This window comes from Arthrobacter sp. AOP29-A2-19, from assembly GCF_058138025.1.
This window is the reverse complement of record NZ_CM176894.1, coordinates 1,072,624-1,129,124: the sequence shown is the minus strand read 5'-3', so window position 1 is coordinate 1,129,124 and position 56,501 is coordinate 1,072,624. Positions and strand designations below refer to the sequence as shown.

Here is a 56,501-nt window from a genome sequence, read left to right as displayed (position 1 = left end):
CTCCGCGCCCTCCTCGATGGGCATGTTCAGCACGTCGGCGATCGTCTTGCCCTTGTAGTGGACCTCGAGCGTCTCCCGGTTGTAGCGCGCCCCGTGGCACACCTCGCACGGCACGTAGACGTCCGGCAGGAAGTTCATCTCGATCTTCAGCGTGCCGTCGCCGGAGCAGGCCTCGCAGCGCCCGCCCTTGACGTTGAAGGAGAAGCGGCCGGGGAGGTAGCCGCGGACCTTGGCCTCGTTGGTCTCGGCAAAGAGCTTGCGGACGTGGTCGAACACGCCCGTGTACGTGGCGGGGTTGGAGCGCGGCGTGCGCCCAATGGGGCTCTGGTCCACGTGGATGACCTTGTCCAAGTGCTCGAGGCCCTCGACGCGCGTGTGCCTCCCGGCCACCTGCTTGGCCCCGTTGAGCTTGTTGGCCAGGACCTTGTAGAGGATGTCGTTGATCAGTGTCGACTTGCCCGAGCCGCTGACTCCGGTCACGGCCGTCATCACACCGAGCGGAATCAGCGCCGACACGTCCCGCAGGTTGTTCTCCCGGGCGCCCACGACCTTGAGTTGGCGCTTCTTGTCGATTTTCCGGCGCCTGGCGGGCAGCTCGATCGACTTCCTCCCGGAAAGATAGTCGCCCGTCAGCGACTCGGTGTTGGCCAGCAGTCCCTCCAGGGAACCGGAATGGACCACCTTGCCGCCGTGCTCCCCGGCGCCCGGGCCGATGTCCACGATCCAGTCGGCCTGGTGGATGGTGTCCTCGTCGTGCTCGACGACGATCAGGGTGTTGCCCAGGTCTCGCAGCCGGTTGAGCGTCTCTATGAGGCGCCGGTTGTCCCGCTGGTGGAGGCCGATCGACGGCTCGTCCAGCACGTACAGGACACCAACGAGCCCGGAGCCGATCTGCGTTGCCAGGCGGATACGTTGCGCCTCGCCGCCGGACAGGGTGCCCGCCGCGCGTTCCAGGTTCAGGTACTCCAGCCCCACGTCGAGCAGGAAGCGCAGACGCGCCTGGATCTCGATCAGGACCTGGTGCGCGATCTGTGCCTCGCGGCCGGACAAGGTCAGGTCGCCGAGGAACTCCGAGCATTCGCGCAGGGGCATCGCCGAGACGGCGGAGATCGACTTGCCGTTGATCAGCACCGAGAGCGACGCCGGGTTGAGCCGGGCGCCGTTGCATTCCGGGCACGGCACCTGGCGCATGTACTCCTCGTAGCGGTCCCGGGCGTTGTCCGATTCCGTTTCCTGGTGCTTGCGGTGGATGTACTGCACGACCCCTTCGAAGCCTGTGCTGTACTTGCGCTCCCGGCCGAAGCGGTTCTTGTACTGGACAACGACCTTGTGGTCCTTGCCGTGCAGGACGGCCTGCTTGACGGCCTCCGGCAGCTTGGCCCAGGGGGTTGCCATGGAGAACTTCAGTTCCTTCGCCAGGCCGGCGAGCAGGCGGTTCCAGTAGTCGGTGGTGGCCGTGCCCAGCGACCACGGCGCGATGGCGCCGTCCTGGAGGGACTTGGCGGGATCGGGAATGACCAGCTCGCCGTCGACCTCGAGGCGCGTACCGATACCCGTGCAGGCGGGGCAGGCGCCGAAGGGGTTGTTGAAGGAGAACGACCGCGGCTCGATCTCGTCGATGGCGAGCGGGTGCTCGTTGGGGCAGGCGAGGTTCTCGGAGAACGCGCGGAGCCGACCGTCGTCGTCCGGGTCGAGGTCCACGAAGTCGGCGAGGACGCGGCCGTCCGCGATGCCGAGCGCCGTCTCGATGGAGTCGGTGAGCCTCTGCCGGATGCCGTCCTTGATGACGAGCCGGTCCACGACGACCTCGATGGTGTGCTTGAACTGCTTGCCGAGCTTCGGCGGCTCGGACAGCTGGATCGTTTCGCCGTCGACGCGGGCACGGGAGTAGCCCTTGGCCGCGAGCTCCTTGAAAAGGTCGACGAACTCGCCCTTGCGCCCCCGCACGACCGGGGCGAGGATCTGGAAACGGGTCCCGTCCTCGAGCTCCAGCAACTGGTCCACGATCTGCTGCGGCGTCTGGCGCATCACCGGCTCGCCGCAGACCGGGCAGTAGGGACGCCCCACGCGCGCCCAGAGCAGGCGCATGTAGTCGTAGATCTCCGTGATCGTCCCGACGGTCGACCGGGGGTTCTTGCTGGTCGACTTCTGGTCGATCGAGACGGCCGGCGAGAGGCCTTCGATGAAGTCCACGTCCGGCTTGTCAACCTGCCCGAGGAACTGGCGGGCGTAGGCGGACAGCGACTCCACGTAGCGGCGCTGCCCCTCAGCGAAGATGGTGTCGAAAGCCAGGGAGGATTTGCCCGATCCCGACAGGCCCGTGAAGACGATCATTGCGTCGCGGGGAAGGTCGAGGTCCACGTTGCGCAGGTTGTGTTCGCGCGCGCCCTTGACGATCAGCCTGGACTGGTCGCGGGGTAGCTGAACTCCGGATTCGGCGGACAATACATCGGTGCTCTCAGAAATGGCCACCATCAAATACTAGTCGAAAACGTCTTCGAATTCTCGTTCGAACGCCATGCGCCGAGGGGAACGCCGCCCTCGCCGCCCCGCTCCCCTAGCGCCCGCGGAACGCCGCCCGGACGAAGCCGAGGGCCGCCTCCTCACCCACGCCCCAGCGCGCCGCCTCCGCCGCGAAAGCCGCCGCCGCCTCGCCAAGGTGGCGCCCGGCGTCGTCCCCGGAGGCCTCGACCACGGTGCCGTTCCGCCCACGCGTGGACACCGCCCCGGCCTGTTCCAGCTCCCGGTACGCGCGCGCCACCGTGTTCACCGCCACACCCAGGCGTTCGGCGAGCGCCCTCACGGGCGTCAGCCGGGTCCCGGGGACGAGCCGCCCGTCCGCGACGGCGTCGAGGATCTGCCGCCGGATCTGCTCGAAGGGATTGGTGGGGTCCCCGTGGTCCACCGAGATGAAGCCCAGCACGCCGTCGTCCATGGTTCCTCCCGCGGGCGCACCTCGCCCTGTGCCGCCAGCCTAGCGCCCGGGACGCCCGTCCTCACGGGTTACGCCAAGGCGCGGCGCGCTCATAGGCTGGCACCATGGACAACAACACCTCGCTCCTCCACGACCTCGCCGAAGTCACTATCCGCCGCGCGTCGGTCTCCGAGATGGACAACAACGTCTATCTGGTGACCTCCAAGGCCACGGGCGCCCAGGTGCTCATCGACGCCGCGGACGACGTCGAAGCGATCCGGACGCTGTTGGCGGACGCCGCCGCCGACAGCCCGAACCCGACGCGGCTGGCCCTCATCGCCACCACGCACCGCCACTGGGACCACGTGCGGGCCCTGAGGCAACTCGCGGAGGAGACGGGCGTGCCGACGGCGGCCGGAGCGGACGATGCCGATGCCATCCGCGCCGACACCGGCGTGGACATCAATGTGGTTCTGGACAATGGAGACGTCGGCCACTTCGGGGGCTTCGACCTCAAGGCCGTGCACCTGCGCGGACACACCCCCGGTTCCGTCGCCTACGTCTACGACGACCCCCAGGGACCGGCGCACATCTTCAGCGGGGATTCGTTGTTCCCCGGCGGGGTCGGAAACACGCAGCAGGATCCGGAGCGGTTCGCCTCGCTCCTCGCTGACGTCGAGGAGCGGCTGTTCGGCGAATACCCCGACGAGGCACTGGTGCATCCGGGGCATGGCCGCGGCACAACGTTGGGTCACGAGCGCCCACAGCTTCCGGTCTGGCGCGAGCGCGGCTGGTAGGCGCGCCGGGCGCCTGGTCACCCCTTGCGGCCCACCAGAAAGATCCTTCGGAAGGGAAACGCCGTCAGCGGCACGTCGTCGGTCCCGGCGAAGGCGGGGTAGGCCCTCCGCACCGCAAGCGCGTATTCGCGTTCGAACTTCGCGACCTCCCCGGTGTCCAGCGCGGCCAGTACAGGGCGCAACGCCGTGCCCCTGACCCATTCGAGGACCGGGTCCTCTCCCGGGAGGATCTGCAGATAGGTGGTCTCCCAAACGTCCGCGTCGAAACCGTGGCCCGTCAGGAGCCGCAGATAGTCCGCCGGCTCGGCAACGTTGTCCCCCGCACGCAGGATGCCCCCCAGGCGGTCCGCCCACCGTTCCGAGTCCGCAAGGCCACGCATGATCGCGTGGGACGGGGCCGAGAAGTTGCCCGGCACCTGCGCCGCGAACCATGCGCCGGGCCGAAGGGCCTCGAGCCAGCCGGCGACGACCTTCGTATGGTCGGGCAGCCACTGGAGCATGGCGTTGGTCACCAGAACGTCGACGTCCTCGCCGGGGATCCACGCGGCGGCGTCGGCCTGGGCAAATGCGAGGTTGGCGCGCTTGTGCCCGCGCCGGGCCGCCTCCACCATCTCCGGCGACGAGTCCAGGCCCACCACCCGCGCCGCCGGCCAGCGGTCGGCGAGCGCCGCGGTCAGCGGGCCGGGGCCGCAGCCCATGTCGACGACGAGCCCCGGGTCCTCCGCGGCGACACGACCTGTCAGGTCGAAGAAGGGGCGGTCCCGGTGGTCGGCGAACTCCGTGTACTTGGCTGGATCCCAATTCATGGATTCAGCCTAGGCTTCCCGAAGGGGGCGCCCATCGCCCGGGACCCGCCGACAAGGACGGCGGGTCGTTCCGTCCCAGGTCACATCGACCACACGCCGGTCCTGCGGCTTCCCCGTCCAAGCGCCCGATCGAGGACATGGGCTGCGGCAACACCAACGGCATAGGCGCCCAAGTCCGCCGCGCCGAACGTGGTGCCGAGGACAAGTCGAATCGGCGGCCAGGCCTGACCCAACCCGGCGGGAACACCCGTGAGCTGGAACAACTCGATCGTCAGGCAGGCCACGGCGGCGATGGCCGCGGCCCGCAGCCGCGGCCCGCTCGGATCGAGGAACGCGACGACGAGGTAGATCAAGACGGCGTACAGGGCATCGCCGACGGGGCCTGCCCACGCGCCGTCACCGAGTGCGCGAACTCCGAGCCCCAGGGCGACGGTCGCCAGTCCGGCGACAAGCAGTGCGGCCCGCCTTCTTCCCTGGCGCCGGGCTTCGGCTGGACTTCCCGTGGCGGTAGAGCGCTCGTGTTCACCGTTCATGCCGCGAGTCTAGGCGCGTGCGCCCCGGTGTTCGGAGACGGGCAGGCGGCTGCGGCTGCGTTGACCAGGGTTTTCCCGGAGGGCCAGCAACACAATCAACTGGATTTGTAGTGATTCTTCGCACACTGACACAAATCCACAAGAAACGTAGACTTCTTGGCGTATCCGTCGCCACCACGCCGACAACAGTCGTTGGGGTGAGCGCCCGCCGGGAAGCGAGATCCGCCCCGCGGGACGTCGCGGCCTCTGTCCGCCCGGAGCTCAAGAGCTTCGGGAGAACACCGACCCGAAGGACCGTCATGGAAGCACACACCATCAACGACTCGAGCGCGGCGCCCCCCGGGCGCGCCCCGTTCCCCTTCCGCGCAAATCCGCGGCACGATCTTCCCGCCTCAATCGTCGTTTTCCTCGTGGCGCTTCCCCTGTCCCTGGGCATCGCCGTCGCGTCGGGCGCCCCCGTCATGGCCGGACTGATAGCCGCGGCCGTGGGCGGCATCGTCGCGGGCAGCCTCGGTGGATCACCCCTTCAGGTCAGCGGACCCGCGGCGGGCCTGACCGTCATCGTCGCCGGACTGATCGAGCAGTTCGGCTGGCAGGCCACCTGCGCGATCACGGTGGCCGCCGGCGTCGTCCAAATTCTGCTGGGCGTCAGCCGGGTCGGCCGCGCGGCGTTGGCGATCTCCCCCGTCGTTGTGCATGCCATGCTCGCGGGCATCGGTCTCACGATCGTGCTGCAGCAACTCCACGTGGTGCTGGGCTCCGAGCCCGGCAGCAACGCGCTAGACAACATAGTCTCGCTCCCCGCCAGCGTTGCCGCCATGAACCCCCGCGCGCTCATTCTCGGGGTGGCCGTCGTGGCCATCCTCCTGCTCTGGAAGAGGCTCCCGCGCAAGCTCAGGAGCCTCCCCGGCCAGCTCGCCGCCGTCGTCCTCGCGACGGCGCTCTCCCTCGTGTGGGGCGACTCGATCGAACGCATCGCGCTGGACGGCTCGCTGCTGGAGGCCGTCGCCGCCCCGGTGCTGCCCGAGGGAAACTTGGGCGCCATCGGCATAGGCGTCGTCACGATGGCCCTGATCGCCAGCGTCGAGTCCCTGCTCTCGGCCGTGGCGGTCGACAAGATGCAGTCCGGCCCGCGAACCAACTTCAACCGCGAACTCTTCGGCCAGGGCGCGGCCAACGTCACCTCCGGCATGCTGGGCGGGCTGCCCGTCACGGGAGTGATCGTCCGCAGCGCCACCAACGTCGAGGCCGGGGCGCGGACCCGGTCCTCGGCCATCCTGCACGGCGTATGGATCCTGCTCTTCTCCGTCTTCCTCGCCCCCGTCATCATGATGGTTCCGCAGTCCGTCCTCGCCGGCCTGCTGGTCGTGATCGGGGTGCAGCTGGTCAAGTTCGCCCACATCAAGACCGCCCTCCGCACCGGCGACTTTCTGGTCTACGCCGTAACGGTCGCGCTGGTGGTGTTCGCCAACCTGCTCGAAGGCGTGCTCGTCGGCCTGGCACTGGCCGTGCTGCTGGTTCTGGTGCGGGTGGTTCGCAGTTCCATCCATGCCGAAAGCACGGGCGACGACCGCGGGCGCCCCACCTGGAAGGTCGTCATCGAAGGCTCCTGCAGCTTCCTGACCCTTCCAAGGCTCAACCGAACGCTCTACTCGATTCCGGCGGGCGCGCGCGTCACCGTGAACATCGAGGCGGACTTCATCGACCTGTCCGTCTTCGAAGCCGTCGGTGCCTGGCGCGCCCAGCACGAGGCCACGGGAGGCGAGGTCGCCGTGGAGGACCACGGCACCTTCCCGCTGGGAGACGCCGCCGACGGCGCGCCGAAGCGCTGGATCTCGCGTTCGTCGCTCAGCAGCGGGCTGGCCCCGTGGAAGCGCTGGCAGCGGGACGCGGCGCCGTCCGACGCCGTTCCGGCGATCGACGACGCCGCGGCTCCGGACACCCTGCCGGTCCTGCTCGGGGTGCAGAACTACCACGCCCGCAACGCGGCGCTGGTGCGCCGCGACACGGAGCCCCTGGCACAGGGACAGGATCCGACGACGCTCTTCCTCACGTGCGTGGATTCCCGCGTGGTGCCGAACGTCATCACCTCCAGCGGCCCCGGCGACCTGTTCACCGTGCGCAACGTCGGGAACGCCGTGGACCGCGCCGGTGGCGACCTGTCCTTCGAGGCCGCCCTGGAGTTCGCAGTCGAAAAGCTGAACGTCAGCACAATCACGGTGTGCGGCCACTCGAACTGCGGCGCCATGCAGGCGTTGCTGGCCACAGACCCGTCCGCGGAGCACAACGGCGGCGGTCAGCCGGTCGGCGAGTGGCTCGGCGGGATGCGCGAAAGCCGGCTGGCCCTGGCGGGCGACCATCCGGCGGGCCGGGACGCCGCCGACGCGGGCTACCGCGAGGTGGACCAACTGGCCGTGGTCAACGTCGCCGTGCAACTCGAGACGCTCGCCGACCACCCCCGCCTGCGGAGGCGCGTCCAGGACGGATCGCTGAGCCTGGTGGGGTTGTTCTACGACCTCTCCACCGCGGGCGTTCTCCACGTCTCCGCCGCGGGCATCCGGCGGCTGGACCCCGTGCACTAAAAACGCGTGCACCAGGAACCGTGCGTTGGAGGCCCGGCCGCTGAACGCCGAAGGGACGGTCGGCGAGCGCTGCCCGCCGACCGTCCCTTCGGCGTTGCGGGCGGCCCGGGCGGCGGCCCGACCCCGTGCCCCCGCCGGCGACTAGGCTGGTAGGCACCATGAGACTCACCGAACTGCTGCCCGATTCCCCGCCGCGCGGGGCCACCGCCGAATCCACCTACGCCTCCTTCATCCAGTGGGTGGAGGACCGCGGGATCGGGTTGTACCCCGCGCAGGACGAGGCCGTCATGGAGATCGTGGAGGGCAACAACGTCATCCTGGCCACCCCCACGGGGTCCGGGAAGTCGCTGGTGGCCGTCGCGGCGCACTTCCACGCGCTGGCGCGGGGCGAGCGCAGCTACTACACGGCGCCGATCAAGGCCCTGGTCTCGGAGAAGTTCTTCGCCCTGTGCGAGATCTTCGGCGCCGAGAACGTCGGAATGGTCACCGGGGACTCCTCGGTCAACCCCGACGCGCCCATCATCTGCTGCACCGCGGAAATCCTCGCCAACATCGCGCTCCGGCAGGGTTCCTCCGCCGATCTCGGGCCCGTGGTCATGGACGAGTTCCACTTCTATGCGGACCCGCAGCGCGGGTGGGCCTGGCAGGTGCCCCTGTTGGAGCTGCCGCAGGCCCAGTTCCTGCTTATGTCCGCCACCCTGGGAGACGTCACCCGCTTCGAGGACGAGCTCACGCTGCGCACAGGCCGCCACACCACCACGGTCGCCCACGCCGAACGCCCCATCCCCCTGCACTACTACTACTCGCAGGACCCGGTGCAGGAGGCCATGGAGGAGCTGATCACCACGCGGCAGACGCCCGTCTACGTGGTGCACTTCAGCCAGATCGAGGCGATCGACCGGGCGCAGAGCCTGACGAGCATCAACGTCTGCACGCGCGAGGAGAAGGACAGGATCGCCGAGCTGATCGCCGGATTCCGCTTCTCGGCCGGCTTCGGCAAGACCCTCAACCGGCTGGTCCGCCACGGCATCGGCGTCCACCACGCCGGAATGTTGCCCAAATACCGGCGCCTCGTGGAGCAGCTGGCCCAGGCCGGGCTCCTCAAGGTCATCTGCGGCACGGACACCTTGGGGGTCGGCATCAACGTGCCCATCCGCACCGTGATGCTCACGGCCCTCTCCAAGTACGACGGCGTGCGCACCCGCCCCCTGAACGCCCGCGAGTTCCACCAGATCGCGGGCCGCGCCGGGCGCGCCGGTTTCGACACGTCGGGCACCGTCGTTGTTCAGGCCCCCGAGTTCGCCATCGAGAACAAGAAGTCCATGGACAAGGCCGTCGCCAAGTTCGGAGACGACCAGAAGAAGCTCCGCCAGGTGGTGAAGAAGAAGCCGCCCCAGGGTTTTGTGTCCTGGAGCGAAAAGACCTTCGACAAGATGGTCGCCAGCGTTCCGGACCCGCTCTCCTCCAGCTTCGCGGTGACCCACTCCATGCTCCTGAACCTCCTGGAGCGCCCGGGCGACAGTTTCGCCGCGGCGCGCCGCCTCCTGACCGAGAACCACGAGCCGCCGGCCCGCCAGCGCGACCTGATGCGCCGCGCGCTCGGCATTCTGCGCGAGCTGCTGGCCACCGGAGTCGTCGAGCGCCTGGACACGCCGGACGAGCACGGGAACCGCCTGCAACTCACCATCCACCTCCAGCAGAACTTCGCCCTGAACCAGCCGCTCTCGCCCTTCGCCATGGCCAGCCTGGAGCTGCTGGACCGCGAGTCCGCGACCTATGCGCTCGACGTCGTGTCCGTCATCGAGGCCACGCTGGAAAAGCCGCGGCAGGTGCTCTCCGGACAGGAGAAGAAGGCCCGCGGCGAGGCCGTGGCCGCCATGAAGGCCGAGGGCATGGAATACGAGGCCCGCATGGCCGCCCTCGACGAGGTGACCTACGCCCGGCCGCTCGCGGAACTGCTGGGAGAGGCCTTCGAGACCTACCGGCGCGGGGCGCCCTGGCTCGGGGACTTCGAGCTGGCCCCGAAGTCCGTGGTCCGGGACATGTACGAGCGCGCCATGTCCTTCGCGGAGTACGTGCAGTTCTACTCGCTGGCCCGCAGCGAAGGAATCCTGCTCCGCTACCTCACGGACGCCTACAAGGCCCTGCGGCAGACGGTGCCGCAGGATCTCCTGCGCGAGGACCTGCAGGATCTGATCGTCTGGCTCGGCGAGATGGTTCGCCAGATCGACTCGAGCCTGCTGGACGAGTGGGAGAAGCTCGCCAACGGCGAGGCCCCAGCCGACGCCTCGGAGGACATCGTACCGCCGCAGCCGGACCGCCTGACCTCGAACGAGCGGGCATTCCGCGTGATGGTGCGCAACGAGATGTTCCGCCGCGTCAGGCTCTTCGCCGACGAGCAGGACGTGGCGCTCGGCGAACTCGACGGGCACAACGGGTTCGACGCCGACGCCTGGGCCGGCGCCATGGACGACTACTTCAACGAGCACAACGACATCGACGACGGTCCGGAGGCGCGGGGTCCGCAGCTGCTGATAATCACCCCGGCCAGGGACCGCTGGAACGTGCGCCAGATCTTCAAGGATCCGGCGGGGCACAACGACTGGGGCATCGACGCCCACGTCGACCTGGCCGCCTCGGACGAGGCCGGATCCGCCGTCGTCACCGTCACCAACGTTGGCCGGCTGGGCTAGCCGGCTTCGTCGGCGTCCGGCCCGCCCGGCTGGAACCGCACCGGTCCGGCCACAAACCCGAACGATTCGCCGGGATCGTACGATCGGCCGTGGACGACGGACTGTCCGTCCCCGCCGCCGTGTCCCATCTGTCCGCCGCCGTCCGGGGTGTCGCCGCCGAGCAGGCTTCGCGTGAGAGCGGCGCCGTCGGCCATCAGCTCGCCGACGGCGGCCAGCAGGTGCCCGTCGGTCGGATCGACACCCTCGATGGCGGCGGCCAGGACGGCGCGGCGGACAAGCTCCTTCGCGAAAGACGCCGTCGTACCGTCCGTGCCCTCCGCGGCGCGCTCCAGCGCCTCCCCGCTGAAGCCGATCCCCCGCCCGTAGCGCTCCAGCAGGCCGCGGCGCGCCGTGGCGTCGGGACGCGGGATCTCCACCGCGAGGTCCACACGGCCCGGCCGCTGGGCCAGCGCCCGTTCCAACATGTCCACGCGGTTGGTCGTCAGGACGAACGCGACGTCGGCGTCGCGGTCCAGGCCGTCCATTGCGTCGAGGACCTCGAACAGCAGCGGCTGCGGGCCGTGCCCGAAGCTGCGGTCCTCAGCCACGAGGTCGCAGTCCTCGAGAACGACGACGGCGGGCTGCAGGGCCCGCGCCATGCGCGCCGCCTCCGACACCAGGGCCAGCGACCCGCCGGAGAGCAGGATCGCCGTCGTCCCCTCCGAGCGCGACAGCAGGTAGCGCACCGTATGCGTCTTGCCGGTGCCGGGCGGACCGTAGAGCAGGACACCGCGCTTGAGGTGCTGTCCGCGGCTCAGCAGTTCCTCCCGGTGCCGCCCCAGGTCCAGGACGTGCGCCTCCACCCGGGCCAGTACGCCGGAGGGCAGGACCACATCCCCGGCCACGAGCTGGGGGCGCCGGTGGAAGGTCACGCCCGCGTTCGTTGCCTCGTACTCGTTGGCCGTGAAGGAGACGACGTGCCCGCGGAAGATGCTCTGGGACCGCAGCCCGTCGCGGAACCAGCCGGTGAAGGCGTCCACCGCGTCGGGCTCGGTTCCCACGATTTCCAGCGAGCCGGACGGGCGGCCATACTGCGGGGACGCGCCCCGGAGCAGCGCGGCCATGGGCCTTCCCTGCAGGTGCACCAGGAACAGACCGCAGACGACGATGCGCCGCTGTTCGTCGGGGCCAACCGCCACCGAGGCAAAGTCCGGCTCCCCCACGGGGAAGGAATGGAGTCTGCGCTCGCGCAGCATGTCCGCCAGGGACATGTGGTGGCGAGCCTCGCCGCCCAAGCCGACGACCCGTCCGCCCGCCTCCGAGGCAAGCCGCTCCAGCAAGAGCGACGCGTCCGCCAGCCGGTGCGCCCCGAACTCCTCGTTCACGACGGGCAGGGCGGCCCCGTCCACGCCAACGTGGGAGAGCACCGCGTCCCACAGCTGCTCGCCCTCGTGACGCGCCTCCCTGGCCCCCTGCGCGGCCTCGGCAAGCGCGGCAAAATCGGTCAGGAACTTCGCCAGGTCATCCCCCATGCCGCGATCGTAGCAGGCGGGATTCCCCATGTATGTTGCGGCCGCAGCCGGGCTGCTCAGACTCCGAGGACCGCGCGGAGCGTGGCGCCACCACCGCGGACCGCCTGGGCACCGGCGACGCAGAGACCCGCGAGCGCGTAGCCGGCGATGGGAACCGAGAGCACCCACTCCCGCACCGAGCCGGCGTTCCCGATCAGGGGCACCGCGATGTTGCCGTTGGGCCGCCAGATCTGGCGGAGAAGGGGGACTCGGCCCAGGGGGCGCGGCCGGCGAACGCGCAGGGGCCAGGTCAGGGCGACTCCCCCGGTGGTGATGAGGTCGCCGGCCACGTGCACGGCGGCTCCCAGTCCCACGGCGATGGCGAACCAGCGGGGATCCTCCGGCGCGTTCAGGGCCACGAACGCGCCGGCCGCCAGTCCGACGGCCCAGGGAAAACGGCGCATAGTGTCGGGAATGAACCTGAGGGCCTTCGCGGCGAAGGCCGCCAGCAGGACGGTCGCGATGCCGGCGCCCGGGTAGACGGTGCCGAACCGGGCCGTCTCCACGGTGACCAGTCCCACCATTGCGGCCAGCACGACGGCGGCCACAAGACCGAACAGGGAGTGCGTGCCCTTGCGGTGCCCGCCCATCGACCGGCCGAGGCCGGCGCACAGCGCGTTGGACACCGGCGGGAGCGCCTGTGCGATGGTGGCGCTGCGGTGGTCCGCATCCGGGAGCAGTGCCGCCCCGGCACAAACCAGCGCCCCGGCGAGGACGCCGGCCGGCGTCGTTTCGAGCAGGCCGAAACCCAGGGCGACGGAGTCCGGCAGCGAGCCGGCGAAGCCGTCCGGCAGCACCTGCACATTGGCGGCCAGGGACGCCAACGGGATCTCGAAGCGCGTGGTCGCGGCGATCCACGCGGCCGCGCCGCACGCGGCGTGGTTTCCACCCATCATCTGAAGCGCCTCCTGGGCCTTGGGGAGGTGCCGCGGTGGGCGGAACCGCCCTCAACGGTAGGGCCGCGCGCACTCCAACGCCCGCAGCGACACCGGTAGGCTGGATCACATGAGCGACATCCGCGACGCGCGCCCCGGCGACGTCCCTGCCATCCTCGGACTCATCCGCGACTTGGCCGCCTACGAGCGCGAGCCCGACGCGGTGAGGAACACCGAGCAACAACTGCACCGGAGCCTGTTCGGTGACGACCCTCACGTCTTCGCGCACGTCGTCGAGGACACGCTGCCCGGCGAAGACCGCCCGCGTGTGGTGGGCATCGCCGTCTGGTTCCTGTCCTACTCCACGTGGGAGGGCACCCACGGCATCCACCTGGAGGACCTGTATGTCCATCCGCGGGCGCGCGGCGCGGGTCACGGCAAGGCGCTGCTGTGCAATCTGGCGCGCATCGCCGTCGAGCGCGGCTACGCCCGCCTCGAGTGGAGCGTGCTGGACTGGAACGAGCCGGCGATCGGCTTCTACGATTCCCTGGGGGCCGGCACCATGGACGGCTGGACCGTGCGCCGCCTCGATGGGAAGGCCCTGGCGGACGTGGCGCTGAGCGGTGCGGGTGCGCGGCCGTGAGCAACATGGTCCACCGGATCGCGGCCGTGCACGAGTTCCGCGGCATGCGCACCACCGAGCACTACTTCACCGTGCCGCTGGACCACGACGCGCCGGCCAAGGAGACCATCACGGTGTTCGCGCGCGAGGTGGTCTCGCTCGAGCACGCCGAGCCGGAGTCGCTTCCGTGGCTGCTCTACCTGCAGGGCGGGCCCGGCGGCCAGTCGCCCCGCATCTCCTCGCTGTCCGGCTGGATGGCGGAGGCCGCCAAGGGCTTCAGGATCCTGCTGCTGGACCAGCGCGGCACCGGGCTCAGCACCCCCGCCAACCGGCAGACGCTCCCCCTGCGGGGGGACTCTGCGGCCGAGGCGTACTACCTGACACACTTCCGCGCGGACTCGATCGTGCGCGACGCCGAAATGATCCGGGAACTCCTCGCGGGAGACCGCTGGACCACGTTCGGGCAGAGCTACGGCGGCTTCTGCACGCTCACCTACCTCTCGCTGGCGCCCGGGGGGTTGGAGCGGTGCCTGATCACCGGCGGGCTGGGCCCGGTCCGCGGCGACGCGGACCGCGTCTACCGGGCCACGTACGCGCGCATGGCGGCCAGAAACAACGAGTACTTCGCCGAGTACCCCGAGGACCGGGGCACGCTGGACCGCGTCTTCGCGCACCTGGCGGACACCGAGGAGCGCTTGCCGGACGGCCGGCGCGTGACCCGGGCACTGGTGCAGATGCTGGGCCAGTTCCTCGGCGGGAACACTCGGGTGGACCAGTTGCACCACGCCTTCGAGCAGGCCTTCGTCCCCACGCCCGGCGGCGCGCGGCTCGGCGACGCCTTCCTGGCGGTCCTTCAGGGACAGGCGGCGCGGCTGACCAACCCGCTCTACGCGCTGATGCACGAGTCCATCTACGCCCAGGGGTTCGCCACGGACTGGGCGGCAGCCCGGGTCCTCAGCGAGTTCCCCGCGTTCCATCCGGACGCGCCGGCGCCGCTCCTGACGGGCGAGATGGTGTACCCCTGGTACTTCGACGAGGACCCCGCCCTTCGGCCGTTGGAGCAGACCGCCGGGCTGCTGGCGTCCATCGACGACTGGCCGGGACTGTACGACCTGGACATGCTGGCCACGAACACCGTCCCGGTGGCCGCGGCGGTCTACAGCGACGACGTGTACGTGGACCGGGACTTGAGTCTCGAAACCGCGTCGCTGGTCCGGGGACTGCGGGTCTGGGAAACCGACGAATTCCACCATGACGGCATCGCCGACGACGGCGCCGGGATCTTCGCCCGCTTGCTCGGAATGACCGAGGGGCACTCCGGCGCAACGGGCGGCAAAACGACAACAGCCGGCAGCACGGCGGAAGGATAGGAACCATGACCCTGCACATCACGGGCGACGCCGAGGCGGACGCCCTGCTCGACGAGAATCCCCTGGCCCTCCTGCTGGGAATGCTGCTGGACCAACAGGTGACCATGGAATCGGCCTTCGCGGGACCGGCCAAGATCCGCGACCGGATCGGTGGCCTCGACGCCGCACGGATCGCCGCGTATCCGCCGGACGACCTGCTCGGGGTCTTCCGGGAATCGCCCGCGGTCCACCGCTTTCCGGGCTCGATGGCCCAGCGTGTGCAGGCGGTGTGCGCCGAGGTCGAAGCCGAGTGGGGAGGCGATGCCTCGGCCATCTGGACCCGCGATTCCCCCGACGGCGCCGAGGTCCTCCGCCGGCTCAAGGCGTTGCCCGGGTTCGGGGAGCAGAAGGCGAGGATCTTCCTCGCCCTGCTCGGGAAACAGCGTGGACTCGACGCTTCCGGATGGCGGGAGGCATCGGAGCCGTACGGCGAGGACGGCGCCCGGAAGTCCGTCGCGGACATCGTCGACGCGGAGTCGCTCGCCGAGGTGCGCGCGACGAAGAAGGCGGCTAAGGCCGCCGCAAAGAAGAAGTAGGCGCCGGGACGCGCAGGCACCAAACGCCCACGATCGCCGCCACCGCCATGGCCGCGTAGTTCAGCCCGGCGAACCCGACCCAAGCCAGCACCAGCCCGGAGAGCGCCGCCCCCACCGCGCCGGCGGCGCCCATCAGCGTATCGGCGGCTCCCTGCACCAGCACCCGCAGCTCGCCGGGAACGGTCTCCGACACAAAGGCGGATCCGGACACCGTGGCCATCGACCAGCCGAGGCCCAGCAGCACCAGGCCCACCGCCACGGCAACGCGGTTCTCCCGTCCCAGGGCGCTGGTCAGCAGCGAGGCCGCGAACACGCCCTGGGCCAGCAGCATGGTGCGCGGCCGGCCCCACCGGTCAGCCAGCAGGCCGAGCAGCGGCGACAGCGCGTACATCCCGGCGATGTGCAGTGAAATGGTGAAGCCGATGACCACCAGCACGTCCGCCGTGACGGCGTCCCCCCCGCCCGCGACGTGCCCCGCGTGGGCGGCGGCCTCGCCGGCCGCCAGATTCTTCAGGTGCACCGGCGTCATGGACATCACGGCGACCATCACCAGGTGCGCGCCGACAAGCGCGGCAATGCCAAGCCTGGCCGCCGGATAGTCGCGGAGGGCGGCGAGGCCCTCGCGTACCGACGGCCGGCCCGGCCTTGACTTCTTGACCGCGTCGACGGCCCGTGACGCGGAGCGCAGCACGTGCAGGGGATCCGGCCGCAGCCCGACGTTGAGCACCGCCAGGGCAACCAGCATCCCGGCCAGCGAAAAGAGGAAGGGGCCGCTGAGCTCCGGCAGGCCGAGCGCCGCGCCCAGCGCCGCGCCGGGCCCAATCAGGTTGGGCCCACCGACCGCGCCGATGGTGATGGCCCACACAACGAGGCCCACGTCGCGGCCGCGCGTCGCCTCGTCGGCCAGATCCGTGGCCGCGAACCGCGCCTGCAGGTTGGCGGCCGTTCCGACACCCAGGAGCGCCGCGGCGACGAGCAGCAGCGGAAAACTGCCCAGCACGGGGGCCAGCACCATTCCGATCGCTCCCAGCGCCGCCAGGGCGACGCCCGTGGACAGGGCGATCCTCCGGCCCCGCCGCATGGCGAGTCCGGCGAGGGGCATCGCCGCCAGGGCGCCCGCCACGGAGATGGCGGTGGTGGCCGCGCCGGCGAAGGCGTCGCTACCGGTGAGCTCGACGGCCAGCAGGGACCCCAGCGCAAGCCCGGCGCCATTGCCCACCCCGCTGAAGAGTTGGGCGATGGAGAGGGAAAGAACAACGCGGCGCTGGAGCGCCTTCCTCTCGGGAAGACGGCCCAGCACCGCGTCGGATGGCTCGCTCACCGCCCCAGCCTAGCAATCCGCCGCCCTGTCGGGAGGCGTTCAAGCAGGGGGGTCCGCGTGGCTAGTCCACGTCCGCCCGGGCGCGCTCGATGTCCTTGGCGAGGCGAGCGTCCATGGCCGCCTTCTTGCCGGCGGGGCTGAGCAGGCTGGCCACCGTCGCGATGACGATCGTGCCCAGGATGACGGCCAGCGACAGGGCCGTGGAGATGTCGGGGACCCACTCGATGTGCTGTCCGCCGTTGATGAACGGGAGCTCGTTCTCGTGCATCGCGTGGAAGACCAGCTTGACGCCGATGAACGCCAGAATGACGGACAGTCCGTGCTTGAGGTAGACCAGCCGGTCCATCAGGCCGCCGAGCAGGAAGTAGAGCTGGCGCAGGCCCATCAGGGCGAAGATGTTGGCCGTGAACACGATGAACGCGCTCTGGGTCAGCCCGAAGATCGCGGGGATGGAGTCGACGGCGAACAGCAGGTCCGTCATGCCGATGGTGATGAAGACGACGACCATGGGCGTGAAGACGCGGCGCCCGTCGATGGTGGTGCGCAGCTTGTTGCCGTCGAAGTCCTTGCTCATCGGGAGCCGGGACGTGAGTCGGGCGATCAGGCCGTTTTCCGCACCCTCTTCCTCGTCCTCGCCGGAGTCGGTGGCCTGCTTCCAGGCGGTCCACAGGAGGAATGCGCCAAAGATGTAGAAGACCCAGGTGAAGTGCTCGATCACTGTCGCGCCGACCATGATGAAGATGCCGCGGAGGATCAGCGCGATGATGATGCCGAACATCAGCACCTCCTGCTGGTACCGCCGCGGCACTGAGAACCTGGCCATGATGATGATGAAGACGAAGAGGTTGTCAACGCTGAGGCTGTACTCGGTCACCCAGCCGGCGAGGAACTCCTGGCCGTAGTCGGGTCCCGCCTGCCAGAACATCAGTCCCGCGAAAACCAGGGCCAGCGTCACGTAGAAGCCGACCCAGAGGCCGGCTTCCTTCATGGAGGGCTCATGCGGCCGTTTGACGACATAGAGCAGATCGAACAGGAGGACCAATCCGAGCACCACAAAGGTGATGATCTGGAATTGGAAGGATAACTGATCGGACACGAGTGGCCTTTCTGGCACGGCGCGGAGCGCCGAATGCGGATACGAGTGATTGCCGCAAGTCTCTCCGCCGCCCGGTGTCCGGGTCCGGCCACTGCGCCCGGCGGAGCCTCATCGCTCCGCGTGCTGACGTCCACAGTGTTCGGGATACTCCCCTACGCTCGGACCAGTCTATCCTAGGGCCCGATCTACGCGTGTCCGGCGTTCTTCATTTGGCGCAACTCCTTCTTCAGGTCGCCGACCTCGTCGCGCAGGCGCGCGGCCAGCTCGAACTGCAGTTCGGCGGCCGCGCCGTGCATCTGCTCGGTCAGCTGGGTGATGAGGTCCACCAGGTCCTCGGCGGGAACGGCGGCCAGCCCGTCCCTGCGCACCGCGGCCTCGGCCTTGTCCTTGGCGCTCTTGCTGCGCTTCGCGCCCTTCGCCAGCCGCTGGTTGTTCAGCAGCTCCTGGGTGTCCGCGTCCTCGCGGGCGATCTGGTCGGTGATGTCCGCGATCTTCTTCCGCAGCGGCTGTGGATCGACGCCGTGTTCCTTGTTGTAGGCCACTTGGATCTCGCGGCGGCGGTTGGTCTCGGAGATCGCGTGGGCCATGGAGTCGGTGATGCGGTCCGCGTACATGTGGACCTGCCCGGAAACGTTGCGCGCCGCGCGGCCGATGGTCTGGATGAGCGACGTCCCGGAGCGCAGGAAGCCCTCCTTGTCCGCATCCAGGATGGACACGAGCGACACCTCAGGAAGGTCGAGACCCTCGCGCAGGAGGTTGATGCCGACCAGCACGTCGAACACGCCCATCCGCAGCTCGCGCAGGAGCTCTACGCGGCGGAGCGTGTCGACGTCGGAGTGCAGGTACTCGACCTTCACTCCGTGCTCGGTGAGGTATCCGGTGAGGTCCTCCGCCATGCGCTTGGTCAGCGTGGTGACCAGGACGCGTTCGTTCTTGTCCGTCCGCTCGCGGATTTCGTCGAGCAGGTCGTCGATCTGCCCCTGGGTTGGCTTGACGACGATCTCCGGGTCGATCAGGCCGGTGGGCCGGATGATCTGCTGGACGGTGCCGCTGGCCTTGCCGAGCTCGTACTTCCCCGGGGTGGCCGAGAGGTAGACCGTCTGTCCGATCCGCTCCAGGAACTCGTCCCACTTCAGCGGGCGGTTGTCCATGGCGGAAGGCAGGCGGAACCCGTGCTCCACCAGCGTCCGCTTGCGGGACATGTCGCCCTCGTACATGGCGCCGATCTGGGGAATGGTCACGTGGGACTCGTCGACGACCAGGAGGAAGTCGTCCGGGAAGTAGTCGATGAGGCAGTGCGGCGCCGTTCCGGGACCGCGCCCGTCGATGTGGCGTGAGTAGTTCTCGATGCCGTTGCAGAAGCCCATCTGCTGCATCATTTCCAGGTCGTAGGTGGTGCGCATGCGCAGGCGCTGCGCCTCCACGAGCTTGTTCTGGGACTCGAGCTCCTGCAGGCGCACCTGCAGTTCGTCCTCGATCTCCGTGATGGCCCGGTTCATGCGCTCCGGGCCGGCGACGTAGTGGCTGGCCGGGAAGACGTACATTTCCGTCTCCTCGCGGATGATCTCGCCGGTCAGCGGGTGGAGGGTGTAGATCTTCTCGATCTCGTCCCCGAAGAACTCGATGCGCAGCGCCTGTTCCTCGTACATCGGGATGATCTCCACCGTGTCACCGCGGACCCGGAACGTGCCCCGGTGGAAGTCCATGTCGTTGCGCGCATACTGCATGGACACGAATTTGCGCAGCAGGTCGTCCCGGTTGAGTTCCATGCCGCGGCGCAGGGTCACCATGCCGGCGACGTACTCCTCGGGTGTGCCCAGGCCGTAGATGCAGGACACGGTCGCGACGACGACGACGTCCCGCCGGGTCAGCAGGGCGTTGGTGGCCGAGTGCCGCAGGCGTTCGACCTCCTCGTTGACGGAGGAGTCCTTCTCGATGAACGTGTCCGTCTGGGGTACGTACGCCTCCGGCTGGTAGTAGTCGTAGTAGGACACGAAGTACTCGACGGCGTTGTTCGGGAGCAACTCCCGGAACTCGTTGGCCAACTGGGCGGCGAGGGTCTTGTTCTGGACCATGACCAGCGTGGGCCGCTGCACCTGTTCCACGAGCCAGGCGGTGGTCGCGCTCTTGCCCGTGCCGGTCGCGCCGAGAAGGACCACGTCCTTTTCGCCCCCGTTGATGCGCTCTGCGAGCTCCCTAATGGCCTGGGGCTGGTCACCCGCGGGCTGGAAATCGCTGACGACCTCGAACGGTGCGACGACGCGGTTGATCTGTTGGGCAAGGCTCATGGCACTAGGCTACGCCCCGCCACGGACGCGTTGGGGCACTCCAGCCGAGGGCTTAATCCCGGCCCCGCGCCATCGCTACCGCCGTTTCCCGCCGCCCCGCCGCCACTCGGCCATGACGGGGCCCTTCTCCAGGCGGCCGAGGATCGAGCCGGCGAGCTGCCGGGCGAACAGCACCCCGCCGACCAGCGCCAGCCCCATGCCCAGCACCGACAACCACGCGGGCACCACGACCCGCCAGCTCCACGGGGGCGGCGACGTGACGAACTCGGTCCGTCCCCCGGCCGCCAGCCAGACCACCAGCGCCACCACCAGGCACGCCGCCATGGCCGAGAAGCTCCAGCGGACCCAGCGCATCCCCGGCCCGAACTCGAACAGCGGCATGGGCTCCGGGGCGCGCCCGCTCACGCGCCGCCGTCCCCGGTGCCAGCGGCCATGGACTCCGCCATCGGAGCGATCCGCTCGTCCCAGAGCCGGTCGACGGCGGCCTGCAGTTCCCCGGGCGTTCCAGCGTTGTCCAACACCACGTCCGACGCCGTGGCCCGCACGGCGTCGGACGCCTGCGACGCGATCCTCGCCTCGGCCTCGCCCGCGGTCATCCCGCGGTCCTCGACCATGCGCCGGACCCGCTCGCCACGCGGCGCTTGGACGGTCACGACGAGGTCGAAGTTGCCCGCCTGGCCGCTTTCCACGAGCAGCGGAATATCCTGGACGACCACCGACCCCGGCGCCGCCTCCATCCGGAGCCGGGCGGCCGCCTGGCGCACCAGCGGGTGGACGATCGCGTTCAGCCTCTCCCGTGCCGCCGCGTCCGCGAACACAACGGCGGCCAGGGCGGCACGGTCCAGCGAGCCGTCGGAGGCCATCACGCCGGTCCCGAACGCCGCGGCGACGGCGCGCAGGCCCTCCGTGCCGGGCTCCAGCGCCTCCCTGGCGAGCACGTCCGCGTCGATGAGTACCGCCCCGCGTTCGCGCAGGCGCCGTGCGACCGCCGACTTGCCAGCGGCGATGCCTCCGGTGAGGCCGATGTTTAGCATGGTCACAGCGTAGTGGCTCGGCGACCCGGAAGTTCGGACCCGCTTCGGGCCCCGGCGGCGCACGCCCGCTCCAATCGATCCCGAGGGAAGGACCCCCATGACCACCACCCCAACCGACGAGCATGGCGCCATCGTTGAACTGGCGGCGTCGCACGGTCTCGTCGTCGATCCCCGGTCCCTGCGCCTCAACGAGGCGGGGCTGGACTACCGTGTGGCATTCGCCCGCGACGCCGACGGCACCGAGTGGGTCCTGCGGATGCCGCGGCGCCCGGACGTTTCGGCGAAGGTCGCCGAGGAGGCGGGAATCCTGCGGCACGTGGGGCCGCTGCTCTCCGTCGCCGTCCCCGACTGGAAGATCCGCGAACCCGACCTCGTTGCGTATCCCGCGCTTCCGGGAACCCCTGGGCTGACCCTCGCCGACGGCAACGAGCCCGTCTGGCACTTCGACCGCGAATCGCCCAGCTATGCGCGCTCGTTCGGCCTACTCGTCGCGGAGCTCCACGGGATCGAGGCGCAGGCCGCCCGGGCTGCGGGCGTCCCCGGCAAGTCGCCCGACGAGGTCCGGCAGGAATGGGCGTCAGCCCTCGAGACCGTTCGGAACGAGTTCACCCTTGCCCCGGACCTCAGCGAACGCTTCGTGGCCTGGTTGCACGACGACGGCCTGTGGCCCGACGAGACGGTGTTGACCCACGGTGAGCTGTATCCGGCCCACCTGCTGCTGGACGCCGGGGGAAGCATCCTTTCGGTGCTCGACTGGACGACCGCCTGCGTCGGCGATCCCGCCCTCGACTTCGCCTTCCACCACATGATGTCGACCCCACCCACGTTCCGGGCCGCGGTCGACGCCTACGTCGAGGCATGTGGCAGGGAACTGCCCCGGCTGGAGGAGCGCTGCTCGGCCATCTTCGCCGCGGCCCCGCTCAACTACGCACGCTACGCCCTCACAACCGGCACGGTCGAACATGCCGCAACGGCGGCCGCGATGCTCAATCCGGGCGGTTAGCCATCCTGGGCGCCGGCGGCCAGGCGAGCGCCCGGGGCACCGGCGCTGGGGACCGGGCCCCGGCGCCGGCGGCTAAGCTGGATCGGTGGACGAACCAGACAGCCTCGCGACGCGCTATACCACCCTCGCCGGCGACCACGTCCACGAACTCGAGATCCGCCGTTCCCGTTTTATCGCATACCTCCGCCGCGCGGAGACCGAGGCGGCGGCGCGCGCACTCGTCGCGGAACTGCGCAAGGCGCACTTCGACGCCCGCCACCACTGCAGCGCCTTCGTCCTCGGAGCAGACCGCGCGATCCAGCGGAGCAGCGACGACGGCGAGCCCTCCGGAACGGCGGGCGCCCCTATGCTGGAGGCGCTCACGCGCAGGGAAACCGCACCACGGCGCGCGGACCTCAGCGACGTCGCCGTTGTTGTGGTCCGCTACTTCGGCGGGGTTCTCCTCGGAGCCGGCGGCCTGGTTCGCGCCTATTCCGAATCGGTGTCCGCGGCGTTGGACGGCGCCGCCCTGATCCGACGGCAGCGCATGAGGCTCTTCGGGATCGCCGCGGAGCATTCGGTGGCGGGACGCCTGGAAAACGAGCTGCGAGCCGCCGGAACGGATCTCCTGGGGACCGACTACGGCGCCGCCGCGGCCACCCTCCGGGTCGCCCTGCCCGACGACCCTGAAGCGGTGGCCGCCTTCTCGGCGCGCCTGGCGACGCTCACGGCCGGCGCGGCGTCGGCCGTCCCCGCCGGCACACGGTGGGTGGACCTCCCGTGAGCCTGGGCGAGGAGTCCGTGCCGGGCGTCGGCTTCGACTTCGGAGCGCTGCGCCGTTGGCCGGACGTCGAGGCGGAGAACCTCCACGCGTACGACGCCGGCGACCGTCTCCTCCTCGAGGCGGCCGCCGCCGCCGGCGTGCCGGCTTTTGAGGAGGGCCGCGTCGCCATCGTCAACGACCACTACGGCGCCCTGACGCTCGGCGCGTTGTCCCTGGGTGTCCGCGGCCCGCGCGTCCACCAGGACGCGCTGTCCGGGGAGCGCGCCATCGACGCCAACGCGGCGCGCCTTGCCGGTCCGGCGGAACAGCGGCCGACGATCACCCCGGGTTTCCGCCACGTTCCGTTGGGGCCAGAGCTCTTCGAGGGGGCAACGACGGTCCTGGTGCAACTGCCGCGTTCCCTGGACGCGCTGGAGGAGATCTCCTCGCTGGCCGCCCGCCACGCCGCCGCCGACGCGACCCTCTTGGCCGTGGGCCGCGTCAAGCACATGTCCCTGGCCATGAACGCCGTCCTGGAGAGGTACTTCACCACGGTCGACGCCGGCCTGGCGCGGCAGAAGTCCAGGGTCCTGACGGCCTCCCGCCCACGGCCCGCAGCCGATCTCCCGGCGCACCGGTTTCCCTTGGCGGCCTCCCACGATGTGGGCCTCGGCACGCCCTTGCGGCTGCGCGCGTTCGGCGCGACGTTCGGAGGGGCGAAGCTGGACCCCGGCACGCGGTTCCTGCTACCCCTGCTGGACGGGATGGCTCCGGTGGGTTCCGCCGTCGATTTGGGCTGCGGCAACGGAACCATCGCCGCGTATATGGCGCTGGCGCGTCCCACGCTGCGCGTCCTCGCGCGCGACCAGTCCTCCTCCGCGATCGCCTCCACACGGGCCACCGCGGAAGCGAACCACGTGGGCGATCGGGTCGAGGCCGCGCGCGACGACGCACTCTCCGCCCTCCCGGCCGGATCGTGCGAGGCCGTGGTGCTCAATCCGCCGTTCCACATGGGCAACACGGTCCATGCCGGCATCGCCCTCAAGCTCATTGCGGACGCGGGGCGCGCCCTCGCGCCCGGAGGCGAACTGTGGTGCGTCTGGAACTCGCATCTGGTCTACCGCCCACACCTCCAGAGGCTCGTCGGCCCCACGCGGCAGGTTGCGCGCAACCCCAAGTTCACGGTGACGGTCTCGACCCGCCGCTGAACGCGGCACCGGCCTCAACGCCCGTCGTCGGCCGGTGGGTACACCTTTGCGTCGACGGCGGGCCAGTCCAACCGGACCCGCGGTCCGGGGACCCCCGCCTTGGCCAGGTGGGCGTGGGCGACGACAATCCCGTCCTCGCGGCCCGTGGCGGGTTGTTAAATGGGCCGGGGCCCGCACACGCATGGTGTGCGGGCCCCGGCGAGGCAAGCCTCGGGATGCTGCCGGTATTAGGCGCCGGTGAGCTTCTCGCGCAGTGCGGCGAGAGCCTCGTCGGAAGCCAGCGTGCCGGCCTCGGGGGCCGGAGCCTCCGAGGAGTAGCTGGTCGAAGCGGACTCGCCGGCACCTTCGGTGGCCGCGACGTCCTCGGCTGCGTGCTGCGCAACCTGCTTCTTGTGTGCTTCCCAGCGGGCCTGGGCGTCAGCGTACTGCTGCTCCCAGACGGCACGCTGGGACTCGAAGCCCTCAAGCCACTCGTTGGTCTCCGGATCGAAGCCCTCGGGGTACTTGTAGTTGCCCTCTTCGTCGTACTCGGCGGCCATGCCGTAGAGAGCCGGATCGAATTCGGTGCCCTCGGGGTCGACTCCGTCGTTGGCCTGCTTCAGCGAGAGGCTGATGCGGCGACGCTCGAGGTCGATGTCGATGACCTTGACGAACAGCTCGTCGCCAACGGAGACGACCTGTTCGGCCAGCTCGACGTGGCGCACGGCCAGCTCCGAGATGTGCACGAGGCCTTCGATGCCGTCTTCGACGCGAACGAATGCGCCGAACGGAACGAGCTTGGTGACCTTACCCGGGACAACCTGGCCCAGCGCGTGCGTCCGGGCGAAGGTCTGCCACGGATCTTCCTGCGTGGCCTTGAGGGACAGCGAAACGCGCTCGCGGTCCAGGTCCACCTCGAGAACCTCGACGGTGACTTCCTGGCCAACCTCGACAACCTCGTTCGGGTGGTCGATGTGCTTCCAGGACAGCTCGGAAACGTGCACCAGTCCGTCGACGCCGCCCAGGTCCACGAAGGCACCGAAGTTGACGATGGAGGAAACGACGCCGGGACGAACCTGGCCCTTTTCCAGCTTGTTGAGGAACGTGGAGCGAACCTCGGACTGGGTCTGCTCGAGCCATGCGCGGCGGGAAAGGACCACGTTGTTGCGGTTCTTGTCCAGCTCGATGATCTTGGCTTCGATCTGCTGGCCGATGTACGGAGCCAGGTCGCGCACGCGGCGCATCTCGACGAGGGACGCCGGCAGGAAGCCGCGCAGGCCGATGTCGAGGATGAGGCCGCCCTTGACCACCTCGATGACGGTGCCGGTGACGACGCCGTCCTCTTCCTTGATCTTTTCGATGTCGCCCCAGGCACGCTCGTACTGCGCGCGCTTCTTGGAGAGGATCAGACGGCCTTCCTTGTCCTCCTTGGTGAGGACGAGAGCCTCGACGTTGTCGCCGACGGCGACGACGTCGCCCGGGTCAACGTCGTGCTTGATGGAAAGCTCGCGGGAAGGAATGACACCCTCGGTCTTGTAACCGATGTCGAGCAGAACTTCGTCGCGGTCGACCTTGACGACGACGCCCTCGACGAGGTCCCCATCGTTGAAGTACTTGATGGTTGCGTCGACGGCTGCGAGGAAGTCTTCAGCGGTACCGATGTCGTTGATGGCGACCTGCGGGGTACCAGTCTTCTCGTTGGAGGTGATGGTCATGTAGTAGGGGCTCCGATGTGGATAGTCTTTGGTGGGTCGGGCAGCCGGAAGTCCCGGCATATTCCGAAATATGGATCTGGCGCACGATTCCGCGCACGGAAGCGCGCAGGACATGCCCGCCAAGTCTAGCCGCTCCCCGCGACGGCGGTCAAAGAACGACCGGCGTGGCGCGGCGTGTCCCACCGGGCGGGCGCCGACGCGGCGATTCCGCGCCGACCCGCGGATCCGGGCGCGGGCGGGCGGCTCCTAGAAGTGCGTGATGCAGTAGGGCGGACCCCCGGCGCCGAACATTGCGTCCAGCCGCGCGACCGCGTCGGCCGGCGTGCCGGGAAGGCGGCCGGCCGCCGAAAGCGTCTCCGCGGAGACGCCGCCGAGGTACAGGGAGCCGAGCACGTCCACGGGCAGGACGGCGTCGACGTCCGCGTCCTCCGCGAGCCGCTCCACCGACGCCCTGCCGCCCTCGGCCACGATCCGGAACCTGCCGGAGGCGATGCCGAGGGGATCGGCCACGCCCACGGACAACGAACCGTCCGTGGCCCAGGCCCGCTCCCGGAGTGCCGCCTCCGTGTCGAGCACCCTCAGCCAGAGCACGTCCTCCGAGCCCTTCACGGCGTAGCCGCGGCTGTCCGTCATCGCCCAAGGCAACGGGTCGTTCTCTGCGGCGGCGTCGAAGGTGATGGTCTCCACCAGGTCGACGGACCCCAGGTAGCGCCACAATTCCCGGTACGCCTCCCCCGTGGCCGCGACCAGGTCCACGATCTTCAGGGCGCGGGGCTTTTTGTCCCATCCGGAGAACTTGTAGCTGACGTAGCCGTCCGCACTGTTCCCGTCCGAGTAGTGGACGGCCGCGCGCAGGCCCTTGTCCACTTCCGGCTTCTCGCCGCCCCAGCGGCCGGAGGCCCGCATGGCGTAGCCGTACTGCCTGCCGATGGATCCCCGGGTTTGCGCGTGGAAGCGCGCGAAGACCTTGGGCGCCAGGTCCACCAGCGTGCCGGGTTCGGCGACCTCCACGGTTCCCGTCGCCGGAGCGCGCAGAGCGAAGCGCTCGCGGACGTCGACCTCCACTTCGCGCGTGAAGGTGGCCGTGCCGAATCCGAAGCGCCCGTAGATGGTGGCCTCGGACGCGGTGAGGGCGGCCATGGCCAAGCCCTTCCCGGCGGCCTGGCGGAGGTCCTCGGTCATCATTTGGCGCAGGATTCCCCGCCGGCGGTGGGTCGCGCGGACGGTCACCGCCGTGATCTGGTGGGTCGGCAGCATTCGGCCGCCGCCGACGTTCAGGTCGTTGACCAGCGTGGCGTAGGTGGCGACGGGAACCTCCGCGTTCCAGACGCCGGGGCGCTCCCCGTCGTCGTAGGCGCCCCAGAGGGTCCGGCCGTCCTCGATGTAGGCGCGGGCGAAGACCGCCGCGTGGGCGGGCTCGAAGGTCGAGTCCAGAAATCCGAAGTTGACGGCCTCGAACCAGGCGCCCGTGCGGGCATCCGGCCTGTCGCCCTCCACGCCGGCGGGGAACTGCTCGATCCTGATGCCCGCGCTCGTGCGGGGTTCCATGGTGTTCACGATTCCCGAGCCTAACCCCACCGTGCGCATCGTTACTAGTGGGAGCTGGTCTGGAGCGGGCGCCGAGCGCTAATGGCCCGCCTGGTGCCAGTTGCCTCCCACGCCGACGGAGACGTCGAGCGGGACGGACAGCTCCGCCGCGGCGCCCATGCGCTCGCGCACCATGGCGCCCACGGCCTCGAGCTCTCCGGGCGCGACCTCCAGGACAAGTTCATCGTGGACCTGCAGCAGCATGCGCGACTCCATGTTCCCTTCGCGCAGGCCCGCGGCCACGCCGAGCATGGCGCGCTTGATGATGTCCGCGGCGGAACCCTGGATCGGGGCGTTGAGGGCGGCGCGCTCGGCCATGTCCCGCAACTGCCGGTTGTCGCTGGAGAGGTCCGGCAGGTAGCGGCGCCGGCCTTCGATCGTGGACGTGAAGCCGTCGATCCTGGCCTGGTCCACGACCGAGCGCAGGTAGTCGCGCACCGCTCCGAAACGGGTGAAGTAGTTCTTCATCAAAGTGCGGGCCTCGTCGACCGGGATGTTCAGCTGCTTGGACAGGCCGAAGGAGCTGAGCCCGTAGGCCAGCCCGTAGGACATCGCCTTGACCTTGGACCTCATCTCGCCGCTGACGTCGGCGGGTTCCACGCCGAAGACCTGGGCCCCGACGAAGCGGTGCAGGTCTTCCCCCTCGCGGAAGGCTTGGATCAGCGCCTCGTCGCCGGAGAGGTGCGCCATGATGCGCATCTCGATCTGCGAATAGTCCGCCGTCAGCAGCGTCTCAAAGCCCTCGCCGACGACGAACACCTCGCGGATGCGCCGGCCCTCCTCGCTGCGCACGGGGATGTTCTGCAGGTTGGGGTTCAGCGACGAGAGCCGACCGGTCGCCGCCACAGTCTGGGCATACGTGGTGTGGATGCGGCCGTCCTCCGCCACGGCCTTCCGGAGTCCCTCGACCGTTTGGCGAAGTTTCGAGGCGTCGCGGTAGGCCATCAGCGAGGCAAGGAAGGGGTGCTGCGTCTTGGCCAGCAGGTCCCCGAGCGAGTCCGCGTCCGTGGTGTAGCCGGTCTTGATCTTCTTGGTCTTGGGCAGGTCCAGTTCCTCGAAGAGCACCACTTGGAGCTGCTTGGGGGACCCGAGGTTCACCTCGTGCCCGATCGCGCGGTAGGCCTCCGCCGTCGCGGTGTCGATGGTAATGGTGAAGTCGGCCAGGAGGTTGTCCAGTTTCCCGGTGTCGATCGCGATGCCGGTGCGCTCCATGTGGGCCAGCACCTTGGACAACGGCAGCTCCATGTCGCCGAGCAGGGTGGCCGCTCCGCGTTCCAGCACCTGGCCCGCGAGATAGGAACTGAGCAGGCGGATGACGTGGGCGGCCCGGGCGGCCGGGGAGGCCGCGCCCGACTCGCCCAGCTCGAGTTCGAGCTGTCCGGTGTCGGCCGGTTTGGCGGTGTCCAGGGCGATGCGCAGGTGGTATTGGGCGATGTCTCCCAGTTCGTGGCTGCGCCTGTCCGGCTGGATCAGGTAGGCCGAGATCATGGTGTCGTCCACAACGCCGTGCAGGTCGATCCCCCGCTCGAGCAGGAGCTTGTAGCCGGCCTTGAAGTCGTGGAGCGCCTTCTTGTAGTCCTCTGACGCCAACACCTTGGAGAGGGCCGCCTCGGTGTCCGCGTCGGCCCTCTCGAGATCGGCGTACGCCGTGGCGTCGTCGGACGCGAACCCGATGCCCACCGCGTCCGTCCCTCCCTGCGCCGTGGCGACCGTTGCGAGGTGGACGCCCAAGGTATGGGCTCCGTGGTTGGCGAACCAGGAGCGGACGGCGTCGGGGGTGTCCAGCAACGTCGGCTCGGGAACCTCGGCCTCGTCCTCGTGTTCGGTCTCGTCCTCGCCGAAGAGGTCGAAGAGGCGCTTGCGCAGCGTGTTGAACTGCAGGGCGTCGAAGAGCTCCTCGATCGCCTCGCGGTTGGGGCGGTCCAGCTCCAGCGCCTCGAGGGTCACTGGGAGGTCCAGCTCGCGCAACAGGTGGTTGAGCTTCCGGTTCCGCTTCACGCTCTCCAGGTGCTCGCGCAGCGATTCCCCCGCCTTGCCCTTGATGTCCCCGATGTTATCGATGATGCCCTCGAGCCCGCCGTATTGGTTGATCCACTTGGCCGCGGTCTTGGGCCCGACGCCGGGAACGCCCGGCAGGTTGTCCGCAGTCTCCCCCACCAGCGCGGCGAGGTCGGAGTAGCGGTCCGGGCGGACGAAGTACTTGGCCTCCACGGCGTCGGAGTCCATGGGCGGGATGTCCGAGACGCCTTTCTTCGGGTACAGCACCGTGGTCTTGTCCGTGATCAGCTGGAACGCGTCGCGGTCGCCCGACACCACGACGACCTCCCAGCCCGCCGTCTCCCCCCGGTTGGCGAGGGTGGCGATGATGTCGTCGGCCTCGTAGCCGTCCGACGTGATCGTCGGGATGTTCATGGCCTCCATGACCTTCTGGATGAGGTCGATCTGGCCGTGGAACTCGTCGGGCGTCTTGTTGCGGCCCGCCTTGTACTCCGTGTATTCCTCCGAGCGGAAGGTCGGTGTGTCGAGGTCGAAGGCCACTCCAACGTGGGTGGGTGCCTGGTCTTGGATCATCCGGATGAGCATCGACACGAAGCCGTAGACCGCGTTGGTGTGCTGGCCCGTGTCGGTCGCGAAGTTCTCCGCGGGGAGGGCGTAGAAGGCCCGGAACGCCATGGAATGGCCGTCGATGACGAGGAGTCGCTGGGTGCCGGTCGCTTCGGTTTTGGATGATTGGCTCACAGGTGCCAGCCTAGTTGGCATGACGGACAAATTCACAGGCGGACCCGCCTCCCCCGCGCCGGCGCGGACCGGCGCAACCGGCACGGACGGCAGGGCAGTCGACACCCCCGCGAGCGGCACGGACGCCAACCCTTTCGAGGCGCAGCTGGCGGCGCACGGCGTCCCGCCGGACATGCGCGCGCGCTTCGCGGCGCACGGCGTCGGCACGCTCGTCGAGAAGCTCGGGATCGTGTTCACGGAGATGGGCGCGCAGCGCGTCGTGGCCACGATGCCGATCGAGGGCAATCAGCAGGTGGCCGGGATCCTGCACGGCGGAGCCAGCGTCGCCCTCGCCGAGACGCTGGGCTCCTTCGCGGCGGCCCTGCACGGCGGCGACGCAAGAATGCCCGTCGGCGTCGACATCTCCGCCACCCATCACCGGCCCGGGATTTCCGGCCTGGTCACGGGAGTCTGCACCCCGCTCCACCTTGGCCGGACCATCACCACCCACGAGATCGTGGTCACCAACGCCGAAGGCAAGCGGGTGTGCACGTCGCGCATCACCAACATGCTTCTGGACAAGAAGTAGGCGGACGGCGTCCTCTCCACGACGGTGCCGCCGGTCGGTCCGTCGTCGGCGACGGCGGGCCCGACCGAATCGTGCAAGGCTGGTCCCATGGATCTGGAGGTGTCGCCCAAGCTCACGATTCCCGCGTCCGAACTCGGATGGCGCTTCTCGCGGTCGTCCGGGCCGGGGGGGCAACACGTCAACACGTCGGACAGCCGCGTTGAGTTGACGTGGAACGTCGCCGCGTCGCCCTCGTTGTCGGACAGCCAGCGGGAGCTGCTTCTCGAGCGCCTGGGAACGCGGCTCGTCGCGGGCTCCATCACCGTCCAGGCCTCCGAACGCCGATCCCAACTGCGCAACCGCGAACTGGCCCTGGCCAAGTTGTCCAGCCTCGTGGCGCGTGGCCTGGCCCCGGCATCCGCCCCCCGCCGTGCGACGAAGCCCACTGCGGGCTCGAAGCGCCGGCGCCTCGCCGCCAAGGAACAGCGGTCGGCGACGAAACGCCAGCGCATGCGTCCCGCGCCCGAGTAGGCCGAGCCGGGGCAAACGGTCGAGGCGGGGCCGGTCCCGGCCCTAAAAGTTGCGGCCGGACGCGGGCCGCTTGACGACGTCGTACCGCGTTTCCCGCACGCCGCCTCCGTAGTCCACGGACGACGTCTGCACGAGCGGGGCCCTCCCGCGCATGGCGAACAGCGGACGCCCGCCGCCGAGGATGACGGGCATGCTGAAGAGAATGAGCTCGTCAAGGAGGCCGGCGTCGACGAACTGTCCCGCGAGCGACCCGCCGCCGACCACCCACACGTCCTTCTCCCCCGCGTCCTCGGTGATGTCGCCGATCCACTCGGTGACGTCGCCGCGGATGAACGTCAGGTCGGCCCCGGGAAAGGCCGCGAGCTCGCGGTGGGTGAAGACCCAGGTGGGGATGCCGGAATACGGCCACCCGTCCCCGACGTTCGCCAGCATCCAGCTGTAGGTGTCGGCGCCCATGGCCAGCGCGCCGACCTCGGACATAAACCCGTCCATGGACGACTCGTGCTCGTCGAAGTCGACCTCGAACAACCATTCCAGCGAGTTCTGCTGGTCGGCAATGTAGCCGTCGGCCGATGCTGCCACGTAGTACCGGTTGCGCGCCATGGCTACATAGTAGGCCGGGTCCCGCGGAATGCCAGCGCCACCGGACGCGTCTAGCTTCCGCCCAGCGCGGGGACGATCAGGTAGATGCCGTAGAGGACCACGGCGGCGCAGAGCGCGAAACAGCCGTAGGCGGCCCCCCGGGCGAGGGCGCGCGAGCGGTCCTCGTCCTCGGCCACAGCCATCAGCCGGACCCCCGAGGAATACAGGGCGACCAGTAGGAGGGCGGAGAACCAGGTTACGACCGCGACGATCAGGAAGGCGTCCCAGTGGATGGTCATCGGGTCTCCTCCTGGTTGCCGCCGCGGGACTCGACCGGCGGCTGATGGGTGGGCTGGGTCGGCGCGGCAGTGGAGGGCGCGGCCGCGCGGACCGGTGGCTCGTCCTGTCCGACGTGCCACTCCGGGCCGCCCGGCGCCGCGGCCGCTTGGCGCCGTGCGTCGCGGGCAGCCTTGCGGCGGCGCTTTTTGGTGGGGATGTCGACCGCGGCACCGGCCCCCGCGACATCGCTGACGGCGTTGTGGTGGCCAACGACGTTCCGCTTGGAAAGCCACCAGATCACCAGCAGCGCCGCGAGGCCAAGCACCGTGACGCTTACGAGGCCCAGCACACCGAGATGGACCAGCGCGGCGGCGACCCCGCCGACCAGCGCGGCAGCCGGGAGGGTGAAGAGCCAGCCGAGGGCGATCCGGCCGGCCGTCCCCCAACGCACCGCCGCGCCCTTGCGGCCCAATCCGGACCCGATCACGGAGCCGGAGGCGACCTGGGTGGTGGAGAGGGCGAAGCCGAGGTGGGACGAGGCCAGGATGGCCGCGGCCGTGCTCGCCTCGGCCGCGAAGCCCTGCGCCGGCTTGACCTCGGTCAGGCCCGAGCCCATCGTGCGGATGATGCGCCAGCCGCCGGCGTAGGTCCCGATCGCGATGGCCAGCGCGCAGCTCGCCACGACCCAGAAGGCGGGGCCGGTTCCGGCGGTCTGGAAGCCGCCGGCGATCAGCGTCAGTGTGATGACACCCATGGTCTTTTGCGCGTCGTTGGTGCCGTGCGCCAGGGCCACCAGGGAAGAGGAAAAGACTTGGCCGTAGCGGAATCCTCCGCGCTTGGGCGAGGAAAGGCCGGACGGGCGCTTGGTGATCCAGTAGGCGAGTTTGGTGCACATGTACGCCGAGGTTCCGGCGATGACCGGCGCCAGGAGCGCCGGAAGGAGGACCTTCGACGTCAGGACGCCGTAGTCGACGGATGAGAACCCGGCGCCGACGATGGCCGCTCCGATGAGGCCGCCGAAAAGGGCGTGCGAGGAACTGGACGGCAGGCCGAGCAGCCACGTCAGCATGTTCCACAGGACGGCGCCCATCAGGCCGGCATAGATCATCTCGGGACTGATCTGTATCCCACCGTCCCCCTCGCGGATCAGCCCACCGGAGATGGTCTTCGCGACTTCGGTCGAGAGGAAGGCGCCGACAAGGTTGAGCACCGCGGCCAGGGCGACAGCCGTCTTGGGCTTGATGGCCCCCGTGGCAATCGGGGTGGCCATGGCGTTGGCCGTGTCGTGGAAACCGTTGGTGAAGTCGAAGAACAGAGCTAGTCCGATGACGAGGACGACGATAAGCGTCAGATCCATCAAGCAACCAATCTGGAGATGTGGGGAACCGTCGGGTGCGGGACGGCTTCGTTAACCGGTCCTTCGGACAACGGACATGTTCCGTTCACCCTCGACGCACAATTCATCATAGGGTCTCAAGGTTCTCAGTCAATCTGGCCCACCGGCCGCCGCGGGCAACACAAAAGGCTCCCCTGGGGGAGCCTTGGGTGCCCGAGGTGGGACTTGAACCCACACGCCTTGCGGCGCCGCATTTTGAGTGCGGTGCGTCTGCCATTCCGCCACTCGGGCCGGCGATTCGCCGGTGGTCCCCCGTGCCGCCCGTCACGCGACGGGCACAGAAGGATCACAGCGAATGCGTTGCGGTAATCAACTCTACATGCCGATAGGCTGGAGTCAGAATCCGTTCCAACCCACGCCCGGACACGCTCCGGGCAGCCAGGAGCAAGAAACTATGACGGAATTAACCCCGGAACCGTCGGGAACGCCCGCACGCCGGGTTGTGGTGGCCGAGGACGAGACGCTGATCCGCCTGGACATCGTCGAAATCCTTCAGGGCGAGGGATACGAGGTTGTCGCCGAGGCGGACAACGGCGAGAAGGCGGTCGAGCTGGTCCGCGAGCACCGGCCGGACCTGGTCCTGATGGACGTGAAGATGCCCGTGATGGACGGCATCACGGCCGCGGAGACGATCGTCAAGGAACGCATCGCCCCCGTGGTCCTTCTCACGGCCTTCAGCCAGAAGGAACTCGTCGAGCGCGCCCGCGAGGCCGGCGCGATGGCCTACGTCGTCAAGCCCTTCACCCCGAACGACCTCATCCCCGCCATCGAGATCGCCATGTCGCGGCACGAGCAGCTCGTCGCGCTGGAGAAGGAGGTCGGCGATCTCCAGGAGCAGTTCGAGACCCGCAAGCTCGTCGAGCGCGCGAAGAGCGTCCTGACCACGAAGATGGGCCTCTCGGAACCCGAGGCCTTCCGCTGGATCCAGAAGACGTCCATGGACCGGCGGCTGGGCATGCGCGAGGTCGCGGAGACGATCATCAGCCAGGTCAAGTAGGTAAGCTCCCGGCCGCACGGCGGCCGGGTCGCGGACCACGCCGGCACACGGACGACGCCCGCACACGGAAAGGGCGGCGGCCCCCAACGGGGACCGCCGCCCTTTCCGTGCCGGGAACACCCGGCCGGTGCCGCTACGGCTTGTCGCCGCGCATCCGCGCGATCATGTCGTCCACGGCCTGCTCCTTGGTCCGCCACGGGCCGACCTTCTCCCGGTTGGGCGCCTGCTGGCCCTCGTAGAGCTGCCCGGAGTCGGCGATGTCGCCGACGCGGTGGATGCGCAGGGAGTTCGTCGAGCCCGCCTGCCCCGGAGGCGAACCGGCCGCGATGCAGACCAGGTCGTTGATCTCGGCGATGCCCTCCTTCTGCAGCGCCTCGTCGACCTGGGCGGTCATCTTGTCCGTGTGGTCCGCGAACGCCACGAGCCGGGGCTGGATCCCCCAGAACAGCGTCATGATGTTGTACGTGTGCTTGAGCGGGGTGAACCCGAGGATCGGCTGCTTCGGGCGGAGGCGGGAGAGCCTGCGCGCGGAGTCGCCGGACTGGGTGAACGCGACGATGAACTTCGCGTCCAGCTGGTCGGCGATCTCCACGGCCGCGCGGGTGATCGCTCCGCCGCGGGTCTTTGGCCGGCTGCCGAGCGGCGGAATCCGCTGCAGCCCGTGGTCCTCGGTGGCCTCGATGATGCGGGCCATCGTTTCGACCGTCTCGATCGGGTAGGCCCCCACGCTGGTCTCGCCGGAGAGCATCACCGCGTCGGCGCCGTCGAGGACGGCGTTGGCGCAGTCCGACGCCTCGGCGCGCGTCGGCGTCGGGCTGTCGATCATGGACTCGAGGACCTGCGTGGCAACGATGACCGGCTTGGCCCAGCGCCGCGCGAGCTCGATGGCGCGCTTCTGCACCAGCGGCACTTCCTCGAGCGGAAGTTCCACGCCCAGGTCGCCGCGGGCCACCATGATGGCGTCGAACGCGTCGATGATCTCCTCGAGCGCGTCGACGGCCTGGGGCTTCTCCACCTTGGCGATGACCGGCAGCCGCCGGCCCTCCTCGTCCATGATTTCGTGGACCCGCGATATGTCGCTCGCGTTGCGCACGAAGGACAGTGCGACCATGTCGACGCCGGCGCGGATGGCCCAGCGCAGGTCCTCCTCGTCCTTCTCGCTCAGAGCGGGGACGTTCACGGCGACGCCTGGCAGGTTGATGCCCTTGTTGTTGGACACCTCGCCTCCGACGACGACCTCGGTGACGACCTGCTTGTCGTCGACCTCCACGGCCTTAAGGGCCACGCGCCCGTCGTTGACGAGCAGCCGGTCCCCCACGGCAACGTCCTGCGGGAGTCCCTTGAAGGTCGTGGAGCAGATGTCCTTCGTGCCCTCGATGTCCTCGACGGTGATCGTGAACCGGTCGCCCACCGCCAGCAGGTGGGGCCCGCCCGAGAAGCGGCCCAGCCGGATCTTCGGTCCCTGGAGGTCGGCGAACACGCCCACCGGGCGGCCGAGTTCCTCGGAGGCCTGCCTGACATTCGCCAGGTTCTCCGCGTGGGTGGAGTACTCGCCATGGCTCATGTTGAGCCGCGCGACGTCCACCCCCGCCTTGAGGACTTGAAGCGTCTTCTCGTAGGTGCCGATTGCCGGTCCAAATGTCGCCACAATCTTTGCGCGTCTCATTGCGTCAGCCTATCCGCCTTTCCTTGTCCGGGGCCGGGGCGCAGGAATGCGCCGCCGTCAGAGCATGCCGATGGCCCGGTCGGTCGGCGCCACAGGCGCCGGCAGGCGGGTTTCGCCCATCAGGTACTTGTCCACCGCGGCGGCGCAGGCGCGCCCCTCCGCGATGGCCCACACGATCAGTGATTGTCCGCGTCCGGCGTCGCCGGCCGCGAACACGCCGGGCGTGTTGGTCATGTAATAACCGTCACGGGCGACGTTGCCCCGGTTGTCGAATTCGGTGCCGGCCTGCTCGCCGAGCCCAGCGGGCTCGGGCCCGGTGAAACCGAGGGCCAGGAAAACGAGGTCGGCGGGTATGACTCGCTCGGTGCCGGCCTTCGGGACACGCTTTCCGTCCACGAACTCCGTCTCGGCGACCGTGATGCCAGTCACACGCCCGTCCTCACCAACGAACTCTACCGTAGAGGCGAGGTAGGTCCGTTCACCGCCCTCCTCGTGGGCGCTGGCGACCTCGAACAGGTGCGGGAACATCGGCCACGGCTGGTTCGCGGGACGCTCGGCGGGCGGCTGCTTGCCGATCGCAAGGGTCGTCACGGAGGCGGCCTTCTGGCGGTGCGCGGTGCCGATGCAGTCGGCGCCGGTGTCGCCGCCGCCGAGGATGACAACGTGCTTTCCGCGGGCATCGATCTGGTCCTCGACCTCTTGGCCGGAAATGACCCGGTTGGACTGCACCAGGTACTCCATCGCGTAGTGCACGCCCTCGAGGTCGCGGCCGGGGATCGGCAGGTCGCGGGGCACAGTGGCGCCCGTCGCGACCACCACGGCGTCGTAGCGGCGCCGCAACTGGTCCCAGGAGATGTCCTTGCCGAGTTCGACGTTGGTCCGGAACCGCGTTCCCTCGGCCTGCATCTGATCCAACCGGCGGTCCAGGATGCCCTTTTCCATCTTGAAGTCGGGGATGCCGTAGCGCAGCAGCCCGCCGATGGCGTCGTCGCGCTCGTAGACCGCCACGGTGTGGCCTGCGCGCGTCAGCTGCTGTGCCGCGGCGAGTCCGGCCGGACCCGAGCCCACCACCGCGATGGTCTGGTCGGTGTGGCGCTGCGGGCGCACCGGGACCACCACCCCGTCGTCGAACGCCTGGTCGGCGATCGAGACCTCGATCTGCTTGATGGTCACGGCGGGCTGGTTGATGCCCAGCACACACGAGGACTCGCAGGGCGCCGGGCAGAGGCGGCCGGTGAACTCGGGGAAGTTGTTGGTCGCGTGCAGTCGATCGCTGGCCTCCCCCATCCGGCCCTTCCAGACCTGGTCGTTCCACTCCGGAATCAGGTTGCCGAGCGGGCAACCCTGGTGGCAGAAGGGGATGCCGCAGTCCATGCAGCGCCCGGCCTGCTCCTTGAGCGTGCCGGCCTCCTGGCGTTCGTAGACCTCTTTGTAGTCCATGATGCGCACCGGCACGGGGCGCCGGGGCTGGGTTACGCGATCGCGTACTTTCAGGAATCCACGCGGATCAGCCACGGGTCGCCTCCAAAATCCTGGTCCAAACGGCTTCGCCGTCCGGGTCGAGTCCTTCCGCCTCTGCGGCGGCACGGGTTTGCAGCACGGCCGCGTAGTCGCGCGGCATCACCTGGGTAATGCGGGCAACGGTGTCCTGGAAATCCAGCAGCAGCGTCGCCGCCAGCGTGGAACCGGTCTCCTCCGCGTGCCTCGCCAGCATGGCGCGCACGGTTTCGACGTCGTCGCCCGGCACCGCCTGCAGGATGAGCTCGCCGGCGTCGAGCGCCTGGAGGTTCACGTGCGAGCGGTCGAGGTCCAGGACGTAGGCGACGCCGCCGGACATGCCGGCGCCGAAGTTGCGTCCCGTCGGGCCCAGGACCAGCGCCGTACCGCCGGTCATGTATTCGCAGCCGTGGTCGCCGATGCCCTCCGCCACCGCGACGGCGCCGGAGTTGCGCACCAGGAAGCGTTCGCCGACGATGCCCCGGAGGTACATTTCGCCGCTCGTCGCGCCGTAGCCGATGACATTGCCGGCGATCACGTTCCGTTCCGCCGCGAAGGAGTTCGCGCGATCGGGACGGACGATGATCCGCCCGCCTGAGAGGCCCTTTCCGACGTAGTCGTTGGAGTCCCCGAACAGCCGGAGCGTGATGCCCTCCGGCAGGAAGGCGCCCAGCGACTGGCCCGCCTGGCCGGCGAGCGTCACGTCGATCGTGTCCGTGGCCAGCGTCTCGATCCCGAACTTCCGGGTGACCGCGTTGCCCAGCATGGTGCCCACGGAGCGGTCCGTGTTGACCACGTCGAGGCTGATTCGCACCGGTTGGCGGTTCTCCAGCGCGTCCGCGCTCATCTCGATCAGCCGGTTGTCGAAGTGCGCGTCGAGCTCGTGGTTCTGCCCGACGAGGTTGCGCACCGGCGAGCCGTCGCCGTCGAAGCCGTGGAGGATCGGCTCAAGGTCGAGCCCCTCGGTCTTCCAGTGGTCGATGGCCGGCTTCTTGTCCAGGAACTCGGAGTGCCCGATGGCCTCCTCGATGCTGCGGAAACCGAGCTCGGCGAGGATCTCGCGCACCTCCTCGGCCAGGAACTCGAAGAAGTTCACGACGAACTCGGGCTTGCCGGTGAAGCGCGAGCGCAGCTCCGGGTTCTGGGTCGCGACGCCCACGGGGCAGGTGTCCAGGTGGCAGACGCGCATCATGATGCAGCCGGACACGACCAGCGGCGCGGTGGCGAAGCCGTACTCCTCGGCCCCCAGCAGCGCGGCGATGACCACGTCGCGCCCGGTCTTAAGCTGCCCGTCGACCTGGACCACCACGCGGTCGCGGAGGCCGTTGAGCATCAGCGTCTGCTGGGTCTCCGCGAGGCCGAGCTCCCACGGCGCGCCCGCGTGCTTGAGCGAGTTCAGCGGGGAGGCTCCGGTTCCGCCGTCGTGCCCGGAAACGAGCACGACGTCGGCCTTCGCCTTGGTCACGCCGGCGGCCACCGTGCCGATGCCCACCTCGGAGACGAGCTTGACGTGCACGCGTGCCCGGGGGTTGGCCCGCTTCGCGTCGTAGATCAGCTGCGCGAGGTCCTCGATGGAGTAGATGTCGTGGTGCGGCGGCGGCGAGATCAGCCCGACTCCGGGCGTCGAGTGCCGGGTGCGGGCCACCCACGGGTAGACCTTCTGGCTCATCAGCTGGCCGCCCTCGCCGGGCTTGGCCCCCTGCGCCATCTTGATCTGGATGTCGTCGGCGTTGGTCAGGTACAGGCTGGTGACGCCGAAGCGGCCGGACGCGATCTGCTTGACGGCGGAGCGGCGCTCGGGATCGAGCAGACGGTCCACGTCCTCGCCGCCCTCTCCCGTGTTGGACTTGCCGCCGAGCCGGTTCATCGCGATGGCCAGCGTCTCGTGGGCCTCCTGGGAGATGGAGCCGTAGCTCATCGCGCCGGTGGAGAACCGCTTGACGATCGACGAGACGGGCTCCACCTCGTCCAGCGGGACGGCCGGGCGCACGCCCTGCTTGAAGCCGAGCAGGCCGCGAAGGGTCATCAGGTCGCGGGACTGGTCGTCGACGCCCTGCGTGTAGGTCTTGAAGATGTCGTACCGGCGCTCGCGCGTGGCGTGCTGGAGCCGGAAGACCGTCTCGGGGTTGAACAGGTGGGGCGGGCCCTCGCGGCGCCACTGGTACTCGCCGCCGGTCTCGAGGACCCGGTGCGGCTCCTCGTTGCCGTCCGCGGGGTACGCCGAGGCGTGGCGTGCCGCCGCCTCCATGGCGATCACGTCGAGTCCGACCCCGCCCATCTGCGATTGGGTGCCCGTGAAGTACTGGTCGACGACCTGTTGCGAGAGGCCGAGGGCCTCGAAGGTCTGCGCTCCGCAGTAGGAGGAGACGGTGGAGATGCCCATCTTGGACATGATCTTCAGGACACCCTTGCCGAGGCCCTTGATCATGTTGGCGTGCGCGGCCTCCGGCGTGGTGTCGCCGAGGTCGCCGCGCAGCGCCATCTCCTCGACCGACTCGAGCGCCAGGTACGGGTTGATGGCGGACGCGCCGTAGCCGAGGAGCAGCGCCACGTGGTGCACCTCGCGCACGTCGCCGGCCTCCACCAGCAGAGACGTCTTGGTGCGGTTCGCGCTCTTGAGGAGGTGGTGGTGGACGGCGGAGAGCAGCAGCAGCGAGGGGATGGGCGCCCACTGGGCGTTCGAGTCGCGGTCGGAGAGCACCACGAACTTCACGCCGCGGTTGATCGCGGCGGACACCTTCTCGCAGATCTCCTGAAGGCGCTGGCGGAGCTCCTTCTCGCCTCCCTCGGGGCGGTACAGGCCGCGGACCTTCAGGGAGACCTTGGATCCGTTCTCCTCGCGGAGGTTGCTGATCTTCGCGAGTTCGTCGTTGGTGACGACCGGGAACTTGAGCGCGATCTGGCGGGCCTTGACCTGCCCGGTGTCCAGCAGGTTGCCGTCCGGACCGATCGAGCCGCGCATGCTGGTGACCAGCTCCTCGCGGATGGCGTCCAGGGGCGGGTTGGTCACCTGGGCGAAGGACTGCGCGAAGTAGTCGAACAGGAGGCGGGGGCGCTTGGACAGCACCGCGATCGGCGTGTCCGAGCCCATGGCGCCGAGGGGCTCGGCGCCCGTCTTGGCCATGGGGGCCAGCAGGATAGAGAGTTCCTCGTTGGTGTACCCGAAGGTGCGCTGGCGCAGGGCAACGGAGGCCGGGGTGTGGATGACGTGCTCGCGTTCGGGCAGGTCCTCGAGCTTGATGACGTTCTGCTCGACCCACGCCTTCCACGGCTGGGCGGCAGCGATCTCGGCCTTGACCTCGCGGTCCTCGATGATGCGTCCGGCCTCGGTGTCGACCAGGAACATCTTGCCCGGCGAGACCCGCCCCTTGCGGACGATCTTCTCCGGCGCGATGTCCACAACGCCGACCTCGGAGGCCAGCACCACCAGCCCGTCGTCGGTGACCCAGTAGCGCGCGGGACGAAGCCCGTTGCGGTCCAGGACGGCGCCCACGAGGTTGCCGTCGGTGAACGAGACAGCGGCGGGCCCGTCCCACGGCTCCATCAGCATGGAGTGGTACTGGTAGAAGGCGCGGCGGTCCGGGTCCATCGAGGTGTGGTTCTCCCACGCCTCGGGAATCATCATCATGATGGCGTGGGTGATGGGGCGCCCGGAGATCATCAGCAGTTCGGCGACCTCGTCGAACGAGGCCGAGTCGGACGCCCCGGGCGTGCAGATCGGGAACAGCTCCTCGGGCACCTCGCCGAGGACGTCGCCGGCCAGCTGCGACTGGCGCGCGCGCATCCAGTTGCGGTTGCCCTTGACGGTGTTGATCTCGCCGTTGTGGGCGATGGTGCGGAAGGGCTGGGCCAGGGGCCAGGACGGGAACGTGTTGGTGGAGAACCTGGAGTGGACAATGCCGAGCCGGGTCTTGAAGCGCGCATCGGAGAGGTCCGGGTAGAACGGCTCCAGCTGTGCGGTGGTCAGCATGCCCTTGTAGACGATGGTCTTGGAGGACAGCGACGGGAAGTAGACGCCGTGCTTGTTCTGGGACCTCTTGCGCAGGCGGAACGCACGCGCGTCCAGGTCCGCGACGGGTACGGCCGTTCCCTCGGCGGGCGCGAGGAAGAGCTGGACGAAGCGGGGCATGCAGGCGCGCGCCATCGCACCCACGATGTCCGCCTCCACCGGCACGTCGCGCCAGCCCAGCACGGACAGCGACTCCTGCTCGGCGAGGTCCTCGATCCCGCGGCGGGCCGAGGCCTCGATCGTGGGCTCGTCGGGAAGGAAGGCCGTGCCGACGACGTAGGATCCGGCAGGCGGCAGGTCGAAGTCGACGACCGCGCGGAAGAACTCGTCGGGAATCTGCGTGAGCAGGCCCGCGCCGTCGCCCGTGCCCTCGTCGGCGCCAACGGCTCCGCGGTGCTCCAGGTTGCGCAGGGCCGTCAGCGCGGCGTCGACGATGTCGTGGCCGGGTTCCCCGCGGAGGGTTGCTATGACGGCCAGGCCGCACGCGTCCTTCTCGTTCTCTGGGTTGTAGAGGCCCGAGGCGGCGGGAATGCTTGCATAGCTGGTAAAGGGCGACGTAACGACCCCGTCCAGAGGGCGCTCGAGGCGCTGCTGATCTCCGGTCAGTTTCATGGTGTCCTTTCTCCGATAAGGGGAGCGGCCACTGTGTGGCCGCGCAAGGTTGCGGAGGGGACGGCGTTGGCCCCTGGGCAGTCGAGGCCGGCGTTCGCCGACGGTGCCCGATGAGTCGGAAGCACTGGCACGGCGCGGGGATGCGTCGGCGGACTTCCGGCCGAGGTGGGCCGCCGGCTGTACTGGCGGTGTTCCACTTTACGGTGGTCCACTTCATTGTGGGGCGCGGCACCCGGTTGCCACAAGCAGCGGGTACCTGTTCCGAATGACCGACGCTTAAGGGTTGTTTGGTTCGGCGCTATTCGGAAGTATGGAGAGATTAGCACCCCGGGGCTGGGCTCCCCCAGCCGCCCGCGGATTCTTTACGCGCCGCCGGGCTTTGTGTCGGCCGTCGCCTTCTCCTCAGCCTCGCCGCCGCCATTGTGCTCGCCGTCGGCGCGTGCCGCGACGCCGTCCGCCTCCGCCGGGGCGCGTCCGGGCAGGTAGACGCCCGGATCGGGGATCCCGAGGTGGCGCGAGGCCAGGTAGGCGAACACAACCAGCGAGACCACCAGGAGGAGCAGGCTGGTCCACACGTTGAGCCTCTGTGTGACGCCGAAGAAGTTGATCATCTCCGCGTCGTCGATGCGCATTGCCTCGATCCAGAGCCGCCCCATCGTGTAGTAGGAGACATAGGCCCAAAACATGGCGCCACGGCGGAACCTGAACTTGCGGTCGAGCAGCAGAAGGATGGCCACGCCGGCCAGGTTCCAGAGGAACTCGTAGAGGAACGTGGGGTGGAACAGCGTCCCGGGAAGTGCGTCTGGCGGGAAGTTGGGGCTGGTGGCGTCGATCTCGAGACCCCACGGCAGGGTGGTGGGACCGCCGAAGAGCTCCTGGTTGAACCAGTTGCCCCACCGCCCCAGGGCCTGCGCCAGCAGGACTCCGGGCGCGGCCGCGTCGGCGAACGCCATGAGGCGCACCCCGTAGCGGCGGCAGCCGATCCAGGCGCCGACCAGCCCAAGCGCGACCGCGCCCCAGATGCCGAGTCCGCCGCGCCAGATCTGCCACGTCAGGCTGAGGTCTCCCGAGCCGTCGAAGCCGGGGCCGAAGTACGCGTCCGGGGAGGAGAAGATGTGGTAGAGCCGTCCGCCAACGATGCCGAAGGGGATGGCCCAGATGCAGATGTCCCACACAACGCCGTCCGGCCCGCCCTTGGCCTTCCAGCGGCGCGCGGTCAGCCACATGGCGGCCACGATGCCGACCAGGATGCACAGGGCGTAGGCGTGGATGGTCAGCGGACCCAGCGAGAAGCTGGCGAGTTCCTGCGGCGGGCTGGGGATGGAAGCCGGAAGGAAAAGGGCGGCGCTCATGCGGTCGCTTCCTTCTTCCCGCTGAGTTCGGCCGTCAGTCGACCCACGGCGTCGACGCCGCCGTCGCGCAGCGCCGCGACGAGCGCCGTGCCCACGATCACGCCGTCGGCGTAGGCGCCGATTTCCTCGACGTGTTCCGCCCTGGAGACTCCGAGCCCCACACAGGCGCGTTCGGCCCCGGCCTCGTGCGCGGCCTCGACGACGGCGGCCGCGGTGTTCGCGACGCTGGTGCGCGCGCCGGTCACCCCCATGATCGAGACGCAGTAGACGAACCCGCGGCTTGCCTCGACCGTGGACTTCATGCGCTCGGGCGTGGAGCTCGGAGCGACCAGGAACACCCGGTCGAGCCCGTGACGGTCCGAGGCCTCGATCCACTCGCCCGCCTCGTCCGGGATCAGGTCCGGCGTGATCAGCCCGGCCCCGCCTGCCTCCGCCAGGCGGCGGGCAAACTCGTCCACGCCGAGGCGCAGCACGGGGTTCCAGTACGTCATGACCATCACGGCGGCGTCGCAGCGCTCCGTGATGCCGCGGACCACGTCGAAGACCTGGGCCACACGGAAACCGTCGGCAAGCGCCTGCACCGTGGCCGCCTGGATGACGGCGCCGTCCATGACCGGATCCGAGTAGGGAATTCCGACCTCGATGATGTCGGCGCCGTTCTCGGCCATGGCGACCGCGGCGTCGATCGTCGTCTGCACGTCCGGGTAGCCCGCCGGCAGGTAGCAGATCAACGCCGGGCGGCCCTCCGAGCGTGCGCGGTCGATGGCTGCGGCGGACTTGCTCTGCATTACTGGTCCTGTCCTTCGGCGTCGATGATGTCGAACCACTCTGCGGCGGTTCCCACGTCCTTGTCCCCGCGGCCGGACAGGTTGACCATGATGATGGTTTCCTTGGGGTCCGCGCCGGCCTCCACCTTCCGGCGGCCGACCTTCAGGGCACCCGCGAGGGCGTGGGAGGACTCGATCGCCGGGATGATGCCCTCGGTCCGGCACAGCAGCCGGAATGCCTCCATGGCCTCGGTGTCGGTGATGGGCTCGTAGGTCACGCGCCCGATGTCGTGCAGGTAGGAGTGCTCGGGTCCAACGCCCGGGTAGTCGAGCCCCGCCGAGATGGAGTGCGACTCGATGGTCTGGCCGTCCTCGTCCTGCATCAGGTACGTCTTGGCGCCGTGGAGCACGCCCGGGCGCCCCAACGTGATGGTCGCGGCGTGCCGGGGGGTGTCGACGCCGTCGCCGCCGGCCTCGAGTCCGTAGAGCTCCACGGAGGGGTCGTCCAGGAAGCCGTGGAAGATGCCGATGGCGTTGGAGCCGCCACCGACGCAGGCGCACACGGCGTCCGGGAGGCGCCCCGTCTGTTCGAGAATCTGCTCCCTGGCCTCCTCTCCGATCACCTGGTGGAAGAAGCGGACCATGGCCGGGAAGGGATGCGCGCCCGCCGCGGTCCCCAGCAGGTAGTGGGTGTTGTCCACATTCGCCACCCAGTCGCGCAGCGCCTCGTTGATGGCATCCTTGAGCGTCTTGGACCCGGCGGTGACGGGGATGACCGTTGCGCCGAGGAGCTTCATGCGCGCGACGTTCAGCGCCTGGCGCCTGGTGTCCTCGGCGCCCATGTAGACCACGCACTCCATGCCCATGAGCGCGGCCGCAGTTGCGCTTGCGACCCCGTGCTGGCCGGCGCCGGTCTCGGCGATGAGGCGAGTCTTGCCCATCCGCTTTGCCAGCAGGGCCTGGCCCAGGACGTTGTTGATCTTGTGCGAACCGGTGTGGTTGAGGTCCTCGCGCTTGAGGAAAACGCGGACTCCCCCGGCGTGCTCGGCGAACCTCTTGGCCTCCGTCAACAGCGACGGGCGGCCGGAGTAGTTGCGGTTCAGCTCGGCGATCTCCGCGGTGAAGGAGGGATCGGCCTTGGCCTTCTCGAACGTGTCCTGCAGCTCGTCCAACGCGGCGATCAACGACTCCGGCATCCACCGGCCGCCGTATCCCCCGAAGTATGGCCCGGGGGCGTTGCGGAGGCTGGGACCGCCGTCGAGGAAGGCCTCGACCGGCTCGGTGGCCTCTGGCTGGCTGGGGGTCTCGGTCATGGTGTGGCCGTCCTGTCTTGCTGGGAGGGAAGCTGGTGGGTGCGCCCGTTCAGGCCCGTCGCGCCGGACGGGCGGCGGTGCCGGCGGCGACGAACGCCCGCACCGCGTCGGCCGGGGCGTTGTCCTTGACCAGGGCCTCGCCGACCAGGATGGCGTCGGCCCCGTGGGTCGCGTACTCGGCGACGTCGTCCGCGTGGCGCACGCCGGACTCGGCGACGATCACGGCCGAGGCCGGGATGCGGTCCGCGAGCCGGGCGAAGTTGGAGCGGTCGACGTCGAGCGTCTTGAGGTTTCGGACGTTCACGCCGATGACGCGGGCGCCCGCCGCGACGGCACGGTCCACTTCCTCTTCGGTGTGCGCCTCCACCAGGGCCTCCATGCCCAGCTCGTGCGTCAGCGCGAGCAACTCCGCCAGCGCGGCGTCGTCCAGGGCGGCCACGATCAGGAGGACAAGATCGGCGCCGTGCGCGCGGGCCTCGAAGACCTGATAGGGCTCCACGGTGAAGTCCTTGCGCAGCAGCGGGATGTCCACGGCGGCGCGGACGGCGTCGAAGTCAGCCAACGAGCCGCCGAAGCGCCGCTCTTCCGTGAGAACCGAGATCACTGACGCGCCGCCGTCGCGGTAGTGCCTCGCCAGCGCGGCGGGTTCCGGGATCTCCGCGAGGGCGCCCTTGGAGGGGCTCTTGCGCTTGACCTCGGAGATGACCCGCATGACGGTGTCGCGGCCCGTGCCGTCGGCTGTCCCGCCGAGGGCGGCGAACGCGTTTCGGGCCGGCGCCGCGGCCAGGGCCAGCTCGCGGATCGCCGCCGAATCGATCGTGGACTGGCGCCCGCGCAGGTCCTCGCGGACTCCGGAGATGATGTCGTCGAGAACGCTCACGCCTAGTGTTCGCTGTCCTTGGTCTTGCTTCCGCCGACGCCGTAGCCGATCTTCTTCATGAACCAGCCGCCGACGAGGCCGAGGAGGACCACGACGGCGCCGGCCGCCACGGCCACGACGTTGGACAGCGCGAACCCGATGCAGCCGATCAGCGTGCCCACGAGCATGATCCCGACGGCGGTCCATGCGGCGACGCTGTTGCCGTGGCCGATGGGCTCGGCGTGCATCGGATCGAACCCCTGTGCGGTGGTGGCTTCGGCATTGGTGGCCATGGCTGCTCTACTCCTCATCGGCTGGACTGACCGGGTTCGCGCCCGGGTCGAAACTAGTTACATTCTGCCATTCTTTTGCCTGCCGGGACGCCATGTTGCGTGCCTGCCGCGGCCACCGTCAGCGGGTGGGGTCCTCGCCGCGGGAGAGGCTGTCCCACCCGTCGATCTCGTTGACCGGGCCGCCGGCCGCGCCGTTGGAACGCGCGTCCGCCGCTGCCGCGGGCGCCGCATACTTGCGGCTGACGCGCCAATGCCGGCCCGCGATCGCCAGCACCGCCGCGCTGACCACGATCCAGGCGCCGGCGGCCGCGGCGACCCATGGCCAGGCGTGCACGTCGTAGCTTCCCTGCACCGTGGGAGTGCCCGCCGCGGCGCCGACGGCGGAGGCCGCCGCGCCCATGGGGTCCATAACAACGGCGACGGCAGACGCGACGATTCCGACGCCGGACGCGGCGAGCAGGGCCGCGATAACGTACCTGGCGACGGCGCCAGCGATGGCCGAGGCGACGGCGCCGGCGAGCGCGACCACGGCGAGGGCGGCGACTGCAGTGGCCGCGTCGGACCCGGCCACATCGATCGGCGCGGTGTTGATCGAGCCCTCGGCCGGGAGCACGTTGATCCAGACGCGCGTGGCGGTGGCCAGCGCGGCCACGGCGCCGGCTGCGGCGGCGAAGACCACGCTGCGGCGCGACGGCGGCCAGAAGCGGCCGCGTGTCGTCTCCGGCGTTGCCTTGGGGCCGCTCATGAAGTTTCTCCAGCGGGCCGCATGCTGCCCGCGGCCCACACGGCCCGAAGCGGCGCGGCCGACTTGTTGATGCTCTCGAGCGACTCGGCTTCGGGATCGGAATCGGCCACGATGCCGCCGCCCGCCTGGACGTAGGCGCGCCCGTCCTTGATCAGGGCCGAGCGGATGGCGATCGCCATGTCCATGTCGCCGGCGAAGTCCAGATATCCGACCACGCCGCCATAGACGCCGCGCCGCTGCGGCTCCATCTCGTCCAGCAGGCGCAGCGCCCGCGGCTTGGGGGCACCGGAGAGGGTGCCGGCCGGGAACGTCGCCGCGAGCACGTCGTAGGACGTGGCGCCCGCCGAAAGGCGGCCGACGACGTTGCTCACGAGGTGCATGATGTGGCTGAAGCGTTCGACTTCCATAAACTGGCTGACCTCCACGGTCCCCGGTTCGCAGACCTTGGAGAGGTCGTTGCGGGCAAGGTCCACGAGCATCAGGTGCTCGGCCCGCTCCTTCTCGTCGGCGAGCAGGTCCTTCTCGAAAAGGAGGTCGTCCTCGTAGGTGGCGCCGCGGGGGCGGGAGCCGGCGATGGGGTGCGTCACGACGTGGCGGTCGTTGACCGTCACAAGCGCCTCCGGGGAGGAACCGACGATCGAGTACCGGCTCCCGTGGGTGTCCTCCATGTTGAACAGGTACATGTAGGGGCTCGGGTTCGTGGTCCGAAGGATCCGGTAGACGTCCAGCGGGTCGGCGTCGGTCTGCAGTTCGAAGCGCCGGGAGACGACCACTTGGAACACCTCGCCGTCGACGATCGCCTCCTTGCCGCGCAGGATGGCCTGCCGGTAGGAGTCCTCGTCCCAGCTATGGGTGACGGCCTTCATGAGGTCTTCGCGCGGCACGTCCGTTCCGCTGAACGCGGACACTCCGGCCGGCGCGGCGGCGTCGAGCCGGGAGAGCATGTCCCACACCCGTTCCACCGCGTGGGCGTATGCGCCGTCCACGCCGGTCTCGGCGCCGTCCTGGTTGATGGCGTTGGCGATGAGGGTGACGCTGCCGTCGGTGTTGTCGTGCGCGGCCATGTCGCCCACCAGGTTCATGGCCAGTTCCGGGAGCCCGAGATCGTCATGGGGCGGGTTCGGCAGGCGCTCCCAGTGGCGGACGGCCTCCCAGCCGATGAAGCCGACCATGCCCGAGGTCAGCGGGGGAAGTCCGTCGAGCGGTTCGGTGCGCAGCATCGCGACCGTATCCCGGAGGATCTCCACCGGGTTGCCCTTCGTGGGGATCCCCGCGGGCGGGTTGCCGAGCCAGTGGGCCTTGCCGTCGCGGGTGGTCAACGTGGCCGGCGAACCGCAGCCGATGAAGGAGTAGCGGCTCCAGACCCCGCCGGCGGCCGCGCTCTCCATCAGGAACGTGCCGGGCCGCCCGCCGGAGAGGCGGCCGTAGATCGCGATCGGCGTGAGCGTGTCCGCCAGCACGCGCAGCGTGACCGGGACGACCCTGCGGTTGCGGGCGAGTTCGCGGAACTCCTCGAGCGTTGGGGAGATGACCCCGAGTCCTTGCATCGTGTGGAGGCCTTCCTCGTCGGCGGTGGTGGTGGCTGTGCGGCAGACGCCCTCGGGCGCGGGCGGTCGGGCGGTCAGGCGGAGGGAGCGGCCGCGGCCACTGCGCCCAGGTCCCGGCCGTCGAAGCACGTGCGCGTGCCCGTGTGGCACGCGGCGCCGACCTGGTCGACCGTGACCAGCAGGGCGTCTCCGTCGCAGTCCAAGGCCACGGAGTGGACCAGCTGAACGTGTCCGGAGGTGTCTCCCTTGCGCCAGTATTCGCCGCGGGACCGGGACCAGAAGGTCACCCGCCCGCTCGTCAGTGTTCTGCGCAGGGCCTCCTCGTCCATCCAGCCGAGCATCAGAACCTCGCCGGTGTTGTGCTGTTGGACGATGGCGGCGACCAAACCGGACGCGTCCTTCTTCAGCTGCGCCGCGATGCCGGGGTCCAGGGAGCGGACCGCGCCGGGGGCGGCAGGAGGTTCGGGGAGCGAAGCTGGGTTGTGGGACATCCTTGCCAGTCTAGTCGCTTCGCCGCGCGCGCCGCCGCTTGATGACCGCGCTCCACACCACCAGATTTCAACGGCCCCATGCTAGTTTCGACAGTGATGCGATTCGTACCCCCTTCACGCGAAGTCCTTGCCGAGGTCCTGCTGGCCGCCGGCCCCGACGAGACCACGCTGTGCGGCGGCTGGCGCACCCGCCACCTGGCCGCGCACCTGTACCTGCGCGAGCACAGTCCCCTCGCCGCCGGAATCGTCGTCAAGGCCCTGTCCGGTCGCCTGGACCGGGCGATCGACTCACTGGCCCGCGAAGCGTCGACGGCGTCGGGGTATGCCGCGCTGGTGGGCAGGTTCGCCCGCGGTCCCGCGAGGCTGTCCCCCCTGGCACTGCCGGCGGTGGAGCACGCCGCCAACCTGGTGGAGTTCTTCGTGCACACGGAGGACGTTCGCCGCGCGGGCGACCGCTGGGCCCCACGCATCCTGGACGAGGAGTACTCGGACGAGCTGTGGCGCGCGCTGGTCCGCGGCTCGGCACTCCTGTACCGCGGAGTGGACGTCGGCATCATCCTCTGCCGCCCCGACGGACAGCGTCACGTCGCCCGCCGGGCCACAACGTCGGTCGCCATCACCGGCGAACCCGCCGAACTGCTGATGCATGCCCACGGCCGCCGCGGCCAGGCCCTGGTGACGTTCGAGGGCGCGCCGGACGCCGTCGCCCTGCTGCGGAGCGCGGACCTGGAATCCTAGCCCCGCCCCATGCTCCCGGCCCTACAGCGCTCGCGTACGGTAGTGGTAGCTGGAGGCCGTGGTGAACCCCAGCTCGTCGTAGAGCAGGATCGCCGCGACGTTGCTTTCCCGGACCTGCAGCCACAGGCCCTCGAGCCCGCGGTCGGCGGCGTTGGCCATCAGGGCCTCGAGCACGAGGCGCGAAAGACCCTGGCGCCGCGACTCCTCCCGCGTGACCACGCAGTACATCCCGCCGTACTCCCCCACAAGTGCCATCCTGGCGATGGCCGCCGTTGTGCCGTCGATGCGCAACGAGGCGTAGACGGCGGGCGAACCGCCCAGGATCTGCCGCGACACGGCGCGGTCCTCCGGAGCCTGCGGGCCCTCCACTTCCCAAAAAAGGTCCAGCCACTGCTCGTCCGGAGCGTCGGACAGCTCGACCCGCGGATCCACGGCGATCCCGTTGAACCTCAGCAGTTCGCTGCCCTCCATGATTTGCACCAGCGTGGGGCTTCCCGCCGCGTAGCCGCGCCGCGCCAACAGCTCGTCGAGGTCCTCGGGCAGGCTGGCCGGGCTGATCTGGAACACCGGGTCGAGCCAGCGTTCCGCGCTCCGCCGCTCCACCTCGGCGACGGCAGCCTCGACGTCGTCCGGCGTCTGAAGCGGAAGCACCGAATTGGCACGCCGGGTGACGCCGGCCGCGAAGCGGAGGGCCCAGCCCTCGACGGCGCCCCGCTCGACGGCGGGCCATCCGTCGTTCATCAGGCGGTCGAGAAAGGCGGGATCAGCGAACAGGGAAACCAGCCTCCTCGATGGCCCGCTTGACCTTGGCGATCATGTCCACGGGCCCGAAGTGGAAGATCGATGCGGCCAGCACGGCGTCCGCCCCGGCCGCGATGGCCGGGGGGAAGTGCTCGGGCGCGCCGGCCCCCCCGGAGGCGATCAGCGGGACCTTGACGGCGGCGCGGACGGCGGCGATCATCTCCAGATCGAACCCCTGCTTGGTGCCGTCGGCGTCGATGCTGTTCAGCAGGATCTCGCCCACACCGCGTTCGGCGGCCTCCCGCGCCCAGGCGATGGCGTCGATCCCGGTGCCGGTGCGGCCGCCGTGCGTGGTCACTTCGAATCCGGACGGCACCGCGGGGTCGCCGGTGCGGCGCGCGTCCAGCGAAAGCACCAGCACCTGGGAACCGAACCGCTGGGTGATTTCGCTGATGACCTCGGGACGGGCGACAGCGGCGGTGTTGATGGAGGCCTTGTCCGCGCCGGCGCGAAGCAGCTTGTCGACGTCGTCGACCCCGCGGACACCGCCGCCGACAGTGAGGGGGATAAAGACCTCCTCGGCCGTGTGCCGGACGACGTCGTAGGTCGTCTCGCGGTTCCCGGAGGACGCGGTGACGTCGAGGAACGTCAGTTCGTCCGCGCCGGCCGCGTTGTAGCGCTTTGCCAGCTCCACGGGGTCGCCCGCGTCGCGCAGCCCCTCGAAATTGACGCCCTTGACCACTCGGCCGGCGTCGACGTCAAGGCAGGGGATGACTCGGATGGCTACGCTCACGGCGGCTCCTCTAGATGCGGCAGGCGTGGATGGTGCTGACCAGGATGGCCCGGGCGCCCAGGTCGTAGAGCTCGTCCATGATGTTGTTGGTCTGCGATTTGCGCACCATGGCGCGGACGGCGACCCAGTCCCCGTCCTGCAGCGGGGATACGGTCGGCGATTCCAGCCCGGGGGTGAGCGCGCAGGCCTGGTCGACGAGCTCCCGGCGGACGTCGTAGTCGAGCATGGCGTACTGCCGGGCCACGAGGACGCCCTGCAGACGGCGCACGAGGACCTCGGAGCCGGGAGGGTTCTCCCCTGTGCGGCCAATCAGCACGGCCTCCGACTTCAGGATCGGGTCGCCGAAGGTCTCCATGCCGGCGGCGCGCAGCGTGCTGCCGGTCTCCACGACGTCGGCGATCGCGTCCGCGACGCCAAGCCTGACGGAGGATTCGACGGCTCCGTCGAGCCGCACGACTTTCGCGTCGATGCCGCGGACCTTGAGGTAGCCGCGCAGGAGGCCGTCGTAGCTGGTGGCGATGCGGCGGCCCTCCAGCTCCTCGACGGAGGCGAAATCGCCGATCGGGCCAGCAAAGCGGAACGTGGATGCTCCGATGCCCAGCGGCAGGCGCTCCTCGGCGTCCCCGTTGACCTCCGCGTCCAGGAACAGGTCGCGCCCGGTGATGCCGACGTCGAGGATGCCGCGTCCCACGTACACGGCGATGTCGCGGGGCCGAAGGTAGAAGAACTCGACGTCGTTGTCCGCGTCCACGAGCACCAGCTCGCGGTTGTCGCGGCGCTGGCGGTATCCGGATTCGGTGAGCATGGAGGTTGCGGCCTCCGACAGTGCGCCCTTGTTGGGCACGGCTACTCGCAGCATGGTGCGGCTCGTTTCTTGTCTTTGGTGGTGCCTGTGCTTGCCTGGTCTGCTTCCTGTGCCGCGGCCGGTGGCCGGCGGCTACAGATGCTTGTAGACGTCCTGCAGCGTCAGGCCCTTGGCCAGCATCATCACCTGAAGGTGGTAGAGCAGCTGGGAGATCTCCTCCGCGGCTTCCTCGTCCGATTCGTATTCGGCGGCCATCCAGACTTCGGCGGCCTCCTCGACGATCTTCTTGCCGATGCCGTGCACTCCCGAGTCGAGCTCCGCGGTGGTGCGTGATCCGGCGGGGCGGGCCACGGCCTTCTCTGAGAGTTCGGCAAAGAGGGTGTCAAAGGTTTTCACGGGACAAGCCTAGCGGCTGGCCCGGCGCCGGCCGGCACCGGGCCAACCAATGTGACGAACTCCTCCGGCTACCGGCCGCCCAACACCAGTGCGGTCTGGAGCGCCGCGGCCATCGCCTCGTGGCCCTTGTCCTCCACGGAGCCGGCGAGGCCGGCCCGGTCCAGCGCCTGCTGTTCGTTGTCGCACGTCAGCACGCCGAATCCCACTGGGGTGCCGGTGCGGACCGACACGTCCGTCAGTCCGGCCGTGGCCCCTTGGCACACGAAATCGAAGTGGGGCGTACCGCCCCGGATGACCACGCCGAGGGCCACGATCGCGTCGTATCCGTGTGCCAGGCGTGACGCCGCCACCGGAAGCTCGAACGTGCCGGGCACACGCACCACGTCCGGCGCGGCGATCCCGGCCTCCGCCGCGGCGCGCAGCGCGCCGTCGATGAGTCCGTCCATCACCTGTTTGTGCCAGCTGGCCGCGACGACGACCGCCTTGAGGCCGGCCCTGCCGGCTGCCTCCAACTGCTCCGGTCCCGCCGCGGGGGCTCCGTGTCCACTCATGGTTGTTCTCCTTCGGTTGCTATTCGGGGGTGGGCGCCGTAAAGGCGCCCGCTGTGATGCGGTGCTGCATGCGCTCGCGCTTGGTCTGCAGGTACCTGGTGTTCTCCGGCCTCGCGGCCACGTGGCTCGGCACGGTTTCCACCACCTCGATGCCCGCCGCGGCGAGCCAGGCCTCCTTCAGCGGGTTGTTCGTGACCAGCCGGATGGAGGTGTGCCCGAGGCTGAGGAGGATGGCCGCGGCGGCGTCGTAGCGGCGCGCGTCGACGGGGAGGCCGAGCTGCTCGTTGGCCTCCACGGTGTCCGCGCCGCCGTCCTGCAGGGCGTAGGCGCGGATCTTGTTGGCCAGCCCGATCCCGCGGCCCTCGTGTCCTCGGAGGTAGACGACCGTTCCACCCTCGGCGGCCACCGCAGACAGCGCCGCCGATAGCTGCTCGCCGCAGTCGCAGCGGTAGGAACCGAAGACGTCCCCGGTGAGGCACTCCGAATGCACCCGCACCAGTGGCGCGCGCTCCGGCCGCCGCGCGGGATGGCTCGGGCCAGCCGGGGACAACGCCCCTCCGACGACCGGGGCCGAGAACGTCAGGTGTTCGTCGCCGGTGCCCCGCTCGGTCCACGCCTGAACGGTGAAGATGCCGTGGGGCGTGGGAACGGTCACCGCGGGGCCTCCCACCACGGCCGCCGGCTCGGGCGTGTGCGCGCGCGCCGGACCGCCCTGGGCCAGGTAGTTGGCGAGATCCTCGATGCTGACCAGGGGAATGTCCCACGTGGTGGCGAACTCGCGCAGGGCGGGCAGGCGCATCATCGTTCCGTCGTCGTGCACCAGTTCGGCGATGGCGCCGACGGGCTGCAGTCCGGCGAGGCGGCAGAGGTCCACCGACGCCTCGGTGTGGCCGCGACGTTGCAGCACGCCACCCTCGACCGCGCGCAGGGGAAAGATGTGCCCGGGGCGCGTGAAGTGCCCGATCCCGCTCTCGGGGTCCGCGAGCAGGCGCACGGTCGTGGCCCGGTCGGCTCCGCTGATTCCCGTGGTGATGCCGGAGGTCGCATCGCAGGAGACGGTGTAGGCGGTGCCCTTGGCGTCCTCGTTGATCTCCACCATGGGCGGCAGGCCGAGGGCGTCCGCGCGGTCGGCGGGGAGCGGCACACAGACGACTCCGGAGGTGTGCCGGATGGTCCAGCCCATGAGCTCGGGCGTTGCGAATTCGGCGGCAAAGATGATGTCGCCCTCGTTCTCGCGGTCCTCGTCGTCCACGACCACCACGGCCCGGCCGGCGGCGATGGCGGCGATGGCGGACTCGATCGGGTCAAGGACGCTCATGCCCGGCTCCCGGTGGACGGTGCGGCGAACGCCGCCAGGCGCTCGGCGTACTTGGCCATCACGTCCACCTCGAGGTTCACGGGATCGCCAACGCCCCGGGCGCCGAGGACCGTGTCGCGCAGCGTGGTGGGAATCAAGCCCACCTCGAACCACTGCTCCGGTTCGGTCGCGGCAGAGACCTCCGTGACGGTGAGCGAGACTCCGTCGATGGCGATCGACCCCTTCCGCGCGACGTAGCGCGCCAGCTCCGTGGGCACCGCGAAGCGCAGCCTGTCCCAGTTGCCCAGGCGCTCCCGCTCGAGCAGCGCCCCCACACCGTCGACGTGGCCCTGGACCACGTGTCCGTCGAGCCGGCCGCTGGCCGGGACGCAACGCTCCAGGTTGACGGGATCGCCGACGCGCAGGGCGCCGGTCGTGGTGTGGCTCAGGGTTTCGCCCATTACGTCGATCTCTACGCGGTCTCCCTCGATCGCCGTGGCGGTAAGGCAGACACCGTTGATCGCGATCGAGCCGCCGAGGCCCAGATCGGAGGCGTGGCCCGGCGCCGAGACCGACAGGACGACGGCGTCGCCCCCTTCCGCGGGTCGTATCGCCTCGACGCGCCCGAGGCCGCTGATGATTCCGGTAAACATTCCTAGTTCCTTCCTTCCGCGCCTTCGGGCGCCGTGCGTGTGGGCGAGTCCGCCGCCTGGTGCGGCGCGGGCTCGAGGTGGAGGACGACGTCGTCCCCGAGTTGTTGGTGCGGAGGACCGCCGACGGGGTCGTAGCGCCAGCGGCGCGCCGCCCCGAGCGTCCGGATCCCGAGGTCGCCGACGGCGTGCCGTCCCGCCCCGAGGAGGATGGGCGCCTGATAGAGCCAGAGCTCGTCGACGAGGTCCGCCGCCAGGAACGCGGTCGCAACGGAGGAGCCGCCCTCCACCATGGCGTGGTCGATCCCCGACCCTGCGAGGGCCTCCAGCACGGCGGCGGGCTCGTGCGTGCGCAGCTGCCTCCAGTTCCCGTCCCCGCGGACGGCGGCGCCGACGGGGACGTCACGGTGGCCCATGACCACCCGCAGCGGTTGTTGCGCCGACGGCTCGCCCGACGGGGTCCTCGCCGTGAGCCGCGGGTCGTCGGCCAGCACCGTGCCGGTGCCGGCGATGATGGCCTCGGCCGTGGCGCGGACACCGTGGCTGTGGGCGCGGGCCACCGGGCCGGTGATCCACTGGCTGGTGCCGTCCTGGGCGGCGATGCGCCCGTCGAGCGACTGCGCCAGATGGAGCGTGGTGAAGGGCCGTCCGGCCGCCCTGGCCGCGAACCAGCGGTGGTTCAGCTCGCGCGCCTCCGCGCCGAAGAGTCCCTCTTGCACGTCGACTCCGGCGGCGCGCAGCCGGTCCGCCCCACCTCCGGCCCGGTCGGTGCCGTCGGCCGCGGCGAACACCACGCGCCCGATCCCCGCCTCCACGATGGCCTGGGCACAGGGCCCCGTTCGGCCGGTGTGGTTGCAGGGCTCGAGCGTCACGAGCATGGTCATTCCGGCGGCCTCGGATGCGGGCACGGGTCCCAGCGCAGCGAGGGCGGCGGCCTCGGCGTGGGCGGTGCCCGCACCGGCGTGGTGTCCGACGGCCCGCACGTTGGCGTTGGCGTCCAGGACCACGGCCCCCACCA

49 protein-coding genes and 1 tRNA gene (2 of these 50 only partly in view) are annotated in these 56,501 nt (G+C 69.7%); 13 read left to right on the top strand and 37 right to left on the bottom strand.

Features of this window, described 5'->3' with window-relative positions; genetic code table 11:
* Positions 1-2,478, bottom strand: the 5' portion of a protein-coding gene (gene uvrA, locus AC3ZJJ_RS05080; RefSeq protein WP_489894165.1) for an excinuclease ABC subunit UvrA. It extends 432 nt beyond the left edge of the window; only the first 2,478 of its 2,910 coding nucleotides appear in the window; the start codon lies at positions 2,476-2,478; its stop codon lies off the left edge, out of view.
* 79 nt (positions 2,479-2,557) lie between these two features.
* Positions 2,558-2,935, bottom strand: coding sequence for a GntR family transcriptional regulator (locus AC3ZJJ_RS05075; protein WP_489894164.1), 378 nt, complete (start codon positions 2,933-2,935; stop codon positions 2,558-2,560).
* A gap of 104 nt (positions 2,936-3,039) precedes the next feature.
* Here AC3ZJJ_RS05075 and AC3ZJJ_RS05070 point away from each other — a divergent pair, with 104 nt between their 5' ends.
* Entirely contained in the window at positions 3,040-3,711 is a 672-nt protein-coding gene (locus AC3ZJJ_RS05070) for an MBL fold metallo-hydrolase (protein WP_489894163.1), read from the top strand.
* Positions 3,712-3,728: 17 nt separating this feature from the next.
* Here the strand turns inward: AC3ZJJ_RS05070 and AC3ZJJ_RS05065 are convergent, their stop codons facing one another.
* Positions 3,729-4,517: a trans-aconitate 2-methyltransferase gene (locus AC3ZJJ_RS05065; RefSeq protein ID WP_489894162.1), complete on the bottom strand. Its 789-nt coding sequence runs from the start codon at positions 4,515-4,517 to the stop codon at positions 3,729-3,731.
* An 80-nt stretch (positions 4,518-4,597) separates the two neighbouring features.
* Positions 4,598-5,050, bottom strand: a complete 453-nt coding sequence (locus AC3ZJJ_RS05060) for a ribosomal maturation YjgA family protein (protein WP_489894161.1) — start codon at positions 5,048-5,050, stop codon at positions 4,598-4,600.
* A gap of 299 nt (positions 5,051-5,349) precedes the next feature.
* On the opposite strand from AC3ZJJ_RS05060, the gene AC3ZJJ_RS05055 reads away from it, so the two are divergent.
* The gene (locus AC3ZJJ_RS05055; protein WP_489894160.1) at positions 5,350-7,632 is read left to right on the top strand and encodes a SulP family inorganic anion transporter; all 2,283 of its coding nucleotides are present in this window, start codon (positions 5,350-5,352) and stop codon (positions 7,630-7,632) included.
* Between the two features lie 158 nt (positions 7,633-7,790).
* On the top strand, positions 7,791-10,325 hold the full coding sequence (locus tag AC3ZJJ_RS05050; RefSeq protein WP_489894159.1) for a DEAD/DEAH box helicase: 2,535 nt from the start codon (positions 7,791-7,793) through the stop codon (positions 10,323-10,325).
* On the opposite strand, the gene AC3ZJJ_RS05045 is transcribed toward AC3ZJJ_RS05050, so the two are convergent.
* Positions 10,322-11,836: an AAA family ATPase gene (locus AC3ZJJ_RS05045; RefSeq protein WP_489894158.1), complete on the bottom strand. Its 1,515-nt coding sequence runs from the start codon at positions 11,834-11,836 to the stop codon at positions 10,322-10,324. The two genes, AC3ZJJ_RS05050 and AC3ZJJ_RS05045, sit on opposite strands and share 4 nt — an antisense overlap.
* Before the next feature lie 56 nt (positions 11,837-11,892).
* Positions 11,893-12,771, bottom strand: coding sequence for a metal-dependent hydrolase (locus AC3ZJJ_RS05040; RefSeq protein WP_489894157.1), 879 nt, complete (start codon positions 12,769-12,771; stop codon positions 11,893-11,895).
* Between the two features lie 109 nt (positions 12,772-12,880).
* On the opposite strand from AC3ZJJ_RS05040, the gene AC3ZJJ_RS05035 reads away from it, so the two are divergent.
* The 3 genes from AC3ZJJ_RS05035 to AC3ZJJ_RS05025 are packed head-to-tail and all read left to right on the top strand — an operon-like array spanning position 12,881 to position 15,317.
* On the top strand, positions 12,881-13,393 hold the full coding sequence (locus AC3ZJJ_RS05035; protein WP_489894156.1) for a GNAT family N-acetyltransferase: 513 nt from the start codon (positions 12,881-12,883) through the stop codon (positions 13,391-13,393).
* A 5-nt stretch (positions 13,394-13,398) separates the two neighbouring features.
* The gene (locus tag AC3ZJJ_RS05030) at positions 13,399-14,742 is read left to right on the top strand and encodes an alpha/beta fold hydrolase (protein ID WP_489895699.1); all 1,344 of its coding nucleotides are present in this window, start codon (positions 13,399-13,401) and stop codon (positions 14,740-14,742) included.
* A 5-nt stretch (positions 14,743-14,747) separates the two neighbouring features.
* Positions 14,748-15,317, top strand: coding sequence for an HhH-GPD-type base excision DNA repair protein (locus tag AC3ZJJ_RS05025; RefSeq protein ID WP_489894155.1), 570 nt, complete (start codon positions 14,748-14,750; stop codon positions 15,315-15,317).
* Here the strand turns inward: AC3ZJJ_RS05025 and AC3ZJJ_RS05020 are convergent.
* The 5 genes from AC3ZJJ_RS05020 to coaE form a co-directional block, all read right to left on the bottom strand.
* A complete protein-coding gene (locus tag AC3ZJJ_RS05020; RefSeq protein ID WP_489894154.1) occupies positions 15,292-16,638 on the bottom strand; it encodes an MFS transporter in 1,347 nt (448 codons plus the stop codon). The genes AC3ZJJ_RS05025 and AC3ZJJ_RS05020 overlap by 26 nt on opposite strands.
* A gap of 61 nt (positions 16,639-16,699) precedes the next feature.
* Entirely contained in the window at positions 16,700-17,734 is a 1,035-nt protein-coding gene (locus AC3ZJJ_RS05015; protein ID WP_489894153.1) for a TerC family protein, read from the bottom strand.
* Between the two features lie 185 nt (positions 17,735-17,919).
* A complete protein-coding gene (gene uvrB, locus AC3ZJJ_RS05010; protein ID WP_489894152.1) occupies positions 17,920-20,022 on the bottom strand; it encodes an excinuclease ABC subunit UvrB in 2,103 nt (700 codons plus the stop codon).
* 75 nt (positions 20,023-20,097) lie between these two features.
* Positions 20,098-20,427 (bottom strand): hypothetical protein, encoded by a 330-nt coding sequence (locus tag AC3ZJJ_RS05005; RefSeq protein WP_489894151.1) that lies wholly within the window; start codon positions 20,425-20,427, stop codon positions 20,098-20,100.
* A complete protein-coding gene (coaE, locus tag AC3ZJJ_RS05000) occupies positions 20,424-21,056 on the bottom strand; it encodes a dephospho-CoA kinase (RefSeq protein ID WP_489894150.1) in 633 nt (210 codons plus the stop codon). Before coaE ends, AC3ZJJ_RS05005 begins: the two co-directional genes overlap by 4 nt.
* Before the next feature lie 97 nt (positions 21,057-21,153).
* Between coaE and AC3ZJJ_RS04995 the strand changes: the two genes are divergently transcribed.
* The 3 genes from AC3ZJJ_RS04995 (at position 21,154) to AC3ZJJ_RS04985 (ending at position 24,009) form a co-directional block, all read left to right on the top strand.
* Positions 21,154-22,059 (top strand): macrolide 2'-phosphotransferase, encoded by a 906-nt coding sequence (locus tag AC3ZJJ_RS04995; RefSeq protein WP_489894149.1) that lies wholly within the window; start codon positions 21,154-21,156, stop codon positions 22,057-22,059.
* A gap of 85 nt (positions 22,060-22,144) precedes the next feature.
* On the top strand, positions 22,145-22,822 hold the full coding sequence (locus AC3ZJJ_RS04990) for a YigZ family protein (RefSeq protein ID WP_489894148.1): 678 nt from the start codon (positions 22,145-22,147) through the stop codon (positions 22,820-22,822).
* Complete coding sequence (locus AC3ZJJ_RS04985) at positions 22,819-24,009, top strand: class I SAM-dependent methyltransferase (RefSeq protein WP_489894147.1); 1,191 nt, start codon at positions 22,819-22,821, stop codon at positions 24,007-24,009. Before AC3ZJJ_RS04990 ends, AC3ZJJ_RS04985 begins: the two co-directional genes overlap by 4 nt.
* A 227-nt stretch (positions 24,010-24,236) precedes the next feature.
* On the opposite strand, the gene rpsA is transcribed toward AC3ZJJ_RS04985, so the two are convergent.
* The 3 genes from rpsA to polA form a co-directional block, all read right to left on the bottom strand.
* Entirely contained in the window at positions 24,237-25,703 is a 1,467-nt protein-coding gene (gene rpsA, locus AC3ZJJ_RS04980; RefSeq protein ID WP_489894146.1) for a 30S ribosomal protein S1, read from the bottom strand.
* A 246-nt stretch (positions 25,704-25,949) separates the two neighbouring features.
* Entirely contained in the window at positions 25,950-27,251 is a 1,302-nt protein-coding gene (locus tag AC3ZJJ_RS04975) for a GNAT family N-acetyltransferase (RefSeq protein ID WP_489895697.1), read from the bottom strand.
* Between the two features lie 78 nt (positions 27,252-27,329).
* Positions 27,330-29,963, bottom strand: a complete 2,634-nt coding sequence (polA, locus tag AC3ZJJ_RS04970) for a DNA polymerase I (protein WP_489895695.1) — start codon at positions 29,961-29,963, stop codon at positions 27,330-27,332.
* An 85-nt stretch (positions 29,964-30,048) separates the two neighbouring features.
* On the opposite strand from polA, the gene AC3ZJJ_RS04965 reads away from it, so the two are divergent.
* Both AC3ZJJ_RS04965 and arfB read left to right on the top strand, forming a co-directional pair.
* Positions 30,049-30,597: a hotdog fold thioesterase gene (locus AC3ZJJ_RS04965; protein WP_489894145.1), complete on the top strand. Its 549-nt coding sequence runs from the start codon at positions 30,049-30,051 to the stop codon at positions 30,595-30,597.
* An 87-nt stretch (positions 30,598-30,684) separates the two neighbouring features.
* Positions 30,685-31,107: an alternative ribosome rescue aminoacyl-tRNA hydrolase ArfB gene (gene arfB / locus AC3ZJJ_RS04960; protein ID WP_489894144.1), complete on the top strand. Its 423-nt coding sequence runs from the start codon at positions 30,685-30,687 to the stop codon at positions 31,105-31,107.
* A gap of 42 nt (positions 31,108-31,149) precedes the next feature.
* Here the strand turns inward: arfB and AC3ZJJ_RS04955 are convergent, their stop codons facing one another.
* From AC3ZJJ_RS04955 to AC3ZJJ_RS04940, 4 genes are all read right to left on the bottom strand, one after another.
* The gene (locus tag AC3ZJJ_RS04955; protein WP_489894143.1) at positions 31,150-31,710 is read right to left on the bottom strand and encodes a dihydrofolate reductase family protein; all 561 of its coding nucleotides are present in this window, start codon (positions 31,708-31,710) and stop codon (positions 31,150-31,152) included.
* Positions 31,711-31,760: 50 nt separating this feature from the next.
* Complete coding sequence (locus AC3ZJJ_RS04950; RefSeq protein ID WP_489894142.1) at positions 31,761-31,988, bottom strand: hypothetical protein; 228 nt, start codon at positions 31,986-31,988, stop codon at positions 31,761-31,763.
* The gene (locus AC3ZJJ_RS04945; protein WP_489894141.1) at positions 31,985-33,325 is read right to left on the bottom strand and encodes an inorganic phosphate transporter; all 1,341 of its coding nucleotides are present in this window, start codon (positions 33,323-33,325) and stop codon (positions 31,985-31,987) included. The genes AC3ZJJ_RS04950 and AC3ZJJ_RS04945 overlap by 4 nt, the downstream gene beginning before the upstream one ends.
* A 189-nt stretch (positions 33,326-33,514) precedes the next feature.
* A tRNA-Leu gene (locus AC3ZJJ_RS04940) sits at positions 33,515-33,595 on the bottom strand.
* Between the two features lie 163 nt (positions 33,596-33,758).
* On the opposite strand from AC3ZJJ_RS04940, the gene AC3ZJJ_RS04935 reads away from it, so the two are divergent.
* Complete coding sequence (locus AC3ZJJ_RS04935) at positions 33,759-34,361, top strand: ANTAR domain-containing response regulator (protein ID WP_489894140.1); 603 nt, start codon at positions 33,759-33,761, stop codon at positions 34,359-34,361.
* 133 nt (positions 34,362-34,494) lie between these two features.
* On the opposite strand, the gene pyk is transcribed toward AC3ZJJ_RS04935, so the two are convergent.
* The 11 genes from pyk to hisI all read right to left on the bottom strand — a co-directional run bounded on the left by pyk (position 34,495) and on the right by hisI (position 49,512).
* Entirely contained in the window at positions 34,495-36,027 is a 1,533-nt protein-coding gene (gene pyk, locus AC3ZJJ_RS04930; protein WP_489894139.1) for a pyruvate kinase, read from the bottom strand.
* A gap of 57 nt (positions 36,028-36,084) precedes the next feature.
* Positions 36,085-37,542 (bottom strand): glutamate synthase subunit beta, encoded by a 1,458-nt coding sequence (locus AC3ZJJ_RS04925; protein ID WP_489894138.1) that lies wholly within the window; start codon positions 37,540-37,542, stop codon positions 36,085-36,087.
* The gene (gene gltB / locus AC3ZJJ_RS04920; RefSeq protein ID WP_489894137.1) at positions 37,535-42,145 is read right to left on the bottom strand and encodes a glutamate synthase large subunit; all 4,611 of its coding nucleotides are present in this window, start codon (positions 42,143-42,145) and stop codon (positions 37,535-37,537) included. The genes AC3ZJJ_RS04925 and gltB overlap by 8 nt, the downstream gene beginning before the upstream one ends.
* Before the next feature lie 362 nt (positions 42,146-42,507).
* Positions 42,508-43,497, bottom strand: a complete 990-nt coding sequence (gene lgt, locus AC3ZJJ_RS04915; protein ID WP_489894136.1) for a prolipoprotein diacylglyceryl transferase — start codon at positions 43,495-43,497, stop codon at positions 42,508-42,510.
* Positions 43,494-44,285, bottom strand: coding sequence for a tryptophan synthase subunit alpha (gene trpA, locus AC3ZJJ_RS04910; protein ID WP_489894135.1), 792 nt, complete (start codon positions 44,283-44,285; stop codon positions 43,494-43,496). Before trpA ends, lgt begins: the two co-directional genes overlap by 4 nt.
* Positions 44,285-45,577: a tryptophan synthase subunit beta gene (gene trpB / locus AC3ZJJ_RS04905; RefSeq protein ID WP_489894134.1), complete on the bottom strand. Its 1,293-nt coding sequence runs from the start codon at positions 45,575-45,577 to the stop codon at positions 44,285-44,287. The genes trpA and trpB overlap by 1 nt, the downstream gene beginning before the upstream one ends.
* Positions 45,578-45,626: 49 nt before the next feature.
* The gene (gene trpC / locus AC3ZJJ_RS04900; protein ID WP_489894133.1) at positions 45,627-46,457 is read right to left on the bottom strand and encodes an indole-3-glycerol phosphate synthase TrpC; all 831 of its coding nucleotides are present in this window, start codon (positions 46,455-46,457) and stop codon (positions 45,627-45,629) included.
* A gap of 2 nt (positions 46,458-46,459) precedes the next feature.
* Positions 46,460-46,729, bottom strand: a complete 270-nt coding sequence (locus AC3ZJJ_RS04895) for an HGxxPAAW family protein (RefSeq protein WP_489894132.1) — start codon at positions 46,727-46,729, stop codon at positions 46,460-46,462.
* Positions 46,730-46,847: 118 nt separating this feature from the next.
* Positions 46,848-47,474, bottom strand: a complete 627-nt coding sequence (locus AC3ZJJ_RS04890) for a Trp biosynthesis-associated membrane protein (RefSeq protein ID WP_489894131.1) — start codon at positions 47,472-47,474, stop codon at positions 46,848-46,850.
* The gene (locus AC3ZJJ_RS04885) at positions 47,471-49,021 is read right to left on the bottom strand and encodes an anthranilate synthase component I (RefSeq protein WP_489894130.1); all 1,551 of its coding nucleotides are present in this window, start codon (positions 49,019-49,021) and stop codon (positions 47,471-47,473) included. Before AC3ZJJ_RS04885 ends, AC3ZJJ_RS04890 begins: the two co-directional genes overlap by 4 nt.
* A 74-nt stretch (positions 49,022-49,095) precedes the next feature.
* Positions 49,096-49,512 (bottom strand): phosphoribosyl-AMP cyclohydrolase, encoded by a 417-nt coding sequence (gene hisI, locus AC3ZJJ_RS04880; protein WP_489894129.1) that lies wholly within the window; start codon positions 49,510-49,512, stop codon positions 49,096-49,098.
* A gap of 96 nt (positions 49,513-49,608) precedes the next feature.
* Here hisI and AC3ZJJ_RS04875 point away from each other — a divergent pair, with 96 nt between their 5' ends.
* Positions 49,609-50,250 carry a TIGR03085 family metal-binding protein gene (locus tag AC3ZJJ_RS04875; RefSeq protein WP_489894128.1) on the top strand — a complete coding sequence of 214 codons (642 nt, stop codon included), beginning with the start codon at positions 49,609-49,611 and terminating at the stop codon, positions 50,248-50,250.
* A gap of 21 nt (positions 50,251-50,271) precedes the next feature.
* Here the strand turns inward: AC3ZJJ_RS04875 and AC3ZJJ_RS04870 are convergent, their stop codons facing one another.
* The 8 genes from AC3ZJJ_RS04870 to ribD form a co-directional block, all read right to left on the bottom strand.
* On the bottom strand, positions 50,272-50,991 hold the full coding sequence (locus tag AC3ZJJ_RS04870) for a GNAT family N-acetyltransferase (RefSeq protein WP_489894127.1): 720 nt from the start codon (positions 50,989-50,991) through the stop codon (positions 50,272-50,274).
* A 22-nt stretch (positions 50,992-51,013) separates the two neighbouring features.
* Positions 51,014-51,784, bottom strand: a complete 771-nt coding sequence (gene hisF, locus AC3ZJJ_RS04865; protein ID WP_489894126.1) for an imidazole glycerol phosphate synthase subunit HisF — start codon at positions 51,782-51,784, stop codon at positions 51,014-51,016.
* A 10-nt stretch (positions 51,785-51,794) separates the two neighbouring features.
* Positions 51,795-52,643 (bottom strand): ATP phosphoribosyltransferase, encoded by an 849-nt coding sequence (hisG, locus tag AC3ZJJ_RS04860; RefSeq protein WP_489894125.1) that lies wholly within the window; start codon positions 52,641-52,643, stop codon positions 51,795-51,797.
* 78 nt (positions 52,644-52,721) lie between these two features.
* Complete coding sequence (locus AC3ZJJ_RS04855; RefSeq protein WP_489894124.1) at positions 52,722-52,985, bottom strand: phosphoribosyl-ATP diphosphatase; 264 nt, start codon at positions 52,983-52,985, stop codon at positions 52,722-52,724.
* Between the two features lie 68 nt (positions 52,986-53,053).
* Positions 53,054-53,536, bottom strand: a complete 483-nt coding sequence (gene ribH, locus AC3ZJJ_RS04850) for a 6,7-dimethyl-8-ribityllumazine synthase (protein ID WP_489894123.1) — start codon at positions 53,534-53,536, stop codon at positions 53,054-53,056.
* Positions 53,537-53,555: 19 nt separating this feature from the next.
* A complete protein-coding gene (gene ribB / locus AC3ZJJ_RS04845; RefSeq protein ID WP_489894122.1) occupies positions 53,556-54,854 on the bottom strand; it encodes a 3,4-dihydroxy-2-butanone-4-phosphate synthase in 1,299 nt (432 codons plus the stop codon).
* A complete protein-coding gene (locus tag AC3ZJJ_RS04840; RefSeq protein ID WP_489894121.1) occupies positions 54,851-55,486 on the bottom strand; it encodes a riboflavin synthase in 636 nt (211 codons plus the stop codon). Before AC3ZJJ_RS04840 ends, ribB begins: the two co-directional genes overlap by 4 nt.
* Positions 55,487-55,488: 2 nt before the next feature.
* Positions 55,489-56,501 carry the 3' portion of a bifunctional diaminohydroxyphosphoribosylaminopyrimidine deaminase/5-amino-6-(5-phosphoribosylamino)uracil reductase RibD gene (gene ribD, locus AC3ZJJ_RS04835; RefSeq protein ID WP_489894120.1) on the bottom strand. The gene runs 82 nt beyond the window's last position, so only the last 1,013 of its 1,095 coding nucleotides appear in the window; its start codon lies off the right edge, out of view; its stop codon occupies positions 55,489-55,491.

Bases quoted from the DNA above. Each gene is read 5' to 3' on its own strand.
- AC3ZJJ_RS05075 (WP_489894164.1), bottom strand. From the start codon at position 2,935: ATGGACGACGGCGTGCTGGGCTTCATCTCGGTGGACCACGGGGACCCC.
- AC3ZJJ_RS05070 (WP_489894163.1), top strand. From the start codon at position 3,040: ATGGACAACAACACCTCGCTCCTCCACGACCTCGCCGAAGTCACTATC.
- AC3ZJJ_RS05065 (WP_489894162.1), bottom strand. From the start codon at position 4,517: ATGAATTGGGATCCAGCCAAGTACACGGAGTTCGCCGACCACCGGGAC.
- AC3ZJJ_RS05060 (WP_489894161.1), bottom strand. From the start codon at position 5,050: ATGAACGGTGAACACGAGCGCTCTACCGCCACGGGAAGTCCAGCCGAA.
- AC3ZJJ_RS05055 (WP_489894160.1), top strand. From the start codon at position 5,350: ATGGAAGCACACACCATCAACGACTCGAGCGCGGCGCCCCCCGGGCGC.
- AC3ZJJ_RS05050 (WP_489894159.1), top strand. From the start codon at position 7,791: ATGAGACTCACCGAACTGCTGCCCGATTCCCCGCCGCGCGGGGCCACC.
- AC3ZJJ_RS05045 (WP_489894158.1), bottom strand. From the start codon at position 11,836: ATGGGGGATGACCTGGCGAAGTTCCTGACCGATTTTGCCGCGCTTGCC.
- AC3ZJJ_RS05040 (WP_489894157.1), bottom strand. From the start codon at position 12,771: ATGATGGGTGGAAACCACGCCGCGTGCGGCGCGGCCGCGTGGATCGCC.
- AC3ZJJ_RS05035 (WP_489894156.1), top strand. From the start codon at position 12,881: ATGAGCGACATCCGCGACGCGCGCCCCGGCGACGTCCCTGCCATCCTC.
- AC3ZJJ_RS05030 (WP_489895699.1), top strand. From the start codon at position 13,399: ATGGTCCACCGGATCGCGGCCGTGCACGAGTTCCGCGGCATGCGCACC.
- AC3ZJJ_RS05025 (WP_489894155.1), top strand. From the start codon at position 14,748: ATGACCCTGCACATCACGGGCGACGCCGAGGCGGACGCCCTGCTCGAC.
- uvrB (WP_489894152.1), bottom strand. From the start codon at position 20,022: ATGAGCCTTGCCCAACAGATCAACCGCGTCGTCGCACCGTTCGAGGTC.
- coaE (WP_489894150.1), bottom strand. From the start codon at position 21,056: ATGCTAAACATCGGCCTCACCGGAGGCATCGCCGCTGGCAAGTCGGCG.
- AC3ZJJ_RS04995 (WP_489894149.1), top strand. From the start codon at position 21,154: ATGACCACCACCCCAACCGACGAGCATGGCGCCATCGTTGAACTGGCG.
- rpsA (WP_489894146.1), bottom strand. From the start codon at position 25,703: ATGACCATCACCTCCAACGAGAAGACTGGTACCCCGCAGGTCGCCATC.
- AC3ZJJ_RS04975 (WP_489895697.1), bottom strand. From the start codon at position 27,251: ATGGAACCCCGCACGAGCGCGGGCATCAGGATCGAGCAGTTCCCCGCC.
- polA (WP_489895695.1), bottom strand. From the start codon at position 29,963: ATGGCGTTCCGGGCCTTCTACGCCCTCCCCGCGGAGAACTTCGCGACC.
- AC3ZJJ_RS04965 (WP_489894145.1), top strand. From the start codon at position 30,049: ATGACGGACAAATTCACAGGCGGACCCGCCTCCCCCGCGCCGGCGCGG.
- arfB (WP_489894144.1), top strand. From the start codon at position 30,685: ATGGATCTGGAGGTGTCGCCCAAGCTCACGATTCCCGCGTCCGAACTC.
- AC3ZJJ_RS04955 (WP_489894143.1), bottom strand. From the start codon at position 31,710: ATGGCGCGCAACCGGTACTACGTGGCAGCATCGGCCGACGGCTACATT.
- AC3ZJJ_RS04950 (WP_489894142.1), bottom strand. From the start codon at position 31,988: ATGACCATCCACTGGGACGCCTTCCTGATCGTCGCGGTCGTAACCTGG.
- AC3ZJJ_RS04945 (WP_489894141.1), bottom strand. From the start codon at position 33,325: ATGGATCTGACGCTTATCGTCGTCCTCGTCATCGGACTAGCTCTGTTC.
- AC3ZJJ_RS04935 (WP_489894140.1), top strand. From the start codon at position 33,759: ATGACGGAATTAACCCCGGAACCGTCGGGAACGCCCGCACGCCGGGTT.
- pyk (WP_489894139.1), bottom strand. From the start codon at position 36,027: ATGAGACGCGCAAAGATTGTGGCGACATTTGGACCGGCAATCGGCACC.
- gltB (WP_489894137.1), bottom strand. From the start codon at position 42,145: ATGAAACTGACCGGAGATCAGCAGCGCCTCGAGCGCCCTCTGGACGGG.
- lgt (WP_489894136.1), bottom strand. From the start codon at position 43,497: ATGAGCGCCGCCCTTTTCCTTCCGGCTTCCATCCCCAGCCCGCCGCAG.
- trpA (WP_489894135.1), bottom strand. From the start codon at position 44,285: ATGCAGAGCAAGTCCGCCGCAGCCATCGACCGCGCACGCTCGGAGGGC.
- trpB (WP_489894134.1), bottom strand. From the start codon at position 45,577: ATGACCGAGACCCCCAGCCAGCCAGAGGCCACCGAGCCGGTCGAGGCC.
- AC3ZJJ_RS04895 (WP_489894132.1), bottom strand. From the start codon at position 46,729: ATGGCCACCAATGCCGAAGCCACCACCGCACAGGGGTTCGATCCGATG.
- AC3ZJJ_RS04890 (WP_489894131.1), bottom strand. From the start codon at position 47,474: ATGAGCGGCCCCAAGGCAACGCCGGAGACGACACGCGGCCGCTTCTGG.
- AC3ZJJ_RS04885 (WP_489894130.1), bottom strand. From the start codon at position 49,021: ATGCAAGGACTCGGGGTCATCTCCCCAACGCTCGAGGAGTTCCGCGAA.
- hisI (WP_489894129.1), bottom strand. From the start codon at position 49,512: ATGTCCCACAACCCAGCTTCGCTCCCCGAACCTCCTGCCGCCCCCGGC.
- AC3ZJJ_RS04875 (WP_489894128.1), top strand. From the start codon at position 49,609: ATGCGATTCGTACCCCCTTCACGCGAAGTCCTTGCCGAGGTCCTGCTG.
- AC3ZJJ_RS04870 (WP_489894127.1), bottom strand. From the start codon at position 50,991: ATGAACGACGGATGGCCCGCCGTCGAGCGGGGCGCCGTCGAGGGCTGG.
- hisG (WP_489894125.1), bottom strand. From the start codon at position 52,643: ATGCTGCGAGTAGCCGTGCCCAACAAGGGCGCACTGTCGGAGGCCGCA.
- ribH (WP_489894123.1), bottom strand. From the start codon at position 53,536: ATGAGTGGACACGGAGCCCCCGCGGCGGGACCGGAGCAGTTGGAGGCA.
- ribB (WP_489894122.1), bottom strand. From the start codon at position 54,854: ATGAGCGTCCTTGACCCGATCGAGTCCGCCATCGCCGCCATCGCCGCC.
- AC3ZJJ_RS04840 (WP_489894121.1), bottom strand. From the start codon at position 55,486: ATGTTTACCGGAATCATCAGCGGCCTCGGGCGCGTCGAGGCGATACGA.